Below are 57,671 nucleotides of genomic sequence, written 5' to 3'. Positions count from 1 at the left end.
CCAGCTTCGGCAATAATCGCATCTACAGCTTCATTTAGAAGGTTTTCGGTGTCGAGCGAAACATCAAAAGTTATTGGTAAATTCAAATCGTGTGCAAATGCGCGAATAACTTTATGCGTAAATTTATCAATGGTCGAAATGTCAAATGACGCATAATTATGTATCAAGTTTTTGATGATATTTTTGGCTTTTTCAGTTATTGTTGCCAAACTTAAACCAGTTTCCAATTGAATATTTTGCATCAATTGAACTGCTTTTTCCGAAGGATTTTCTTTGGCAAATTCCGAAAGACTTTCTACCACGCGACTTTTCATTTCGTGAACCGCTTTGTTGGTAAACGTAATGGCGAGAATGTTTCGATAGGCATCGGGTTTTTTGGACAAGAGAATAATTTTGAGGTATTCTTTTACCAAAGTATAGGTTTTTCCAGAACCTGCAGATGCGTCGTAGATGGAGAAAGCGGTTTTTTGCATTATTTATTTTTATTTTAACCCTGTTAGGGTTCGAAACCCTAACTGGGTTTTGTTATCATGTAAACAAAATTCAATTTACTGTCTTCGCCATAATATTCTACTTCAAATTCATCAACTTTGACGGCGCCAATTTTTTCGATGGCTTTTTGGGAACGAATGTTAAATGCACCAATGTGAAAATAAACTTTGTCCACATATTCAAAAGCATGATCTAACATTAGTTTCTTCAATGATTTGTTGTAATCATTTCCCCAAAATTTTCGTCCGATGAATGTATAACCAATTAATACCGAAGTCTCGGTAGAATTTTCATCTTCATTGTAATCATAAAAACGACTGCTTCCAACAACTTCGTTGGTTTTACTGTCACGAATTAAAAAAGCGCCACCAGAAAGCATTGCTCCTTCAAAAAAATTCTGAAAAACAGCACGTTGATAACGCAGTTTGTTTGGATGTTGTTCCCAAAGTAGTTCATCATTGGCAACAGCATATAATTCTTCAAAATCATTTTCCTGCAAAGGGAAAAGTGAAATTAAATTGTTTTTCAGATGATTGGGCTGCAAATCAAACATTCTGCGATAGTTTTTATTTATGCTACTAAAGTAAGTATTTAATCCTTTATTAAGAAAAAGGAATTTTTCTATGCGTAGTTTTGTGCGATAAAAAAATGCTTTTTGAAAAGAAATGAAATTATAATAGTGGCGTTAATGGCGTTACTGAATTTTACCCATATTCTCGATTTTATGATTATGATGCCATTGGGAAATATTTTGATGCCCAAATGGAGTTTAACCACGTCAGAGTTTGCTGTTATTGTTTCGAGTTATTCGTTGTCGGCTTTTGTGAGTAGTTTTTGTGCCATTTTCTTTGCTGATAAATTTGATAGAAAAAAACTTTTATTGTTTGCTTACTCTGGATTTTTGCTAGGAACGTTTGCCTGTGCTTTTGCTTTTGGAACTTATTCGATGATAGTGGCACGAATTGTAACCGGAATTTTCGGTGGATTGATTAGCGCTCAGATTTTGAGCATCATTGCCGATGTTATTCCGTATGAACGTCGAGGTCGAGCAATGGGATTGTTGATGGGCGGATTTGCGTTGGCTTCGGTTATTGGTGTTCCGTTTGGATTGTATTTAGCCAATACGTATGATTGGCATTATCCGTTTTTGGTAGTTGCTATTTTCGGCGTATTGTTGTTGCCATTTTTATTCAAATTTGTTCCGAATGTCAATTCGCATTTGGAAAATCCGATAAAATTAAAAGAACGAATTTCCAATTTTTATGATATTTTCAGTAATAAAGCTCAAGTTACAGCGTTGATTTTTAGTTTTTCATTGATAACCGGACATTTTATTATCGTTCCGTTGATTAATCCCTATTTAGTTTATAATGTTGGCGTACCTCAAGAATATACACCGTTAATTTATTTGGTTGGTGGAATTTGTTCGCTGATTTCGGCACAAATTATTGGCAAATTAGCAGATAGTTTTGGCAAACGAATAGTTTTTGTTTGGGCAGCTTTAATTTCTATAGTATTTGTGGTTTTGATAACAAATATGCCACATTGGCAATTGTTTATTGTATTAGGAATTTTTGGATTTTGGTTTAGTTCCTCAACTGGAAGAACGGTTCCAGGACAAGCCATGATTACACAAGCGGTAACAAGTCAAACACGTGGAAGTTTTATGAGTTTGAATTCTTGCGTACAATCGCTCGGAACCGGATTTGCTTCGTTGTTGAGTGGTTGGATTACGTATAGTGATGCCAAGTTTGCGATTCATAATTACAATTATTTGGGATATATCAGCGTTGTATTGATACTTTCCTGCGTAATGATTTCTTATCGATTAGAGCGAAAATTGCAGCAAATAGAAATATAAGATACTTTAATAATTTTATAACTTAAAACAATTTATAATTCTTAAATTTGAAAATCGAATATTAATTTTAAAAAAATACTAATTATGGCTTTTGAATTACCACAATTACCTTATGCATACGATGCATTAGAACCACATATTGATGCAAGAACGATGGAAATTCATCATTCAAAACATCATAATGCTTATACAACCAATCTAAATGCAGCGATTGCTGGAACTGATTTGGAAGGATTAACCATTGAAAACATCTTAATCAATTTGGATATGAAAAACGCTGCGGTTAGAAATAATGGTGGTGGTTTTTACAATCACAATTTATTTTGGAGAGTGATGGCACCAAACGGTGGCGGATTACCAACAGGCGAATTATTGGAAGCGATTGAAAGAGACTTCAAATCGTTTGACGAATTTAAAGCGCAGTTTGCTAAAGCTGGTGCAACTCGTTTTGGTTCAGGTTGGGCTTGGCTATGTGTTCACAAAGGTGGAAAACTAGAAGTTTGTTCAACAGCAAATCAAGACAATCCATTAATGCCAGATACGGCTTGTGGTGGTTTTCCAATTTTAGGAATGGATGTTTGGGAACATGCTTACTATCTAAACTATCAAAACCGTCGTCCTGATTATATAGAAGCATTCTTTAATGTAATTAACTGGACAGAAGTTGCAAGGTTATATGCTACTGAAAAATAAGAGAGATTTTTTTCTTTTTCAAAAACCGATTGTGAAAGCAGTCGGTTTTTTTGTGATTGGTATAAAATGAAACAGGCGGAATTGCTTCCACCTGTTTGCCCCAAATCTACCATAAACTTAACCTACACTAAATACTATGGTATGGCAAATCTAATAACAACTTATTGAATTTCATCATATTTTTTGAAAAAAATAAAAAAAAATAGGAAAAATTATAAAAAACCATGGAATTTAGTTTTTTTGTAAGGGTGAAAAAATAAAAAAGGAGAAATTTTACTTTCTCCTTTTTTGCCCCAAATCTACCATAAACTTAACCTACTAATGCTATGGTTCAACAAATATATAGTGTCTAGATTTCTAATAACAAATAATTTAGACCAAATGCATCAAAAATCGTTTAAGTTCAAGATATGTTAAATCTTTAATAGGAACGAGTGTTTTTGCCTTCATAAAAATTAATAAAAGCCTTGTTAACAACTCGGTTTCCACCAGATGTAGGATAATTTCCAGTAAAGTACCAATCGCCTAAATTCTTAGGACATGCTAGATGCAAATCATCAACTGTTTGGAAGATAATTTTTACTTCAGCTTTAATATCATCTGGATGAAGCATTTCGGCAATTTTATTCGAAATTTCGGTATCGGTGAAAGGGTTGTATATTTCCTTGACGAAGTTAATTACTTCTGTATCTTTCAGATTTTCTTGTGATTTACATTTTTTGTAAACATCATCGATAATGTTGGTCATTTTTCGCTCCTTTAAAAGCTCGATTGCTGCCTGAAAAGCAATAAAACCTTCCAAGGTTGACATATCAATACCATAACAATCAGGATAACGAATTTGTGGTGCAGAAGAAACGACTACGATACGTTTTGGATTTAATCTGTCCATCATTCTAAGGATACTTTTCTTTAACGTAGTTCCACGAACGATACTATCATCAATGATAACCAAATTATCTGACGGTTGAATTACACCATATGTAACGTCATAAACATGAGCAACTAAATCATCACGGTTGGCATCATCGGTAATAAAAGTTCTCAATTTTGCATCTTTGATGGCTATTTTTTCGGTTCTTATTTTTACTGAAAGAATTTCTTCTAATTTTTCTTTGGTTAATGTTTTTCGGTTATCCAAAATGAATTTGTTTTTTCTTTGGTTTAGAAAATCATTGGCAGCTTCAATCATTCCGTAGAAAGAAGTTTCGGCTGTATTTGGAATGTATGAGAAAACAGTATTATCCGTATCGCTTTCAATAGCATGGAGAACCGCTGGAAGAATTAGTTTTCCTAGTTTCTTTCGTTCCTGATAAATTTCAGCATCGCTACCGCGAGAAAAATAAATTCGTTCAAATGAGCATGCTTTTTTTTCTGTTGGCGTATTGATTTCTTCTTCGGAAACTGTCGCATTTTTCTTGATGATTAACGCATTTCCAGGTTTTAATTCTTGAATTTTTTCAAAAGAGACATTAAAAACGGTTTGAATAACTGGTCTTTCTGAAGCTACAACAACTACTTCGTCATCTTCATAAAAATAGGTTGGTCGAATTCCTGCTGGATCACGAAGCACAAATGAGTCGCCATGACCTAACAATCCTGCCATAGCATAACCGCCATCCCAACCGCGAGAAGCACGTTTTAATACTCGAACTAGATTGAGTTTTTCGGCAATAACTGGCGAAGCGTCTCTCTTAGATAAACCCTTGTTTTTGCATTCTTGGTACAAATCGGTTACTTCGTCGTCAAGGAAATGTCCAATTTTTTCCATTACGGTAACGGTATCGGCCATTTCTTTTGGATGTTGACCTAATTCTACTAAACTATTGAAAAGCTCCGTTACGTTGGTCATATTAAAATTCCCAGCTACGATGAGGTTTCGGTGCATCCAATTATTTTGACGCAGAAATGGATGAACACTTTCAATATTATTTTTGCCAAAAGTTCCATAACGAACGTGTCCAAGAAATAACTCGCCAATATAAGGAATGTTGTCTTTTTGAAGTTTTACATTGTCGTTGTATTCGGGATGTAAAGTTAGTTCTTCGTTAATGCGTTCGTTTATTTGGGCAAAAATATCTTGAATGGGTTGTGATTTGTTAGAACGAACTCGACTGATGTATCTTTCGCCTGGTTCAACATCAAATTTTATAGAAGCAAAACCAGCGCCATCTTGACCACGGTTGTGCTGCTTTTCCATGAGTAAATACATTTTTTGTATGCCATAGAAAGCCGAACCATATTTTTCTTTGTAGAATTCTAATGGTTTCTTTAATCGAAGTAGTGCAATGCCACATTCGTGTTTAATTGCGTCGCTCATAGTTGTTGTGTTGTTGTAAGTAGTTTGTATGTTATATTTTAAAACAAAAATGCCCCGAAATATCGAGGCATAAAGTTATTGTAATTCTATTTCAAATTGTGTTAAAGCTTTGAATTGTTTCAAACGCTCGTTCACTTCTTCTTTGGTTAGCGACAGCATTCTTTCGGTTCCGAATTTCTCTACACAAAAAGAAGCTAAGTTAGAACCTTGTATAATTGCGGTTTTCATTGTCTCAAAAGAAATATCTCCTTGTTGGGTGATGAAACCTGCAAATCCACCAGCAAATGTATCACCTGCACCAGTTGGATCGAATACATCGGCCAAAGGTAATGCTGGAGCGAAGAAAATATGTTCGTTGTGGAAAATCAATGCACCGTGTTCACCTTTTTTGATTACAACATATTTTGGTCCCATCGAGTGGATTTTAGCTGCTGCTTTCACCAATGAATATTCTCCAGAAAGTTGGCGCGCTTCTTCATCGTTAATGGTGATTACATCAACACGTTGGATTACTTCTAATAATTCAGGTAATGCACAATCCATCCAAAAGTTCATAGTATCCAATACAACAAGCTTTGGTTTTTGTGTCATTTGGTTTAAAACACCCGTTTGAACAATAGGATGAAGATTTCCTAACATTACAACATCGGCATTTTTGAAGTTTTCTGGAACAATTGGGTTGAAATCTGCCAATACGTTTAGCTCAGTGGCTAAAGTATCTCTCGAATTCATATCGTTATGGTAACGTCCACTCCAAAAGAAAGTTTTTCCGCCTTTTACGATTTCCAAACCAGAAACATCAATATTTCTTGCGGTTAATAAATCAATATATTCTTGAGGAAAATCATCTCCAACTACAGAAACAATTGCGGATTGCAGATTGAAATGGGAAGCAGATAATCCAATGAATGTTCCTGCGCCGCCAAGAATTTTATCAGTCTTTCCGAAAGGTGTTTCAATAGCGTCAAAAGCTACTGTTCCGACTATTAATAGTTTGTTCATTATTTGCGTTTCAAATTAAAGGTGCAAAGATAAACTTTAGTTTAGAAGTTTAAAAGTTTATAGGTTTAAAAGTTTTTAAAAGGAATTTATTAGATTTGAAATCCAAAGAAATTAAAATGTCTAATCTTTCATCGTTAGCCGAAATTCAAAAAAAGCTAGAATACTATTGTGTTTATCAGGACAGATGTCATCAAGAAGTAAAGCAAAAGTTGTTTGAACTTGGTGTTAATTCAAGTGACATGGATTTGATTGTGGTGCATTTGATTGAGCATAATTTTCTTAACGAAGAACGTTTTGCTCGAAGTTTTGCAAGAGGTAAACATCGCATCAAGTTTTGGGGTTTGAAACGAATTAAAAACGAATTGAGGGCTCGAAATATTTCTTCGGCTAACATTAAATTAGGTTTAGCAGAAATTAGTAGTGAAGAATATCAAGCTACATTTGAAACCATTGCTGAACGAATTTGGAATTCCATTTTAGAACGAAATGTTTTGAAAAAGCGTAAAAAATTTTGCGATTACTTACTACGAAAAGGTTGGGAAAGCGAAATGATTTATCAGAAAATGAGAGAATTTGAAAATTTAAAATAAATAAAATGTTTTTTACTTAATAGTTTAACAAAATCTACAGTAACTTTTGATCTTCTTTTTCATAAAAAGCATCCACCGATAAATTAGGTAATCCCGAAGCCATAACTGCCAACTGGTCACAGCGTTCGTTTTGCGGATGATTGTTATGTCCTTTAATCCATTTAAAATCAACTTGGTGTTTGCGGTATATTTTAAGAAATCTCATCCATAAATCGGGATTTTTTTTACCATTAAAATTTTTCTTTTCCCAGCCAAAAACCCATTTTTTTTCAACAGCATCAACAACATACTTAGAGTCCGAAATAACCAAAACTTTCATTTTTGGATTTTTTATTTTTTCTAAACCAACAATTACAGCTAATAATTCCATCCTATTATTAGTTGTATGTCTGAAACCTTCGTAGAATTCTTTTTTATAATTTGTTCCAACTAATTCCATAACCACGCCATAACCGCCGTTTCCGGGATTTCCTTTGGCTGCGCCGTCTGTATAAATGTGGATTTGATGGGGCATTCGTTATTTGGTAAAGTGTATACTTTGAAAAATTTCATCAAAGAGTTTTGAATTGTCTTCTTTTCCAACTTGTTCAATAAAATTTAGTGAAACGTAATAACCATTTAGGAGTATGTAATAACTGTTACTAACAATTTCGTATTCATTACCATTATTTTTCATAGTGAATTGCACTGCAAATTTCAAAGCATCTTTTCCTGAAACTTTTCCTGCGATCGGTTTTTCGATAAATCTAAAATTATCTAATACTTTCATAGCATCTTTTGTAGACAACTCAGTTTCTTTCTTAAAACTTTCAATGGTTTTACTTTGTGTTACCATAGTTCTAACCTTGATTGTCGGAATAATTCCCGCGACTTTTTTTGGATTATACTTAGTATAAGTGACAAGCTGTTTTGAATTGGTTTTTAGCAATTCTTGTAATTGCTCATCGGTTAAATCATATTCTTCTAAATTTTTTAATATTTCTTCATTTTTCATTTCATACCATCCTTCAGGAGAGTTCATTGAAAAACCCATTTTAGTCAACTCAAATCTTTCTTGACATATTGCTTTACAGAAAGACAAAAACATACAAATTAACAGTATTTTTTTCATGATAATAATTGATTTATGATTTGTGGAAAGTAAAGATATTCTAATTTATGAATTTCACTAGCTATTTCCTCAGCTGTTGTACAGTTTTGAATATTCACTTTGTGTTGGGAAATAAATTCACCTTCGTCATAGTCTTCGTTTACAAAATGGATGGTAATTCCGGTTTCTTTCTCGTTATTTTCCAAAACTGCGTTGTGAACATTCATTCCATACATACCTTTTCCGCCATAGTTGGGTAGAAGTGCAGGATGGATATTGATTATTTTATTTGGATATTTTTTTATAATGTGTTCCGGAAATTTAAGTAAAAAACCTGCTAAAACAATTAGATCAGGTTGAAGCGAATTTATTTTTTCAAGAACTAATCCTTCATTAAGTTCGGATTTGTTGAAGATAACTGAAAAAATGTTGTGTTTTTTTGCTCTGTCTAAAACTTTGGCATGTAGATTGTTAGTAAAGATACCGACTACGCTTATAGTATCGTTGTTTTTGAAATACTGAATGATATTCTCAACATTGGAACCGTTTCCAGAGGCAAACAGAACTATTTTTTTCATTTGTTCATTGTTTTTACAGCACAAAAAAAAGAATATTTAATAGATTTTAAATCATAATAGTGTAAGATTTTAAAATTAATTTTTTACTTTCGTAGTCATATTTAATAACAAAAAGGTTGTCATCAAATAAAGTTTTTTATTTTTGCCAACAATTAAAATTAAAAATTTAGAAATTATGTCAGACATTGCATCAAGAGTTAAAGCGATTATCGTAGACAAATTAGGCGTTGACGAAAACGAAGTTGTAACAGAAGCAAGCTTCACAAACGATTTAGGAGCAGATTCATTAGACACTGTTGAGCTTATCATGGAGTTCGAAAAAGAATTTGATATTCAAATTCCAGACGACCAAGCAGAAAATATCGCTACAGTAGGTCAAGCTATTTCTTACATCGAAGAAGCAAAAAAATAATAATTCTACAATACCCGTAAATTTTATTTGCGGGTATTTATTATTTTAAAGAATCAAAAAAAGATTGATTTCAATCTAAAATATAAAAACCCATGTCTCTTTAATGCTTAAATTTGAAGAATTCATGGGTTTGTTTGTAAAAAAAGATTACTAAAAAAAAGAATATGGCATTAAAGCGAGTTGTTGTCACAGGTTTAGGTGCATTAACACCAATAGGAAATTCTATTGAAGAATATTGGGATGGACTAGTAAATGGAAGAAGTGGTGCTGCACCAATAACTTATTACGATACTGAAAAACATAAAACAAAATTTGCCTGTGAAGTTAAAAACTTCAATATTGAAGATTACATTGATCGCAAAGAAGCTCGCCGAATGGACAAATTTGCTCAATATGCAATAGCAGCTAGCGAAGAAGCCATTAAAGACGCTGGAATTACTGAAACCAATGTCAACAAACAACGCGTAGGTGTTATTTGGGGTGCAGGAATTGGCGGATTAGAAACTTTCCAAGATGAAGTAATGAGCTATGCTAAAGGCGATGGAACACCACGCTTCAACCCTTTCTTTATTCCAAAAATGATTGCCGATATTGCTCCTGCTCATATTTCGATGAGAAACGGATTTATGGGGCCAAATTATACAACCGTTTCCGCATGTGCTTCATCAGCTAATGCTTTAATCGATGCATTCAATTACATCCGATTAGGAATGTGTGACGTTATTATTTCTGGTGGCTCAGAAGCTGCTGTTACCATTGCAGGAATGGGCGGATTTAACTCAATGCAAGCCTTGTCAACAAGAAACGAAAGTCCAGAAACTGCTTCAAGACCATTTGATGCTACTCGTGATGGATTTGTTCTTGGCGAAGGTGCTGGCGCATTAGTTTTGGAAGAATATGAACATGCAAAAGCGCGTGGAGCAAAAATATATTGCGAAGTTGGCGGTGGCGGAATGTCATCGGATGCATATCATTTAACAGCACCACATCCAGAAGGAATTGGTGTAATTGCAGTGATGCAAAATTGTTTAAACGATGCTGGAATGAAACCAGAAGATGTTGATCACATCAATACACATGGAACTTCAACACCACTTGGCGATGTTGCCGAATTGAAAGCAATTAGCGCAGTTTTTGGCCATCACGCTAAAACACTAAACATCAATTCTACCAAATCAATGACAGGACATTTACTTGGTGCTGCTGGTGCAATTGAAGCGATTGCTTCAATTTTAGCCATGAAACACGGAATTGTTCCACCAACCATCAATCACGAAGTGGTTGATGAAAACATTGATCCAAATTTGAATTTGACTTTGAATAAAGCACAAAAGAGAGACGTAAAAGTTGCTATGAGCAATACTTTTGGTTTTGGCGGACACAACGCATGTGTACTTTTCAAAAAATTGGAAGCCTAATCTTCAGATGAAAAGAATTATCAAAAAAATATTTCCTAAATCCCGTTCAAATGAGGACGGGATTTTTTTTGGAAAAATTGAAAAAATCATAGGTTTTAAACCTGTAACCTTACTTTATTATCAAAAAGCGTTTACGCATCGTTCTGCCAATCGATCTGATGACAGTGGGAATCCATTAAACTATGAGCGATTAGAATTTCTTGGCGATGCCATGTTAAGTTCTGTAATTGCTGCACATCTATACAACAAAGTACCAGCAGGCGATGAAGGTTATTTAACCAAAATGCGCTCAAAAATCGTCAGTCGTGAACATTTAAACGAACTAGGAAGAGATTTGAATTTAGTTGCTATGGTTGATAGTAAAGTTCCCGTTAGTAATTTTGGAGAAAACATTCACGGAAATATTTTTGAAGCCTTGGTTGGCGCTATTTTCTTAGACAAAGGTTATGTTTTTTGCGAAAAATTCATCAATAAAAAAGTGATAATTCCTTATGTTGACATTGCAAAACTTGAAGGCAAAGTAATAAGTTACAAAAGTCTTTTAATAGAATGGTGTCAAAAAGAAAAACGAACGTTTCATTACGAAGTATTTGATGATAACGGAAATGATGGACAACGATTTTTTGGTGTAAAATTATCTATTGACGACAAAGTTGTAGCAAAAGCACGAGCAACATCAAAGAAAAAAGCCGAAGAAATAGCTTCCAAAAGAGCTTATTTTGCATTTCAAGAAAAAATTAACACAAAATAATCAGAATTCTTTAAAAACTATATCGTTTTCGTTCATAAAATTACGTTAATCATCAATTCTAGTGGCAAAACCTATCTTCAGAAATAGTATATTTACAACTTATTCGAGACTGAAATGGCCGTTTATAAATTGCTTAGCGAAGAATATGATGAAATAGATTATCAATTGATAGCTATACATACTACTTTAGAAGACTATCGATTGGCCTATTTTATCAATAAAAATTTACCCGTTTTGTTTTCTAAAAGCAAAAACGATGTAAGTATAAAAAGCAATGCTATTGAAACACAGTTTTCAAGGTTTGTATATGAAGATGAAAACAAAGATGTTACTTGGAACTTAGTTCAAAATAAAAACGACTATTCTCAGGAAGATTTTGCCATAAATACAGGTTTATTTACCGATAGTAAAACTAAAATTTCAACCAAAATTTATCTCATTCCCGAATATAAAAAAGTAGATTATTTTTTGAAAATTGAAAATAATTTATCTACTTCTGAAATTGAAAATACGATTTCAGTCTTAAAAAAAATAAACAAAATCAGTACGGTTTATACCGTTTCTGTTGACAATATAAAATCAAAAGATAATTTAATTTTTTAAAAAATGCCGACTAGAAAAAAAACAAAAATAGTAGCCACACTTGGTCCGGCTTGTAGTTCAAAAGAAGTCATTAAAGACATGATTGATGCAGGAGTAAATGTGTTTCGTATTAATTTTTCGCATGCCGATTATACCGATGTTAAAGAAAGAATAGATATCATCCGAGAATTGAACGATGAATTTGGATATAATACAGCAATATTAGCCGATTTACAAGGTCCAAAACTTCGTGTTGGCGTTATGAAAGAAGATGTAGTTGTTAATCCAGGCGATATCATTACGTTTCAAACTGCCGAAGATGTTCCCGGAACCAAAGAACGTGTCTACATGAACTATTTGTCGTTTCCAAAAGATGTAAATCCTGGAGAACGAATTTTATTAGATGATGGAAAACTTATTTTTGAAGCGATAGAAACCAACGGTTCAACCGAAGTAGTTTGTAAAGTAATTCAAGGCGGACCATTAAAATCTAAAAAAGGTGTTAACTTACCTCAAACTAAAGTTTCACTTCCAGCTTTGACCAAAAAAGACATTAAAGATGCACTTTTTGCTATTGAACAAAAAGTAGATTGGATTGCGCTTTCATTTGTTAGAACTCCAAAAGACTTAGAAGAACTTCAAGATTTAATTGCAAAACATTCTGACCATAAAATTCCAATTGTAGCCAAAATCGAAAAACCAGAAGCCGTAGAAAATATTGATAAAATCGTTGCTTTTTGCGACGGATTGATGGTTGCTCGTGGCGATTTAGGAGTTGAAATTCCAGCGCATGAAGTTCCGTTAATTCAAAAGAAATTAATCCACAGAGCAAAAACGGCAAGAATTCCAGTAATTGTTGCTACGCAAATGATGGAAACGATGATTACCAGCTTAACGCCAACACGTGCAGAAGTAAATGACGTTGCTAACTCCGTTATGGATGGTGCTGATGCGGTAATGCTCTCGGGAGAAACATCGGTTGGAAATTATCCGGTTCAGGTTATTGAAAAAATGACACAAATCATTGAAGCTGTTGAAGACTCACCGCTTATTCAAGTGCCACAAACACCTCCAAACGTAAGAACAAAACGTTTTATCACAAAATCTATTTGTTACCATGCCGCCTTGATGGCAAATGAAATTAAAGCAAAAGCTATTTCTACATTAACAAATAGTGGTTATACAGCGTTCCAAATTTCGGCTTGGCGACCACAAGCACACGTTTTGGTTTATACTTCAAACAAACGAATTCTAACTCAGTTGAATTTACTTTGGGGTGTTAATGCTTTTTATTACGATAAATTTGTAAGTACTGACGATACTGTTGATGATATCAATCATATTGCCAAAGAAAACGGATTTGTTCAAAAAGGCGATATGCTTGTTAACCTTGCTGCAATGCCAGTAGTTGACAAAGGAATGGTTAATACGTTAAGAATTTCGGAAATTGAATAAAAAAAACTATTTTTGAAATGCTAAAAACATAAAACTATGAATTCAAACAATCCATTTTTTAAGAGCAAAGCTTTTAACAACACTTCTCGTGCTGATGAAGCTGTTCACCAAGCTACTGTAATTGATTATAATGATACAATGTCTGTATCAGGAACCATCAATAAAAGTTTCATAATGTTGTTACTTTTGATTGCAAGCGCAGCCATTACTTGGATGATGACATTTAATGGATACAATCCAATTGTTTTGACTATTGGCGGAGCAATTGTTGGATTTGTTTTGGTATTAATTTCAGTTTTTAAACCACAATATTCGCCTTATTTAGCTCCAGGTTATGCCGTTTTTGAAGGATTATTTATTGGTGGAATTTCCGCTATTTTCGAAGTAATGTATCCAGGAATTGTAATCCAAGCCGTGAGTTGTACCTTTGTAACTTTTATAGTTTGTTTTGGATTATATAAATATGGAGTTGTAAAAGTAAATGAGCGTTTTCGTTCCGTAGTTGTTGCGGCTACTTTGGCTATTGCAACTTACTATTTGATTTCGTGGTTGTTATCAATGTTTACAAGCTTTGTTCCTGTTCATCACGGTAATTCATTAATTAGCATTGGAATTAGTGTTTTTGTAATTGTAATTGCTGCACTAAATTTATTTTTAGATTTTGATCAAATTGAAAAAGGAGCTGAACAAAAACTACCAAAATATATGGAATGGTTTGGCGCAATGGGATTAATGATTACACTAGTTTGGTTGTATATCGAATTCCTAAGATTATTATCAAAAATATCTAGCAGAGATTAATTTTAGATAAAAAAAACGTTTCAAATTTTTGAAACGTTTTTTTTTGTCGTTAAGCTGCAATTTTTTCAAAAGCTATAAAGTTTTTTAATTTACCAGTTTTGTCAAAAATTGGATAACCTTTTATGTGACATTTATATAAAGATCCGTCTTTACAGTAATTAATAATCGTTTTATTAAATGAACGTTGTTCTTTAATTGCTATACTTATTTCTTTTGATGTATCTGAATTTGTCAGTTTACCTTGGAACATTTTTGGGTTTTTACCTATTACTTCGTTTGGCTTGTAGCCATTCATTTCCTCTATGTTTTTAGAGGCAAAAACAATTTTTAAATGGTTATCTGTTACAACTATTACAGTGTCATTTGACAATTCTTGTTGAAAATTCCAGTTGATATTCCAGTCATTTTTTTTAGCAATTTCATTCAAATTTGCAACATCGGGAAATATTGATTTAAGTGAATCAAAAAACATTAAGTAGAAATCCCAACTAATTAATGGGAACTGTTTTGCGGATAGACTGTTTTGATATTTATCAAAAGCCAATTCATATTCCTTAAATTCAATCATAATTTTTGATTTTTTACAAAATTAAAAGGATATTTTAAAAATATGAATTAAAATCAAAGTTTAACCTTTGTTCAACTTTTTATCAAAACTCAAATTTCAACTGTACCACAACCGTTTTCTTTTCTTCGGTGTTTAAGTTGTTTAACGAAATTCCTAGTAATCGAACGGATTCTTTCATTTTGTGTTGGTACAATAATTCTTTTGCGGTTTCAAATAGTAAACCTTTGTCCGCAATGAAATAGGGAAGTGTTTTGCTTCGGGTTTGTAGGGTAAAATCGCTGTATTTTATCTTTAAGGTAATTGTTTTTCCTGAAATGTTATAGCGTTTTAGTCGTTTTTCGAGTTCATTTGCAATGCGTTGTAGTTTTTCTTCCATGAAAATCTCCGAAGTTAAATTTTCATTAAATGTATGTTCTGCTGCGACTGATTTGGCTATTCGGTTGGGTTTTACAGCGCTGTTGTGAATACCGCGAACTATATTATAGTAATGTAAACCGCTTTTGCTGAAATGTTCTTCGAGAAAAGCAGCCGATTTTGATTTTAAATCTTTTCCAGTAAAAATTCCCAATTGATACATTCGCTCAGCGGTAACTTTACCAACTCCATAGAATTTCTTAATATCAAGATTTTCAAGAAAAGCTTCAACTTCCTCAGGATTTACTGTTTTTTGACCATTAGGTTTGTTGTAATCGCTGGCAATTTTGGCTACAAATTTATTCACCGAAATTCCTGCCGAAGCTGTTAGACCAACTTCTTCAAATATTCGTTTTCTAATTTCTTGCGCAATTAAAGTGGCACTTGGATTTCCTTTTTTGTTCTGGGTAACATCAAGATAAGCTTCATCTAGCGAAAGTGGTTCGACCAAATCGGTATAATCGTGAAAAATTTTTCTAATTTTTTTCGAAATTTCTTTATAGCGGTCAAATCGTGGACGAACGAAAATCAAATCGGGACAATTTCGCTTGGCTTGAATGCCACTCATAGCGGAACGAACGCCAAATTTTCGTGCTTCATAACTCGCTGCCGAAACTACGCCACGTGTTTCGCTTCCGCCAACGGCCAATGGTTTTCCTTTCAATTCTGGATTATCCATTTGTTCTACAGAAGCATAAAAAGCATCCATATCGACGTGTATTATTTTTCTTAGAACAACTTCGGTTTCCATAATTATTTGTCTTTCACTGGAAAAAAGAATGCCGATGGACGTGTTTTAAAATATGCCCAAGTCGATTTACGTAGTAATCCCAATTCCGAAAGTGGAATGTTTCTTGAGCGAAAAGCCAATCCTAGTGAAAGTAAAAAACTAACGATAAAATTCATAAAACCAATTATGCCAATACCAATAATACTCCAAAATATGGTCCAAAAATCCACAAAGAAATTGGCACCATATAAACCAAGCGCAAAGTTTCCACTGGCAAAAGTAATGTGGCGAATATCAATATTTAATCCTAAGAAAATTCCAATCGAAGCTGTGCTGCCAAGAAAAACGCCAAACCAACCATTAGAAACAAATCCTGCCCAATTATTTTCAAACCAATTCGCGATTTTTTCGGTTTTCTTTTTACCAAAATTTTGCTTCAAAAGCGGATGTTCTTTAATACGAAAATACACTTGATTGTGTTTGTTTTTATTGGAAACATTCCCGGAAATAATTCCCGATAGAAAAAGAAAAACGCCTGCAATTGCTGCGTGAAAAACAGCTGCCGAACTAATTGGCGACAAATCATTGAGCAATTTTGCCGATTTTTCAAATGCAATATTATAATCGAAAACATAATCAATTAGCCAAATACCAAGTAATGAAACAGGAAAAGCCATGAAAACATTGCCTACAAAAGCAATAAACTGCGAACGAAATAATCGGGCAAAAAGTTGGGCAAACGAGCTGTGTTTGTTTTCGTTTTTGCTTTGTTTTTTCAAGCCACTTTCCAAGGCTTTAATCAACGTTGCTGCAGTCATTGCGGGTTGTTTAGTAGCCAAAGTATAACCCAGTAAATAAATCGTAATAAAACCTATCGAATAATTTAAACTGTAATAAAGTGCATGACCAAAAGCACTGGTATCAATTTTTGAAAGCAATGTTTTAATGATACAAAGCAGTCCTACGATAAAACCGCCACCAACGGCAGCTTTCAACATCGAAAAATATTCCGATTTGCTTTCCGTGATGTAATGTTCGCCTGTTTTTGCAGTATGTTGTGTGATTTCATACGAAATTAGTTGCGTACTTTCATTAATCAATTGGCGAACATTATTTTTATGACAATTGTATTTAATAAGTCGTAAAGCCAGATGAATGGTGTTGTTTTTTTTGTCAATTTCGGAGTTGATTACTAGCGAAGAAAGTAAGACTTTAATTCGGTGTAATTGTTGTCTAATGCGAAGTAAACTTTGATTTACTTTTAACGAAATTCCAAATTTTGAACTGTTGCCAAACGCTTTGTCTACATATTCTTCACATTGTTTATGTAGAATAAGTAGTTGTTTGTAATTCAAATCATCCGAAGCTACAAAGTGATTTTCGCCTTCTTTAATTTTCTTTTTGACGCTATGAAATTCGTTTTCAAATGCTACAAATGGACTTTCTAAATCGTCATATTCGGGTACCATTTTTATGACATCGTTTTCCATTGCTCGACCGCTCATTCGCTGTGAAATTAAACTCATAGCGTTCATCACTTCGGATAAAACAGATTTTTCTGAAACTGTGTTGTATATCGTTTCAAATTCAACAACGTCAAAGAATTTTTGCAATTCTTCAAATGGAATTTTGGTTATCCAAATAGGATCGGAGCTTTTGAAAAATACTTGATTGAGTACAAATTCAAGCGTATCTTTTTCGGGTTGAAACGGAAGTAATTTGTCTGAAATTCGTTTTTTTACTTCATACATAAAATCTGAATCTCTCAAAATTCCGCTATCCGAAAGCATTCGGCTGAATTTTCTTTTTTGCAACACATCTGCAAGATAATTTTTTAAAATTTCTTTATGTTCTTTGTTTTCTGCTAAATAATGAAGTAATGGTTCAATAGAAACAGTTGTTTTTTCTTTTGGATTTTTTGGTCGAAAAAAATCAACCAAAACAATAAGAAAAAGTAGTTGGTCGCTTGATTGATATCCATTTTCAGTAAAGAAATGTTGGAACAAAGCTTCTATTGAAGAAAACTTTTTTTTATGATTGCGTATGTTCATTTAGAAGTTTTTGCTGCTGTGATTGTTGTAAAAATACAATTTTTCAAAATATATTTTCTTAACTTGCTCCTAATTATCAAAAAAAATTATGGTAGAAATTGAACGCAAGTTTTTAGTGATTTCGGATGTATTTATTGACGAATCTTTTGCCCAAAAAAGAATTGTTCAAGCCTATTTGAGTTCGGTTCCCGAAAGAACAGTTCGCATTAGAATTAAAGCAGACAAAGGTTTTATTACCATTAAAGGCAAAAGTAACGATAGCGGAACGACGCGACTGGAATGGGAAAAAGAAATTAGTTTACCCGAAGCCGATTCCCTTTTGTCTATTTGCGAAAGCGGGATGATTGATAAAGTTCGTTACGAAGTAAAGGTTGGAAACCACGTTATTGAAGTTGATGTTTTTTCGAAAGAAAACGAAGGTTTAATCTTAGCCGAAATCGAACTTCAGTCCGAAAACGAAATCTTTCAAAAACCGACTTGGCTGGGCGAAGAAGTTACCAATGATGAACGATTTTACAATGCTTATTTGAGTAAAAAACCTTTTAAAACTTGGTAATTACTTTTTTTCTTCGACAACTTCTAGCGTTACAAAAACAACTCCTGATTTTTTATTATCGGCAATTTCCATAAAAGCCTTTTTAGTCAAATCAATTTCACGAGCTTTTGAAAACGGTCCGCGATCGGTTATTTCAACAATGACAAATTTCCCGTTGACTTCATTGGTTACTTTAACTTTTGTTCCAAAAGGTAGTTTTTTGTGTGCTGCAGTGTAACCATTGTTGTCAAATTTTTTGCCGCTTGCCGTTCTTTTACCGTGAAATTTTTGATGATAATAAGATGCATGAGCTTTTTTCTTCAACAGTTTAAAATTAACATCTAATAAAGCATTGCTTGTGCTGTCAATTTCCTTTACAATATTTTTTAATTTAATTTTTGAAGTATCAACCTTTGTAGAAGAAACTGTTTTTAGTTGGTCTTTGTTTTCTTTGATCTCTTTATTGTCAACTGTTTTTGTTGTATGTTCTTTAGCTTTCTCTTTTGTTTGCGCTTTTTTTTCCTGAGCAGAAATGGTCAAGAATGAAAGGCAAGAGAGTAGTATGATTAAATTTTTTGGTGTCATAAATCATTTTTTTAAAGTGAAAAGATACTTTACAAAAACTGTACCTTAGATAAAAAAAGTCCTTTTCAGGACTTTAAAAATTTGTTATTTTAACCATAAATTCCAAGGCAATCGACTTAAAATCAAGAGTAAACCAAAACCGTAAAAAATAGCAATTGATTTGAATTTTGTTGTACTATTTTCGGCTTTTTTATGTTTTGACCAACCAATTGTGATTAAAACAATCGCAATAATATTGATTAGCGGATGTTCTAACGAAGTTAACCTTAGAGCTGCATCTTTCATTTGCCCGAAAGAGTACAGTCCAAGTGGAGAAATGAAGTATAAAATAAATCCAACCAAAAGTTGAATATGAGTTGCAATTAGTCCGAAAAGAGCAATTTTTCTGTCTTTTGCTGTAAAATCTTTTTTTGAAGTCATTCCTAAGAATGAATTTATTACTGCTAAAATTAATAAAAGTAGTGCTAAATATGCCCAGCCTGAATGGAATTTTTGAACGAATGTATACATAAATTATTTTTTAAGATTAACAAATATAACGAAAAGGCATAAAAAAACGACAAACTTAGTTGCCGTTTTTTTGGATTTATGAATTTTTTAAAAAATGTTTGAGCAAAAATTCTGTAGAAGAATCATGTTGATTTACTGATTTTGAATTGATTTCGTCCAAAATAGAATTGGCTAATTGTTTTCCTAATTCGACTCCCCATTGATCATAACTAAAAATGTTCCAAATTACACCTTGAACAAAGATTTTGTGTTCGTATAAAGCCACTAATGAACCTAATGATTTTGGCGTAAGCTTGTCAATTAGAAATGTATTGGTTGGTTTATTTCCGCTGAAAACTTTGAAAGGCAAAAGAAAAGCTGCTTTTTCGCCAGTAACTTTTTGTTTTTCAAATTCGGCTTTTACTTGCGCTTCGGTTTTTCCGTTTAGCAACGCTTCGGTTTGTGCAAAAAAGTTAGACATTAGTTTGTCGTGATGATCTTTATTGCCGTACAAAGGTTTTACAAATCCAATAAAATCGGTAGGAATAAGTTTTGTTCCTTGATGAATTAATTGGAAAAAAGCGTGTTGCGAATTCGTTCCAGGTTCACCCCAAATAATCGTTCCCGTTTGATAATTTACTGGTTTTCCATCGCGACCAATACTTTTTCCATTGCTTTCCATAATTCCTTGTTGAAGATATGGTGCTAACTTTTGTAAATATTGAGTGTAAGGAATTAAAGCTTCGCTTTCAGCTCCAAAAAAGTTGTTGTACCAAATGCTAAGTAATGCTAAAACGACAGGAATATTTTCTTCAAATTCGGCTGTTTTGAAATGATTGTCCATTTCATTTGCACCTTTTAATAATTCATCAAAGTTATCAAAACCAACCGCTAACGCAATGGATAAACCAACGGCACTCCAAAGTGAAAATCGTCCACCAACCCAATCCCACATTGGAAAAACATTGGCTGGATTTATGCCAAATTCGGTTACTTTTTGAATATTCGTAGAAACAGCAACAAAGTGTTTGGCTACATCATCTTGGGATGCCGATTGTAAGAACCAAGCACGAATAGTTTCAGCGTTAGATAACGTTTCTTGTGTGGTAAACGTTTTCGAAGCCACTACAAAAAGCGTCGTTTCTGGGTTTAGTTTTTTGATTATTTCGTTCACGTGATCGCCATCCACATTAGATACAAAATGAACGGTTAAGTGGTTTTTATAAAATTGTAACGCTTCCACAACCATAGCTGGACCAAGGTCTGAACCACCAATTCCAATATTTACCACATCAGTAAATGTTTTCCCAGTAAACCCTTTTCTTGTTCCTGAAATTATTTCTTCAGTGAATTTTTTGATGTTATTTTTTACTTCAAAAACATCTGGAATTACATTTTTTCCATCCACTAAAACCGTTGCTGTTTCTGGCGAACGCAAAGCGGTGTGAAGTACAGCTCTATTTTCGGTTTGATTGATTGCATCGCCTTCAAAATAGCTCGAAATGGCTTGTCTTAAGTTTACTTCTTTGGCCAATTGTTGTAATAATTCCATCGTTTCAGAAGAAATTCTGTTTTTGGAATAATCGATTAAAAAATCATTCCATTGGATGTGGAATTTTTCGGCTCTTGAAGTATCGTTACGAAACATTTCCTGCATGGAAACGTTTTTTATGTTTTGGTAATGCTGATTTAATTTTTCCCAAACCGCTGTTGCCGTTGGATTAGTATTTGGTAATGTCATTTTTTCACAATTTGAGTGCCAAATTTACAAATATCATTGGGAAATAATATCATGCTAATTTTACGCTAACGTTGTAGTTGAGAAAAAATTACGTTATTTTTTGGAATTGGCTGTTGCAACGCTATCCAATTCACGTTTTAAAGGCGTCATGTATTCTATGTATTTTTGCTTGTAGCGAGAATCCATTGGAGTAGAATTTGGTAATTTTAATTTTAAAGCATCTACTTGAACACCATTTTTCCAAAAACGATAACAAACGTGTGGTCCAGTTGCCAAACCAGTACTTCCAACTTTTCCAATTACTTGTCCTTGTGTAACTCTTTGTCCGCGTTTTACCAATATTTTCGACATGTGAAGGTATTGCGTTGCGTAGGTTCTGTCATGTTTTACTTTAACAAAATTTCCGTTTCCAGTTGTAAAACCAGCTTGTTCTACAACGCCAGCAGCGGTTGACATAATTGGCGTTCCGGTTGGCGCGGCATAATCGGTTCCGTTATGCGCTTTCCATCTTTTTTGCACTGGATGAAAGCGATTTTTAGTGTAACGTGATGTAATGTTGATGAATTTTAATGGTGCTTTTAGGAAAAAATTTTTTAGTGTTTTTCCTTCTTCATCATAGTATTCTTGTTTTTGAGCATTTTCATCAGGTTTGAACGGAAAAGCATAGATTTTTTTTCCTTTGTATTCAAAAAAGGAAGCTTTTAAACTGTCTACACCATCGTAAACAGTGTCATTGATGTATCTTTCGGTGAATTTTAGTGCAAATTCATCTCCTTTCTGAAGTTTGAAAAAGTCGATTGACCATGCATAAATTTTGGCAATTCTTGGTGCTAACGAAGGATCAACTTTTAAGTTTTGCAGCGTTTCTGATAATGAACCGTTTAGTTTTCCTGCAATAGTTCTTGTTTTGAATGTTACAGGTCGGGTTTTTTTATGAGCTTGAATAGAATCTCTAAAATCAACTATGTAATAACTCAATTTATCGGGTTGATAAATGAAATATTGAATTTTATGTTTTCTGTCTTTGGTTCTCAGAATGGTATAAGGTTTTCCTTTTCTGATGGAACGAACGTCAAAAGTATCTTTAACTTTTGCCACTACATCATAAACCTGATTGCCGTTAAGATTTTGTTTGTCAATAATACTTCCAAATGTATCGCCTGATTCTATGGTGTCGTTAACTACATTGAATTCGTTGAGGTTGAAGCCAAAATCAATGACTTTAGCTTTTGGATTTTCAATAACGTATTCTTCTTCTTTTGTTTTTTCGCAAGAAATTACAAAAAAGAGTAGTGGTAAAAGCAGTAGTATTTTTTGAAAAAATTTTGACATTTTTTGATTTTATAGTCCTTCGCCCCAATTTTTTAATTCGTCTTCACTCCAAAGTTCAGGGAAGAATATTCTTCGTTGGTATTTTGGATGCATGTATTTTTTCCAATCGCTTCCGCCAGTTGCTTCGCCTGAACCTTGACCGCTTTCAATATATTTTTTGGCAGCGTTCAAATGTCCCATAACCCAGGTTACGTTAACCGTATAATCATAATGGCGCATTGCTTTTACTAATTCTAAATCTTTTTGGTCTTCTAAAGGAAGTTGTTTGAATTTTTGCCAAATGTTTATCGTATTGTATTCTTCCATATAGCGAAGAAATTCTTGGCGGTATTTTTTCTCAAAGTTTACTAATAATGTGCTTTTTTTGCCTGTGTGATAATCTTTTCCTGCAGCTTGCCAATAAAGGTGTTCAAATGCATGAGAATAGGGTGTGTTTCTGTCAATTGATGCTCTAAATCGGTAGTCGATTAGGTTAATTAAATCAGTTGACGAGAATTCAATCATTCTATATTGCGCACTTTGAAAACCACTCGCTGGAGTTAAAGTATTTCGGAATTTCATGTATTGTTCCACTTCCATTCCGTCGCGCATGATGTCAAATGAAGTAGTCAACATATCAAAATAGCGACTAATTCTTCTTAGTTTTTCAGTAAAATATCCAGTTTCAGGTTTATCGGTATGACACAATTGGTCGATTTCCCAAAGTATCATTTTGAACAATAATTCGTTGACTTGATGATACATAATAAAAACCATTTCGTCGGGCAAAACGGTTCTTTGGATTTGAAGATTTAGTAACGCATCCGTTTGAATATAATCCCAATAGGTGATTGGTTTTGACCAAAGTAATCCTTCGAGATGCGTTTCGGTTTTTTGGTTTATGGCTTCAAATTTTTGTTCTAAAGCTTCTAATATGGTTTCGTTTTGGTTGGTTAGGTTGCTCATTTCTTTTTTACTTTAATCATAAAAGGATTTTTTAATCCTTTAAAACCATCTAAATCAGCTTTTATTGAACCTACCGCTAGGCTAGCTTTTATTCTTAATGGTAATTTGTTTTCATCATCTGAAATCCAAACGGTTAGACTTTCTTCTTCTTTAAAAACTCTACCAGTTTGTACTAAAGGTCTAAAAATCATTGTTGGAACGGTTCCAAATTTAGTTTTTAAATCTTCTCTACCGATAAATTTTAACTTAAACTTAAAAACTTCATCATCAAAAAACATATCAACAATAACAGATTCTCCAACTTTTAGTTTGTCAATATTAGGATGATTTCTAAGAAAATAAAAGGTTGACAATATGTCTTGAACATTTTCTGTAACTGGAAATGTTTTTTCTGTTTTCTTTTTATGATCTTTTACTAGGACTTTGTTATTGTCTTGATTGAAAAAGCCTTCTTGATTTTTAGTATAACCGCCTTCGTCAATTTTTCTAACAAATTGATAAGGTTTATTTGTGATTTTGTCAAAATAGCTTTCATAAGTATCATCTACTTTGAAAAAAAAGCGTGACATTCCAACGGTATAGCCTTTCCCGATAGTATGATATACTTTTTTATTGTCTTTTACAGCTTCTTTAACCTCAAGAGTTGCATATCCAGCATTGATAAAACCATAATGAATTCGGAATTTGAACCATTCGCCAACATCATAGGCAACTGGTTTTTGGGTGTTGAAACTTACAGCAATAAAAAACAACAGTAAAACGATAACTTTTTTCATTGATTTTGTAATTTTTCTTTGGTAAGTACAATTATTGTTCCAAATGTAAAAAAACAAAAAAAGGTATCAAAAGATTGAGCGTTTTTTTGTAGATAAAGTAATCAAAACCGATTTTGTAAATAAAAAAAAACCGTCTCATTTTGTGACGGTTTTAGCTTGAATTAAAAGTGAAAATTAGTGTTTGATTATTTTTTTTATTGATACTATATTTTGAGTTGCATTGAAAATCTTTAAAAAGTAAATTCCCGATGCTTGGTTAGTGATGTCGATAGAATCTCCATTTTGAGAATGATTTATTTTTTTTCCATTTTGGTCATAAACTGTATATTCTAATTGATTTTCAACTGTGTTTTCAATGTGAAAAATTCCATTTGCTGGGTTTGGATACACTGAAATCGTATTGTTTTTTGAACTGTTTGTTTCTAACGTTTGTGAATTTAATCTAAATATTTTTCTCCCTGTTGCATTTCCGTTAGTTGACGCCATAAAATATAAATATCCATTTAATTCAATGAAGTCACCTGGATCTGAACCTTCATTTCCAGGAGTAATATCTTGAACTAATGTTGCATTATCATCTGAATCGAGCATCCACAATTCGACACCATTTGTTTGATTGTATGCGCTGTAGAATAGTAAGTTATTATACTTAATTAATTGGTTTCCATAAAATGTGGTTTGTGGATTGGAAGTTACCATTACTGTTCCATCATTAGTACCGTCTGATTTCCAGATTTGAGAACCATTTATTTCATCATTTTTGGAAAAATAGAGTTGATTGTTGAACTCAATAAATGAATTTGGCGACCAACTGTTTGAATTATTTCCTGGAGTAATATCTTTTATCATTTCGGTTCCAGCAGCAGTTCCATTGGTTTTCCAAAGCTCTAAACCATTAGTGTTGTCTTTTGCTGTAAAATAAATAATGTTGCCAACTTTATAAAAATTGGTTGCTCCTGAAGTGTCAAAATAATTATTGCTAACAAAAATATCTTTTAGTAAGATAGTTTCTGGAGTTGTTCCATTTGTTGTAAATGGTTCGTGTCCATATTCAGTTGTGAAACCAGAAAAATAAATGGTATTGTCAATTTTTTTTGCGCTACTCATTTGAACTCTGTCTGAAACATTGTTTGGGTTTAAATCTTTTACAAGTTCACTTACCAAGCCATTTGTTCTCCAAATTGACCAACCATGCGCTAAAGTTCTAACATTAATAAGCAAATTATCATCATCAAGATTATAAAATCCTCTATCTACATTTTGAAATGATTGGTTTGTTGCTTGCAGTACTTCTACAGCTGAATTTGGTGTGGTTTGCATTCGCCAAATATTTCGAATACCACTAGAACCTGTTGTTCCTTCATGAAAAAAGATGAAATTATTAGCTTTTATAAATCCGCCTACATTGGTTATGTTTGGGTTAGTTATCATATTGTAAGTTCCAACAGTTGTTCCATCAGTTCGCCATATTTGATGATCATTAACAGTAAAATAAATAACATTGTCAATTGCTGTTAGATTGAATGGATTACTACTTGCGTTTCCAGGAATGATGTCCATTAAGATGGTTGTTCCTGCTTCGGTTCCATCGCTTACCCAAAGTTCGGTTCCAAAGTTGGGTTCCGTTCTTACAAAAACAATTTTGTTGTTTACTTTGGTTGGAAAAGCCCAAGCATAGTTTAGGGTTTGTTCCGTCTGAGAAAATACAGCCGATGAAATGAATAGAATAAGTAAAGTAATTTTTTTCATGGTAAATAATGTGTTTAGTTTACCGTTAGTGTATTGTTGTCAAAAAGGTAAACATCAAAAAAAACCGCTTCAAAAAAATTGAAACGGTTCTCTCAAAAAACTAACCTACTTATTTAACAACTACAAGGTTTTGGCATTCCTTGTGTTTCCATTAATTGATTTATTTTTTCATCGCGTTTTTCATCATCATTTTTATATTGATTTATAATTTTGATGTGTTCTTCTTTTACTTTTTCTAATCTGGTTTTTTCATTTTTTGTACAAGTAATTAAGCAGTTGTGTCTTTTTATAGCAGTTGCATCATTGTTTTTTTGCGCTTCTTTTAAACCTGATTGGTGTTCGGCAATCGATTGATTTACAAGACTAATCATCATGTCATAATAATTAGCAGTGGCATCGGCATTATTAACTTGATTTGCAAATGGTAAATCTTGAATGTCGCTGGTTTGAGAAAAAGCGCCTGCATTTCCACCAGTCATTTCACCTATTGGTTTGTATCCTTTTCCTGAAAAGCTAACGTTGGCATTTTCAATATAATTCATAAAAATGGAAACGCCATCACCAACAATTCCGGTAATCATATAGGTTGTTCCTGTTGGACTTGCTATAAAACCTAAACCCCAATAACCAGAAAGGCTGTGAGTGAACTTTGTATCTAACAGAACATCTTGCGAATTGGACAACCAAATAGACATTTTTTTGCCTTCAAATGTTCCTGAATACTCTACTCTTGGGTATTTGTTTCCGCCTACTTTACCCATTTTATTCCCTGTTTTTTTGAAGGTTTTAAAGAGTTCTTTGCTCAACATTTCTGTTTGGATATCATGTACAACCATTGATTGTCCGCTTCCTGCTTTCATTACAAAATTGCCTTCTGAGCTTTTGATGTATTGATAAAAATCGTTGTTGGCATTTTTAATTTGTGTCATTTCGCCTTCTGGATTTTCGGTAAGCATGGCTTTAATGCCTTTCCAATCTTGCATGGCGTATCCATTTTTGGTATTGAAATAGAAATAGGAAACCAAAACACCTTCGGGCGCATTTACCGAAAAGCCAATTTTTTTATTGAAAGTAAACTCACCATTCAAACCAATTTCGTTAGTAATCGATTGACCCGCATTTGGTGTTTTTGGCTTTGGAATTGCAACCGTGATGTCCAACAAATCATCAGGATTGGGTTCATTACTTTTTATGACCAATAATTCATCGGCATCCGTTAGTATTGGAACATTTGTCTTTGGTTGGTCTTTAATCAACGGAATGTTGCTTTTTGGCTTTGCTTTGATTTTTTGTTGGGCAAAACCCGAAACACTCAAACATAAAATCAATAGTATTATTTTTTTCATGATTTAGCTGACTTTTAAAAATAAAGTTGTTGAAGTGATTTGTCCTTTTACGCCAATTGGTTTTGCTTCCAAGATGATTTCATAATTGCCTTTTGGGATTTCAGAAACGGTTTCAGGTGTATTGGTTTGAATGTTGGATAGAACAGAAATTACATCAAATGTTTCTATTGGCATGAACATATTGCCGGGAAAGAAAGGCATTGGACTGCGTTTTATAGTTCCAATAGTTTTTCCGTCTTTTTTTACTGTAGTTGAAAACACAAATTGAACGACTTCTTTTTTGTCGCTATTCAATGGAACATCCGATGCGGTGAACACAAAATGAATTGGATATTTGTTTTCTCTAAAATCGGCAAAAAGATTTACTGCTTTGTTTGATTTTGCGGTAAGCTCCATTTTTGATTGTTCTTTGATGGTGATTTCGCCCTGAACTATTTGAGCGAAACCACTAAATGCTACTAAAAGCATGGCTAAGGTTATGATTTTTTTCATGATTTTTAGTCTAAGAATTTTTTAATGTTTCAAATTTTTCTTCCACTATTTTAGTTGGTCTTTTGTCGTGATAGACAAAGGTTGTTTTGATATAGCCCAAATAAATATTCGTTTGTCGGTAATGCGTATAACTGATTTCGAAAATGCGTTTGGCAATTTTATCCGAGTTTTCTACTGTCATTTGGTATTTGGTTTTGCCATGGTCGTTAAAAGTTTGTACCGCCGTTTTATTGAATACATACATGGGTTTGGTTTCTTTTCCAACTTTTGTATAGATGGTTGTTTTTTTATTCCATTCTACTTCAAACAAAGGCATTTTGGAAGATGCATTTGTATTCCAAAACTGGATTTGGGCTTGTGATTTAAGACAAATAAACAGTAGTAGAATTATTTTTTTCATTGTTTTTAATTTACAGGAACGATACTGTACACAATTCCTAAATTATATTTCGCTTTATTGAAACGCATGTATCCAGGTCGCGTTGGAATATTGGTCGTGTTTTTAGCCTGATTTAACGTAACTGCTGGCACTTTGGCATCTTTTAAGAAAACAATAACTTCCTGTTTTCCAACAATTTCGTCATTTATTGGCTTGTACACTTTGATTTCATAAACTATTTTGAAATAGGCATTGTCTTCCAGTTCTTTCATCGTTTTGTAGCCATATTTTGCAGGTTCAAACTGGAAGCGAACTTTAGTATTCATTAATGATTTGATGTTTCCGTTGCTTACTTTCATTCCGCCATTTCTTGGCACTTCAAAAACGCGTCCATAATTTCCGATGTATTTAAAACCAGTTGGTTGAATTTGATCTTCATTTCCAGTAGTTTTATTTTTTACAAACAAACGGCAATAGCCAATTCCGTGAACACTTTCTGTTCCAACGTTTATGTTTTGATTGATGGTATGTGCAGCCAACCAATCAAATTTGAAATCGTATTTTACCATCTCGGGTAATGATTGTGCAAATGAGTTTGCGATAGCGAAAACTAGAATAAGTACTGATAATTTTAATGTTTTCATTTTTTTAAAATTTAAAGTTTGTTAATAATTAATTTTGAAGTTTCAATGCTTTTTTGCTTGTTAATCTTCTCGTCATCTGAAAGTTCGGCTGTAATTTGAAATTGAATTCCTTTGTAAAACACTATGAGTTCTTTGTGTTTGTTGTTCCAAACGGCATACTCGCCAACGCCTTTAATTTCGTCAAACGAAAGACCTTTTGCCATTTCGCTTGCCATTCCTTTCGCCATTTCGGCTTGCGTAGCATTTACTTTTCCTTGTTGTTGCATTTCATTTGCTTTTTCATTCATCGCTTTATCGGCATTGGCAAGTTCTTCGGTCGTTGGTGTATGATAATTGAATTTGAATTCTTTCAAATTGGTGTTTTTTACCCAAGAAAGTTGAATGAAATCCTTTGCTGGAATATCCATCATTTTACCATTTATAGGATTTTTGATTTGCTTGTTTCTTCCTTTTTCCCATTGATAGGAAACCGAATGTGTAACAGGACTTTTTAATACTTGATTATAGTCTTTTTCAGCTTCTGCTGCGGCATAACCCGAAATTTCGGAAGCCATTTCTAAGGTTAACAATTGATCTAATTTTCCATTAAATTCATCGGCAGATTTGCCAACAACTTCATCAATAGCTTCATTGGCTTGACTTTCAAGATTTTCTTTTTTATCGCCAGAACAAGTAAATGCGAATAGGAAAAGGCTGATTACGGATAGGAGTGTTGTTTTCATTCGTTAACCTTCTTTACATTTAATTTTATATCAGAATTTTGATAATCTTTTGCAACGCCATTATTACAACTCTTACCTATGCTAACATCTTTAAGTTCGATCATTCTCTCCATTGTAAGCACTTGTTTTACGTATTTATAATCATCATTTTTCCCAAATGTTTTTAATTTTAAATGATGCCATATTTCAACTTCAATATCAACATTTGGATTGTTTAAATCAGCATCATTAATTGTAAATTCTCTTATAAATTCAGGTGTGTTTGGAAAATCATAATTGGATTTCGAATTTGGGAATGAATTATTTTCAGTTCGATCAAAATAATTTGAATTTTTATTTCCAAAACTTCTGATTTCTTCTCTTCCAGAATTTGTAACTCTAAAAACACGTAATCCAGCAAACCCATACATTTCGTTTCCAGGAACATAAGCTATTTTGCTTGCAGTTGACATTGCCAAAAGTCTTATACTGTATTTACTTGAAGAAGTATTATTTGTGCTTTGTGAATTTGAAGGACTAGCTATAGTTGTAGTAACTACAACCTTATTATTCTTTATGTTTTTTGTCCCATTCCAATTTCCATCAGTCATTGCAGCAGTCCAACCCCATTTTCCTTTAAAACTATTTCCTTCAAAATCAAATTCAAAATGACCTGTTTTTTTGGTATTATTGTTATAGAAAGTTCCTTTTAACTTTCTAGTTTGTGGATTGTAAATGCCATCAACTGTGCCAACATTTTTATAGGTTCCGGTTACTTTATTTCCTACTTGCTGTAGTATTAAATTGCCATCAGTAGTATTCCATAAACCATTAAAAACGGCGGTTTTAGTATCTGTTGGCGAAGTATTATTCGCTTTTGTTCCATCCCAAAGCCATTTGGCATCAAAATCAAACTTCATTTGAAAAATAGCATCATTAGTAATGTCATTTAAAGTGATGTTATTATCGTAATTAAAATGACCTCTAATGTTTTTGCTACTAGTTGTCTTTTCAAAATAAAACTTACCTCTATCCGCGCCATTATGAAACAATCCACAAAGACGTGAACCACCATTGAATTTTTTTTCGACAGCCAGGATTGTTCCACCATTAGCATAATCGCCATAAATAATTCCATTTTCGGTAACTAGTTTTAAATCACCATATTTTGTGTTAAATGTTCCTGTCCATTCTTGTGCAAATACGCAGAGTTGCGTTAAAAAAATAAGAACGAATGAGATATACTTTTTTTTCATTTTTAAGATTTTGATTTGTTATAATTTTATAAATTCTACACGTCTGTTTTGAGCTTTTTCGGCTGGAGTTGCGTTTTTGTTGAGCGGTTGGCTTTCGCCTTTTCCGTCGGTTTCTATTCTTGAACCTTCAATACCATAGAAGCTAGATAAAGCTGTTTTTACTGCTGCAGCTCTTTTTTGAGACAAGGCTAAATTGGCAGCATCGGCACCATCATTATCAGTATGACCAATTATTTTTACTCTAACCGTTGGATTTTCTTGTAATGTTGTTGCCATTTCTTTTAGCACAGTTCCGCTTTCGGGCTTGATATTGTCACTGTTCACATCAAATAGAATTCCGTTGGTTACAAATCTTCCTTCGGTGATAAGTTTATTTCGAGTATCTGCACCAGCAACTGCAAAGCGAATATTGGTTAAATACACTTCACATTCTTCAAAAAAACTTCTAAAAAAAGCAAAATCATAGGTTGTTTTTTCAGTAAAAAATCGAGGAATATCTACTAACTTATTTTCGTTAACATACAATCGTAATCTGCCTTGTTGTCTCCAAACCGAAACTTTAACAAATTTGTTTTTCTTTACATTCCATTGCGGCATTGGTATTTCGTTGTTGATTTCGCTTCCGTTTGTTGGAATAATTTGAACATTACAAGTTGATGCTCCAGGATGAAGATAAACAATAGAAACACCAGGAGAAAAGAAGCGTTCCAGCATTAAATTATCTGAGTTTGTTGTGAAATTTAGTCCAAAACCAGGATAGTTATTTGTTGGATCGGTATTTATTCCTACTTCAAATTCTAAGGTGAAATTTTCGGGAAGTTTTTTCATATTATCGGGAATGAAAGCACCATTTTTGGTCATAGATAGCCATTTTCCAGATTGTCCATCGACATTCACTATTTCGCCACTCGCATTGGTGTTGAATTCTGCTGGGAAATCGCCAACAGCCAATCGTTCAAAATTGTCGAAATACAATTCTTTTTCACCAGCAACGAAATCGAATTTTGAATTTGATTTTGTTGGTTTACTTGTGTTTTCGTCATTGTTTTCTTGAGATTGCTCTTGACTTTCTTCGTTGGGTTGAGGTGCATCGGATTTTTTCTTTTTGTCTTTCTTTTTGAAGATGTTTTTTATTTTTTCTTCGGCTTTGTTCAGAACCGTTTCAACGCCTTCATCGCCTTTTTGTTCGCCACGCTGATAGGTTTTGTCTTTAGCATTTTTTAAAACTTTTCCGCCAACGGTTTCTTGGGCAGTGATGCATTGGATGCTAAATAAAAATAATAATACAGTTAATAGTTTTTTCATTTTTTTCAATTTTGGTTAAACAAATGGTTATTTCGTTTTAGCATTAGTGAAATGGAAATCAAAAGGTAAACATCGGTTTGAAAAAATATTTTTGATTAGCTTTGTTTACTTTCTAGAAATTCATCCACTAATGGAAAACGCCCCAAAGTTGACAGAGCTTTTAAAAGCCGGAAATGAGAAAGCCATTCGCACCGTTTATGAAGAACATCGCAATGGATTTTTATTGTTTGCCAAACGATATTCGTTAGGTGATGATGAGGTTTTGGATATTTATCAAGATGCCATCATCGCTTTATGTGAAAATGCCCGAAAAGGAAAGTTGGATGATTTACAAAGTTCTATTTCGACTTATTTGTTCAGTATTGGTAAGTTTATGATCTATCATCGGATGAAAAAAATAGGGAAACAAGTTACTGTAACCGATTTTGAACACGTTGAAATGGAATATGAATTGTATGACGAAGAGGAACAAAATTCAAAGTTAACCTTAGTTAGAAACTATTTTTCCCAGCTTGGTGAACAATGCAAAAAGGTGTTGACGCTTTTTTATTATGAAGAAAAAAAGTTGGATGAAATTCAGGAATTATTGGGATATACCAACAAAGATGTGTTAAAAAGTCAGAAATCGAGATGCTTAAAACAGCTGAAAGATTTGATAAACAAATAGAATATGGATCACGAAGAATTAATAGAAAAATATTTTGCCAATAGCTTGAACAACGATGAACAATCAATGTTTGACCAATTGATGCAAACCAACCAGACTTTTCGTGAAGAAGTGGTTTATGAAGAAGAAGTGCAAAAAGCCATTAGGTTGAACGAACGCCAAGCATTGAAGAAGAAGCTTCAATCGTTTGAAACAAAAAAGACGAAGCGCAATTATACAGTTTGGTATGTTGCTGCATCGTTTGCAATTATGTTGGGAATTGGTTTTTGGACATTTTCTAATCATGTTGACACCAATGCGGTTTATGAAGAATATTATCAATCTTATCCTAATGTTGTAGCTCCAACGGTTAGAGGTGAAAATTCAACTGACATAAAATCGGAAGCGTTTTATTCTTATGATAGTGGCGATTATGCGAAAGCATTGACGCTTTTTTCTAAACTATACGACACTGAGAAAGAAGATTATTCTTTGTTTTACAAATCGTTGTCGCTGATGGAATTAAAACGTTATGAGGAAGCATTGACTTCCTTCGAACAATTTGATTTGCAAAAAAACAACGGATTTACGCCTTACGTCAAATGGTATAAAGCGTTGACTTTGGTTAAATTGAAACAAGAAGAAAAGGCTTTAGTTTTATTGCAGGAATTAGCTAATTCTACAAATCCGATGCAAAAAATGGCAAAAGAATTGGTAACCGAATTAGAATAATTTTTTTCTGAAAACAAATCCAAAAATTAGGATTAGTATTCCTCCAGCAAGTGCAATCCAAACCCAATTACTTATTGGATTTACTATTGGTGAAACATCGCCATTTACTACAAATCCAGCCCAATAAAACGGATGTTGTTTCATTGGATTGTTTGCCAAAAATTGTTTTTTAGCGTTTGCTAAAGCTTCGTCTTTTGGTTGTCCATTTTTCAGATTTTCATAGAATGAAATCATTATTTCCGAAGTTTCTTTATCTGGAACTTGCCAAAGACTATATACTGATGATTTTACTCCAGAATAGGTTAATGCACGAGATAAACTCATCATTCCTTCACCACTTTCCATTGTTCCTATACCAGTATTACAAGCACTAAGAACAACTAGATCTGACGGAAAGTTTAATTGATAAAGTTCGTCAAAATAAACTTTTTGTCCTCCTGAAAAAACTAAAGAAGATTTTGAATAATCATTTTCAAGTAGCGAATGCATCGCTAAATGATGGAGCGAAAATGAAGTTGTAGCTTCAATAAAGTTTTTACGATTAGCACTTTCGTTCAAGTAAAGTTTACCACTAAATAATTCACTGATTTTTTGAGCTTCTGTTTTTGCCTCTTTTAAGTCGTACAAATCAGCTCTTCTCAATCCTCTATTTTGATTTTCTGTTGGTATTTTTGAATAGTTTGGAGCAAATGAAACAAATCGATTATTATTAACTGTGCTATTATTTTTTTGTAAAATATCCCATAATTTAATGGAATAGGAATAACTAGTATGATATTTTTGGACTAGCATTTTACCATTTTTATCAATAAGACTTTCAAAAGAAACCGCTATTAAAAAGTCTTCGGGAATAAAAATAATGTCATCTATCGACTGGTTTTTTACTATTGGATGAACAATTTTTTCATATAGTAGTTTACTTGTTTTGGTATAATTTTGATTAATGGAATTAATATGTTTTTGATATTGATTTACTAATTTTTTTATAGGTTCAGTTTCACCAATTTCTAGCAATTCTACAGATGAATTTTTGATTGCAAAGGCATAAACGGTTTTATCTGTTACTATATATTTAATCATCAATTGATTATTAGATGTTTTTTTCTGAATGTCTTCAATTGAAAAATTGCCTGATTTAAAGGTTTCATAGGATTTGTCTTTTTGATTGATTTGCGATTTTATTTCATTAATTTTTTTATTTAATTCAGCCAATTTAAGGTTCAAATCATTTACTTCTTTGGTAGACTCTATTTGTGCTTCAATAGCATTTTTCTCAAAGACCAATTCATTTAAATTTCTTATCAAAGCTGCAGGTATTTTAAGGTTTTGACTATTTTTTATTTCAAAAACATTCCATAAATGTTGTGAGGAATTGTTTTCTATTCTGTTTAAAATGGCTTTAATTTTTACATCATCGTTTGGATCGATTAACAATTGAGTCTTTAGAAGACCAGCGGTAATTTCTTTATTAAAATTATTTAGACTATAATTGTATTTTCCTTTTAGATAAAATTCATTAAACATGTCAGAAACAATCGAGTAAAGATTATGGGCAATCACCAAATCTTCTTTCTTCTTTTCTTTTTCATAAATCAAATAATAAAGTGTTGCCGAGTTTATTATATTTCTAATAAATGTATCGCTATTAAATTTTTTGAAATTTTTATATTCTATATTTTTTAATGTAGAAATTTTGGTTTCATCCTTCAATAAATTTTGATATGCATTCAAAAGTTTTGTTTTAGATTGACTTGTTTTGTTCAACGAATTTAAAATCGTTGCTTCAAGTATTTCGATAGTAAAACGAGAAGCATTAAAAAAATTTTCAGAGATTTTTTTTCCTTCTTCTATTACATTTAAGGCTTCATCAAATTTTTTGTATTTGTTGTATGTCTTAGCTAATTTTAAACAAGCCACTAATTCATCATGTTTTGAATTATAAGCTCTAGCCATTTCAAGTGTTTTTTTGTTAAAAGAAATATGTTGATTGATTTGATTATCGTCTGTTACATTCTTTTTATTGAAAACATCTTCATAGTCAAACCTTGCTAATATCAATGATTCATATAATTTTGGTTTATAACTATTAGGTAACTTTTCAAAAATTAAAGTTACTGAATCCAAGTATTTTTTGGCTAATTCATTTTTATTCTTTTTGTTATTATATCTTAGGTTTGAAAGATATTTTAGCATCTTGTAGTGTTGTTTTTCGATTTTATCACCACTTTTTGTTTTTGAAGCAAAACCCTCTTCATTATACCATTTATTAAAATTTAAATTCAAATTATCTAAAACTTGTTTTGCTTGTTTTTCATCACCATAACTCAAATTTTCCCAAATAGTATTGTTGGAAGAGGATACAATATAGCTTTTGTCAATATCATTCGCTTTTTTGTGAAATTCAAGACCTTTAGTGTAATGATATAATGATTGATTGTGGAAGTGTAAGTCTGAATACGCTGTAGCTAAGCCGTTGTGAATTATTCCTAATCGAAAATAATCATTCGCATAAAATTTATAGGCTAGTTTTAATGATTTTTCATAAGCAATAATTGATTCTTCATATTTACGAAGCTGTTTTAGTATATATCCTTTGTCTTGAATAAAATTAATTATCTCTTTGTCTTTAGGAAGGTTTTTAAAAGTGAAGTTATATCCTATATCAGCATATTTTAGTGCTTTAATCCAATTTCCAGAAAATCCGCTTGAAAGGTACAAGTCACTGTAGAATTCGCTTATAAACTTTTTATTATTATTTGATACTTTTATTTTTGAAACAAATGGAATTGCTTGTTCAAAAAAGGAAACAGCCCCAACAATATTATTTTTTTCAATTTCAATTCCTCCTTTTGCGTATAAATATCTGGCAGAATAGTATAGAAAGTCATCATTTTTGTACTTATTTTTAAGACTTTCCCAAAGCGGTAAAGAAGATTTGTAATTTTTGATTTTATCTAAAGAATCTGCCTTCTTGATAAGCATTTCTTTTTCATTCTTTTGGGAAAATAATGATAAACTTAGTAAAACACTGAATAAAACAAATACAATCTTTTTCATAATCTATTTTAACTTATTAATGTAAAAAATCAAATAAAGTAAACATGATGCGAATAGTTTTTAAACAAAACGGTATTGAGGTTTAAGATAGTTTCACATCATACCAAAGTAACTAATTTTTAACGAGAAATAAAAAAAATGAAAAGATAATAGATTGCATTTTAAGAGGATAAACCAAAAACAAAAAAGCCCAGCCGAGAAACGACTGAGCTTTTATGCTATTAACCAACCAAAAAACTATAAATTATGAAAATTTATCCAAAAAGTTTGAAGGAAACCACTCCTTCGATTTTTGATAGTACAAAGATAGTACGTTTTTTGAATTATATTTAGTCAAATGTCAATTTTAACATATTTTTATCAATAGTAAGGTTACTACAACGTTGTATTTTGAGAATATGTTAATAAAAATCAAATTTTTTATAACGTTCCTCTCAGTGCTTGTTCTCTTTCTATAGACTCAAACAATGCTTTGAAATTACCTGCACCAAAACCTCTTGCGCCCATTCTTTGAATAATTTCATAGAATAAAGTTGGTCTGTCTTCTACAGGCTTAGTAAAAATTTGTAATAAATAACCTTCTTCATCGGCATCAATCATGATTCCTAATTTTTGAAGTTCTTTGATGTCTTCTTTGAATTTGTGCATGTGATCTTTCAATCGTTCTGGAATGGCATCATAATAGGCTTGTGGTGGCGTTGATAAAAATTCAATTCCTCGCGATTTTAAATCTGCAACGGTTTTGATAATATCATCTGTTGCAATAGCAATGTGTTGAACGCCAGGACCATCGTAGAAATCTAAATATTCTTCGATTTGTGATTTTTTCTTTCCTTCGGCTGGTTCGTTAATTGGAAATTTAATTCTTCCGTTTCCGTTGCTCATTACTTTACTCATCAAAGCTGAATATTCAGTTGTGATTTGTTTGTCGTCAAAGGAAAGGAAATTCACGAAACCCATAACGTCTTCGTAGAATTTTACCCAAGTATTCATTTCGTTCCAACCTACGTTTCCAACCATGTGGTCAACATATTTTAATCCTGTTGGTGAAGGATTATAATCTGATTTCCATTCATTATAACCTGGTAAAAATGCTCCGTTGTAGTTTTTTCTTTCTATAAACATGTGAACGGTTTCTCCATAAGTATAAATTCCTGCGCGAACCACTTCGCCGTGTTCATCGGTTTCTACAGTTGGTTCCATATAAACTTTTGCACCGCGTTTTGTAGTTTCTTCAAATGCTGAACGTGCATCTTCTACCCAAAGTGCTACAATTTTTACGCCATCGCCATGTCTTTTTACGTGTTCGCCAATTGGTGAGTCGCCTTTTAATGCTGTTGTTAAAACTAAACGGATTTTGTCTTGTTTTAATACATAAGAAGCTCGGTCTTTCAATCCGGTTTCTAATCCAGCGTAGGCATAAGATTGAAATCCGAATGCTGTTTTGTAATAATGTGCGGCTTGTTTAGCATTACCAACATAGAATTCTACGTAGTCTGTTCCTAAAAGCGGAAGGAAATCTTGCGCACCTTCAAATATTTTCTCTAAGCCGTATTCGACTGATTTTATTTCTTTACTCATTGTGTTTTTTTTGTTTGGTTAAAAAGGATATTTTTTTAACCAAAAGTTTGTTGTTTACTGAATTTTTAGCCCCGATAGTAGTGGAAATCCTTTTGTTTTTTTCTTTTAAAAAAAACAAAAGATTGCAACGGATAGCGGGATTAGCTCCTGAAAAAATTACTCGATCCAAGATTTATAATATTTTCCATCATCGATTCCCATGGCTTCTTCTGTAACCATTAATGGGCGGAAAGTGTCCACCATAACGGCAAGTTCTAGGGTTTCTTTGTGACCGATGCTTCGTTCCATTGCTCCTGGTGCTGGACCATGAGGAATTCCTTTTGGATGTAAAGTGATGTGTCCTTGTTCGATGTTATTTCTTGACATAAAATCGCCATCGACATAGTATAGAACTTCATCAGAATCGATATTGCTATGGTTATATGGTGCAGGAATTGCTTTTGGATGATAATCGTATAATCTTGGGCAAAATGAACAAACTACAAAAGTTGATGTCTCAAATGTTTGGTGAATTGGCGGTGGCAAATGTACACGTCCAGTTATTGGTTCGAAATTATGAATTGAAAATCCATACGGGAAATTATAGCCATCCCAACCTATAACGTCAAAAGGATGTGTAGCATAAACTACTTCGTGCATCATTCCTTCTTTTTTGATTTTGATTAGAAAATCTCCTTTTTCATCGTAAGTTTCTAATTCAGAAGGTAATTTAAAATCACGTTCACAAAATGGAGAATGTTCAAGGTGTTGTCCAGATTCGTTTTTATAGCGTTTTGGTGTATAAAATGGCGCAAAAGATTCTACGTAGAACAAGCGATTTTCGGAAGTTTCGAAATCTATTTGGTAAATAATTCCACGTGGAATAATAAGATAATCTCCATATTCGAAAGGGATATTTCCCATCATTGTTCGTAGTGTTCCTGAACCTTTGTGGATGAAAATCATTTCGTCGGCATCGGCATTTTTATAGAAATAGTTACGCAACGACTCTTTTGGTGCTGCTAATCCAATAATACAATCTTTATTGACTAGCATTGCTTTTCGGCTGTCTATAAAATCGTTTTCTGGTTTTATTTCAAAACCTTTTAATAGTAATGATTTTATGTTTTTGTCGATTGCAATTTTAGGCTCAACAGAATAAGATTTTGTAATTTCTTTTACTTGCGTTGGTCTGTGAACATGGTATAAAAGTGACGAATGTCCATGAAAACCTTCCGTTCCAAACAGTTGTTCGTAATAGAAACCACCTGTTGGTTTTTCAAACAGTGTGTGTCTTTTTTGAGGAAAGTTACCGAGTTTATGGTATATTGGCATTTGTTTTTTTGTTTAAAGTTTAACAATAATAAGGTTTAGAGTTTTTTAAAAACTTAGAAGTTAAAAATAACAAGTACAACTCATTCAGGATTTCTCTTGATGAGGAATTTCAAATGAGACAATAAATTTTCCCAAGGTGTTTTCATACCATACAAATATCGTAAAAATATATTTTTTTGAAATGATAATTATCAAATTTTTATAAAAAGCAAAAAAGGATTAACAATTTTATAAATCATTAATCCTTTTTATTTATTTTGTGACTAAACTAGTTGTTTAATTTGCTGTTTTTCTTTCCATATATAAAGTACAAAGAAACGCCTAATGCCATCCAAATTAAAAGTCGTAACCAACTTTCTCCAGGTAAAGCATACATTAGGTAGAAACAAACTACGATTCCAGCAATCGGAACAAACGGAACTAATGGCACTTTAAATGAACGTGGTGCATCGGGCATTTTTTTACGCATGATTAAAATTCCTAGGCATACTAAAGAAAATGCAAAGAGCGTTCCGATACTTACCATGTGACCTAAATCTTTGATAGGAACAAATCCTGCAAATATACTTACAAAGACCATGAAGAAAATATTAGTTTTCCATGGTGTTCTAAATTTTTTGTGAATATCTCCAAAGAATTTTGGTAAAAGTCCATCGTTACTCATAGAGTAGAAAACACGACTTTGCCCCATCAACATTACTAAAATTACAGAAGTATATCCAGCAAGAATGGCTACGATAAGTCCGGTTTGTAAAAAAGTATATCCTGTTACAGCAAATGCAGTTGCTGCTGGAGAAGCATCGCCTTTAAATTCTGCATAAGGTACTAATCCAGTCATTACATAAGAAAACAAAACATAAAGAATAGTACAAATTGCTAATGAACCAAGAATTCCGATTGGCATTCCTTTTTGGGGATTTTTAGCTTCTTGTGCTGCGGTTGAAACGGCATCAAATCCAATGAATGCAAAGAATACTAAACCTGCTCCTGCAGCAATACCAGACATTCCTCCAAATTCGCCTACTTTTTCACCAGTTTCAGTTACGTGAGCTGGAACATATTCAGGAATGTAAGGAACGTGAAAATCTGGGTTGATGTATTGCCATCCTAAAACGATGAAAATAATTACCACAATCAACTTCATTACCACCAAAATATTGTTCACAAATGCTGACTCTTTTGTTCCTCTAATCAATAACATTGAGAGTACACAAACAATAAAAATAGCAGGCAAATTGATAATTCCGCCTTCGGCAGGTGCGCTTGAAAACTCTGGTGGAATAGACATTCCAAATTGGGCCAATAATTTATTTAGATATGAACCCCAACTTACTCCGACTGTTGCTGCTCCAAGTGCATATTCTAAAACTAAATCCCAACCAATTATCCAAGCTACAAATTCACCCATGGTTGCATAAGAATAGGTGTAAGCACTTCCAGCAACAGGAATCATGGATGCAAATTCTGCATAGCATAAACCAGCAAAGGCACAACCAACTGCAGCTAAAACGAAAGAAAGTGTTACGGCTGGACCAGCATGATCAGCAGCTGCAATACCTGTTAATGAAAATAATCCTGCGCCAATAATAGCTCCAATTCCTAACGCAACTAAAGCTCTTGAAGATAATGTTCTTTTTAAACCTTTTTCAGATTCGTCGGCTTCGTTTAATAGAACATCTAATGATTTTCTTTTCCAAATAGACATATTTTTGGTTTTTTTAGTTAATGTTTAGGTTTCAAATATAGTTTTTTATGTTCAATTTATAAAAAAATGCAGTTTTTTGTGGAAATTAAAACCAAAAACCAACGTTAATCATGGTGTAGCCTTTGGGTAATTCAGGCGACCAAGTATATTTTATTTCGATTGGACCTACCACTGATTCGTAGCCATATCCAATAGCATATCCGCTAAATTTAGGTCTTGAAAACCAATTTCCTGTTTCAAAAAGATTGTTTTCTAAATTGGCATAATTGGCAGAAAAGTTGAAATGATTGCGTTTGTATATTTCATAATCAACTGTAAAACATGATTTTATGTAGCTATCGGCAGAAATACTCAAAAAATCATAGCCAAAAAAATGTTTGAAATTATTAATTGTTAAATTTCCATAACCGCCAAGAACAAAGTCGAAGAAATCCACACTTTCGTTGCCAATTTTAAATCCAACTTCTGATTGAATTTTTAAAGTCCATTTTTTGGCAAAGTTTTTGGCAAAACCAATTTCACCTTTTGCAATTGAAAATCGCTTAAATTCTTTTGTATAATCAGACGAATAAAGAAAAGTTTGAATATCTCCCGAAAAAAGTAACCCATTTTTTGGAAAATATCGGTTGTCAAAGGAGTCGTATTTTAAATATCCAAATGCACTAATGTAGGTGCTGTTTTCAAAAATTCGATCGGTATCATCTAAATTTTCGGTTTCAATTCTAAGATATTTGTGTTCTAAACCTGCGCCAATCAAGTATTTTTGAATAAAAACACTTTGAACATAGATTTGATTGGTCAAGTCAGAAAAATCCATATTTAGCGAATTTAGTCCTGTTTGTTCAAATAATGCTCCGTCGTTGAAATCGGTTTTGACGTTTCGATTGAATTTATTAAATCGTGATTTTATTCCAAAACTCCAGTAAAAACCATTGTCTATGTAGTAATCAAGATTATATCGAATATTATCGCCAAGTGCTAAATCTATCGATAAAACATCGTTTTTAAATACTGATTTTTTATGAGTTACATTAACCAAAATAGCACTTTTGTATAATCCGTCATAATGCAAACCAAATTTGAGTAAGGTTTTATTTTCATTTTCAGATAAATTGATTTTTAGTTCGTCGCCATTGTCTTTTGGTTCCAATGAATAGCTAATTCGGCTAAAGTTTTGAGTAGCGTTTAAGTTGTTAATACCCGTTTTTAAATCGTCATAATTGATTTCTTTTGGAGCTTTAAAACGAAGTTTTCCAACAACATATGAGCGAGTATAATTGTCCATTTTTGAAATTGTTATTCCTTGAACATCGAGACATTCATCTACTTTTTCTAAATGTTGAGCTTCATTTTCTGTACCCAGTTTTTTTATTTGGTCATAAACTGCAAATGCAGCTTCTTCGCCTTTTTTGATGATTTCTTTTCCTTCGTCAAATGAAATTACACCATAGTTTGAAATATCCGGTTTAATGTAGATATCGGTGATTTTGGTTTTTTCTTTCATCTTGTTAATCATCTCTAAATTGGTGATTTGAACCAAAATTCGAGTGGCATCTTTTAGCGATTCTCTGTCTTTTAAATCGTCTTGAACATCAACACCAATGATTATTTCTGCGCCCATTTTACGAAGCTCTTCTGCTGGATAATTATTGGTAACGCCACCATCGATAAGTATTTTTCCATCGATTTCTACAGGTGAAAACAAAGATGGAAATGCAGAACTTGCCATCATGGCTTGTGCAAGGTAACCTTTACGAAGCAATACTTCTTTACCAGTTTCAATATCGGTAGCGACACAAATAAATGGAATAGGTAATTGGTTGAAGTTTCGAATATGTCTAACATTATGGGTTAGTTTTGCTAGCATATTATAGTTGTACATTCCTTTTGAAAGTGCTACTGGAATTCCAATTTTGAATTTGTTGAACGGCAAAGAAATGGCATATTTTTCGTCGTTTAGTTTTTCATAAAAACTTTTGGACGAACGCGGAATGTAGTCTTGAAGCAATTCATCAAAATTGGTGTTGTGGAAAATAGAATCTATTTGGGTTGCGCTATAGCCTGAAGCATATAATCCGCCAACAACTGCGCCCATACTTGTTCCGCCAATGTAATCTATTTTTACGCCTGCTTGCTCCAAAACTTTTAGAACGCCAATGTGTGCAAATCCTTTTGCGCCGCCGCCAGAAAGTACTAATCCGATTTTTTTTCGTGGAATTGTGTCTTGTGAAAAGATGGAAGATGGAAGAAGCAAGGCGGAAGTTATTATTAAAAAAATTGCGAGTTGCGAGTTGCGAGGTGCGGGTTTCGGGTTTCGAGTTATGGAAATTGAATTTTTCAAAAGACGAATGCTAACCAGCCCTGATTGAAACGGCATCCTTTTTTTGTAAAAAAAAGATAGAGTGAAAAGCAGGATAATGGCTAACAGACAGAATATTAACATTCGCTCAAAAAATTTATGGTTTAATGTCTTTGTAAAAGTCGGAAATTTTTTTTGCTTTTGATGCTCCAACTACTTCAGAAATTTCTTTTTCGGTGGCTAATTTTAATCTTTTAACACTTTTGAAATGTTTTATTAACGTGAGCATGGTTTTTTCGCCGATTCCTGGAATGGTTTCAATAGACGAATTTAATGCCGATTTACTTCTTTTATCACGATGAAAAGTTATTCCAAATCGGTGAGCTTCGTTTCGAAGATATTGGATGACTTTTAAGGTTTCCGATTTTTTATCAAGATATAATGGTGCTGAATCGCCTGGATAAAAAAGTTCTTCTAGTCGTTTTGCAATGCCAATGATGGCTATTTTTCCTCGCAAACCTAAGTCATCGATGCTTTTTAAGGCAGATGAAAGTTGTCCTTTTCCACCATCGATGATGATTAGTTGTGGCAAAGGTTGGTTTTCGTCTAATAATCTTTTGTACCTTCGGTAAACCACTTCTTCCATTGAGGCAAAATCGTTTGGACCTTCAACGGTTTTTATATTGAAATGGCGATAGTCTTTTTTAGATGGTTTTCCGTCTTTAAAAACTACGCAAGCTGCTACAGGATTGGTTCCTTGAATATTGGAGTTGTCAAAACATTCTATATATCGAGGCTCGACGGAAAGGCGTAAATCTTTTTGCATTTGCGCCATAATTCGATTGGTGTGACGTTCAGGATCGACAATTTGAATTTGTTTTAATTGTTCTAGTCGATAATATTTGGCATTTCGTTCGGATAATTCTAAAATTTGTTTTTTGTCTCCTAGTTGTGGAACGGTAACTTTAATTTTATCACCAAAATCGAGTGGAAACGGCAATATTATTTCTTTTGTAGTCAAATGAAAACGCTCTCGAAGTTCTACAACTGCCAATTCTAATAGTTCTTCGTTGGTTTCGTCTAATTTTTTCTTTAATTCTAAAGTATGAGAACGAATGATTGCGCCATGAGCAATTTGCAGAAAATTAACATAAGCCATAGTTTCGTCGGAAACAATAGAAAGTACATCGATGTTGGATATCTTTGGGTTTAAAACCGTTGAACGCGATTGATAATTTTCGAGAACTTCTATTTTTTCTTTGATTTTTTGGGCTTCTTCAAATTGCATATTGGCAGCAAATTCGTGCATTTTGGTTTTGAAATCTTTCAAACTTTCTTTGAAATTTCCTTTCAATATTTCGCGAATTGCATCGACTTGTTTTTGGTAATTCTCCAATAACTCATAGCCTTCACATCCGCCTTTACAATTACCGATATGAAATTCTAAACAAACTTTATATTTCCCTTTTTCAATGTTATTTTCGGTTAAATCGTAGTTACACGTTCGTAATGGATATAACTCTTTTATTAAATCTAAAATGGTGTTTACCGTTTTAAAATTGGTATAAGGTCCAAAATATTCTGAACCGTCTTTTATCATTCTACGCGTTGGAAATATTCTAGAAAAAGGTTCTTTTTTAATACAAATCCAAGGATAGGTTTTATCATCTCGTAATAAGACATTGTAACGTGGCTGGAGTTTTTTAATTAAATTATTTTCCAACAAAAGCGCATCTTGTTCGGATGAAACTATAATATGTTTTATTGTTACAATTTTGCGAACTAGTACATTTGTTTTTCCGTTATCGTGAATTTTATTGAAATAAGATGAAACTCTTTTCTTAAGATTTTTTGCTTTTCCAACGTAAAGAATTTTACCTTCTTTATCATAATACTGATATACTCCAGGATTATCTGGAAGTGTTTGTATTTGAAGTTCTAAAGATGGAAGAAGCATTTATGATTGAAGATTAACGATTGATGATTTTTGAATTATAGCACTTGATATTGATGCAAAAATTAGCTACAGATTAAACGTATTTTTCGGATTGTTTATTTGTTATGCTTTCTTTAAACAAATTTAACTTTAATTCTTTCATAAAGCAAATGCGTTTTTTACTTTTACTACATGAATAAAAATGAACTGAGACAAAAATACAAAGCATTACGAAATCAACTTTCTACAGAAGAAATCGAAGATAAAAGTTTGGCGATAGCTAATCGATTATTGCAGTTGAATATTTGGGAGAAAACCTATTTTCATTTGTTTCTAAACATAGAAGAACAGAAAGAAGTTGATACTGAGTTTATTTTACAAATTTTAGCAGGAAAAGATAAAGAAATTGTGGTTTCTAAAAGTGATTTTAAAACTCATGAAATGACGCATTATCTTTTAACAGACAACACCAAATTCAAGAAAAACGAATACAATATTCCTGAGCCAATTGATGGATTGGAAGTTCTTGTTTCTAAAATTGATGTAGTTTTTGTACCGCTTTTAGCAATTGACAAAAATGGAAATCGAGTTGGTTATGGGAAAGGTTTCTACGATAATTTTTTAGCCAAATGCCGTGAAGACGTGATAAAAATAGGATTGTCTTTCTTTGAACCCGAAGAAATTATTGATGATGTTTTTAAAACTGATATTCGATTGGATTATTGTGTAACGCCTTTTGGAATTAATAACTTTTGATAGATTCAGGTTTAGCAAAAGCTCTTTTGTTGAACACAATTAAAATTCCAATTCCAGTTGAAATAGCCACATCGGCAACATTGAAAATAGCGTTAAAAAATTTGAACGGTTCGCCGCCCCAAATTGGCAACCATTCTGGAAAAGTACCTTCAATTATTGGGAAGTATAACATATCAACTACTTCGCCGTGAAACCATTTTTGATAAGGTTCGTCGGTAAACATTTCGGCTAATTGATAATGACTATCACTAAAAAGTTGTCCATAAAATACTGAATCTATGATGTTTCCAACAGCACCAGCAAAAATTAATGAAATAGAAACCATTAAAAAGTTTGAGCAATGTTTTTTGCTTGAATCGTATAACCAATAGGCAATTCCACAAACCACGACAATTCTGAAAACGGTTAGGATTAATTTTCCGTATTGTCCAGGAATTTTTGTTCCCCAAGCCATTCCTTCATTTTCAATAAATAGAATTTTAAACCAATCAAAAACTTTTACTTCTTCACCAAGAATAAAATTAGTTTTGATATATATTTTTGAAAATTGGTCTATTACCAGAATTAGGGCAATTAAAAAGACGGAATTTCGTAATGACATTGTTTGATTTTTAGTGGCGCAAAAATAGTGTTTTTTTCTAAAAAAATAACGCTCCAAAAAGGAGCGTTAAAGAATTTATTTTTAACGGATTATCGTTGTAGGTTTTTTGCCTCGATACTCATCGTTGCATGAGGAACGATTTTTAATCTTTCTTTGCCAATTAGCTTTCCAGTTACTTTACAAATACCATAGGTTTTGTTTTCTACACGGAAAAGAGCATTTTTTAAGTCGCGAATAAACTTTTCTTGACGTATTGCCAACTGCGAGTTAGCTTCTTTAGACATGGTTTCGCTTCCTTCTTCGAATGCTTTAAACGTCGGCGATGTATCATCAGTACCATTATTTAAATCATTCATATAAGCGCTTTTTATCAGCTCTAAATCGGCTTTTGCTTTTTCAATTTTTGCTACAATAATTTCTTTGAACTCTGCTAAATCAGCATCTGAGTATCTTAATTTTTCATCAATCATAATCGTTCGTAATTATTTAGAAATTAATATTCTTGTTTTTATCTCGTCGAATTCTATTTCAGTACCATTTGTCACTTCATTTTCTAAAACCAAAGTTTCAGTTAATGTCTCCGATTTGATATAGTTTTCGTTTTCTTTTATTGCTTTCGCTAAACTATCGTTATGTTGTAATTGCACTTTAATTTTGTCCGTTACTTCAAAACCGCTGTCTTTTCTAAGGTTTTGAATTCTATTGACTAATTCTCTTGCAATTCCTTCGTTTTTCAATGCTGGTGTTAGTGTAATGTCTAATGCAACTGTTATGCCATTTGCATTGGCTACCAACCAACCCGGAATATCTTGTGATAAAATCTCAACGTCTTCGGTTGTTAAAATTATGCTTTTTCCTGAAATAACAAGCGATAGCAAACCTTTGGTTTCTAATTCCGCAATTTGCTCAGCTGAAAAATTTTGTATTTCTTTGGAAATCAATCCCATATCTTTACCAAAACGAGGTCCAAGTGTCTTGAAATTAGGCTTGATTTGCTTTACTAAAACACCCGATGCATCGTCTAAAAGTTCAATTTCTTTCACGTTTACTTCGGCTTTTATCAGGTCAGAAACCGCTTCGATTTCAGCTCGTTGATTCTCGTCAAGTATTGGTATCATTACCTTTTGCAATGGTTGACGTACCTTTATCATTTCCTTTTTTCGGAGCGATAAAACAAGTGATGAAACTGTCTGTGCTTTCATCATTTTGCTTTCAAGTGATTTATCAACAAAGTTTTCAACCGAATTTGGAAATTTCGCCAAATGTACAGACTCAAATTCCTCTGAATGTGTTGCCTGCGTTAAATCTCTGTAAAGTTTGTCCATGAAAAATGGAGCGATTGGCGCAGATAATTTTGCAACGTTTAACAAACAAGTGTAAAGTGTTTGGTATGCTGCAATTTTATCGGTTCCGTATTCGCCTTTCCAAAAACGACGTCGACACAAACGAACGTACCAGTTACTTAAATTTTCTTGAACAAAGTCAGAAATGGCTCTTGCTGCTTTAGTTGGTTCGTAATCAGCATAAGCTTCATCAACTGTTTTTATCAAAGTATGTAATTCTGATAAGATCCAACGGTCAATTTCTGGTCTTTCGTTTAATGGAATTTCAGCTTCTGAATAATTGAAATTATCAATATTTGCATATAAACTAAAGAACGAATAAGTGTTATATAATGTTCCAAAGAATTTTCTACGCACTTCTGCAACTCCTTCGATATCAAATTTCAAGTTATCCCAAGGATTGGCATTCGCAATCATATACCAACGAGTAGCATCTGGACCATATTCAGCCAAAGTCGTGAATGGATCAACAGCATTTCCTAGACGTTTTGACATTTTTTGTCCATTTTTGTCTAGAACTAATCCGTTTGAAACTACATTTTTATAAGCAATTTTATCAAAAACTAAAGCTCCGATTGCGTGTAAAGTATAAAACCAACCACGAGTTTGATCGACACCTTCGGCTATAAAATCGGCTGGAAATGCTTTGTTTTCGTCAATTAAATCTTTGTTTTCAAATGGATAATGCCATTGTGCATAAGGCATCGCACCAGAATCAAACCAAACATCAATTAAGTCACTTTCGCGTTTCATTGGTTTTCCAGACGGCGAAACTAATATGATGTTATCAACTACATTTTTGTGTAAATCGACTAAATCGTAGTTTTCTTCGCTCATATTTCCAACCACAAAACCTTTGAATGGATTTTCTTTTTGAAAACCAGCTGCGATAGATTTTTCAATTTCAGCATACAACTCTTCAACTGAACCAATTAACATTTCTTCGGTACCGTCTTCGGTTCTCCAAATTGGCAATGGAATTCCCCAATATCTTGAACGTGATAAGTTCCAATCGTTAGCATTTTTCAACCAATTCCCGAAACGACCTTCACCAGTTGCTTTTGGTTTCCAGTTGATGGTTTCGTTCAAATCGAACATTCTATCCTTGATTTCGGTTATTTTGATGAACCAAGAATCTAACGGATAATATAAAATTGGTTTGTCCGTTCTCCAACAATGTGGGTAACTGTGCACATATTTTTCGACTTTGAAAGCCTTATTTTCTTCTTTTAATTGGATGGCAATTTCAACATCGGCAGAGCGTTCTGGAGCTTCGCCATCGTTGTAATATTCGTTTTTAACGTATTTTCCAGAATAATTTCCTAAACCTTGAATGAATTTACCTTGTAAATCTACCAAAGGAACAGGATTTCCGTTTTCGTCCAAAACCAACATCGGTGGCACTTCTGGTGTTGCTTCTTTGGCAACTTTAGCATCATCGGCACCAAAAGTTGGCGCTGTGTGAACAATTCCAGTTCCATCTTCAGTTGTAACAAAATCACCAGAAATTACTCTGAACGCATTTTCAGGATTTTGATATGGTAAAACCAATGGCATTAGTTGTTCGTAACGAATTCCGACTAAATCAGCACCTTTAAATTCGGTTAAAATTTTAAATGGAATTACTTTGTCGCCAGCTTTATAATTTTCAAAATCAGATGAATTTTCGCTTGCAACAAATCCTTTTCCAAATTGTTTTCCAACTAAATTTTTAGCTAAAATAACTTTTACAGGTTCGAAAGTGTATTGATTGAAAGTTTCCACCAAAACATAATCGATTTTTGGTCCAACTGTTAACGCAGTATTTGAAGGCAATGTCCAAGGTGTTGTCGTCCAAGCCAAGATATGAATCGTTCCAAAACCTTGAAGAAAACTTGGTAATGTTTCGTTTTTAGTTTTGAATTGCGCCACAACCGTTGTATCCGTGACATCTCTGTAACTTCCTGGTTGGTTTACTTCGTGAGACGATAATCCTGTTCCAGCTTTTGGAGAATATGGTTGGATGGTGTAGCCTTTGTATAGTAAATCTTTGTTGTAAATTTGTTTTAAAAGCCACCAAACGCTTTCCATATATTTGGATTTGTAAGTTACATATGGATCTTCCATATCAACCCAATAACCCATTTTTTCGGTTAGATCGTTCCAGACGTCGGTGTAACGCATTACGGTTTTTTTACACGCTTCGTTGTATTCTTCGATAGAAATAGTTTTTCCGATATCTTCTTTGGTAATTCCTAATTCTTTCTCAGTACCTAGTTCTACTGGTAAACCGTGTGTATCCCAACCTGCTTTACGCTTTACTTGAAAACCTTTTTGAGTTTTATAACGACAAAAAATATCTTTGATTGCACGCGCCATTACGTGGTGAATTCCAGGCAAACCGTTTGCACTTGGTGGACCTTCAAAAAACACATATGGCGTTGCGCCTTCACGTGAAGTTACAGATTGTTCAAAGACGTTATTTTTTTTCCAAAAATCAAGAACTTCTGACGCTACAGTTGGCAGGTCAAGTCCTTTGTATTCAGTAAATTTAGTACTCATTTTTATCGTTTTCTTTAATCAGTTTGCGAAAGTAGTAAATAGTTTTCAGTTTTCAGTTTTCAGTTTTCAGTTTTTGTGATCGTTTAGGAAATTTAACCACAAAGTTCACAAAGTAAAAATCACAAGGTTCACAAAGCTTGGTGTTCTTTGCGTAAAAACTTTGCGTTCTTTGTGGTTAGGTTTTACGAAAAAACTTCTTTTAAAACGTCTAAAGATTTAGGTTTTTTGAATCCGTCGAGGTGTGAAGAATAATAATCTAGCAGGATTTTGAGTAATAATTGGCGTTCGGTAGCGTTGAAAACTTTTTGGTTTCCATCAAACTTTAACCCGATGAGTTTTTTGAACAAAAAAGTTTCGTATTCTGTTAAGCAATTAATACCAAGAAAAGGAGTGAAGCTACCTTCTTTTGTATCGAAGAATTGGTAATCTATATTGGAAATGTCAGGATAAAAACCGAGGAATTTGGTAATTTCAATGAGTAAAATCAGATGGAAATTAGCCGTTTCTTCGTGTGTATCGAGCCAAAGTAAAGCCGTTTCTAGAAAAATAAAAAGGTTTTCATTTTTTTCTTCTTCGTGTATGCTGTGATGCAAGATTTCAGAAGTAAAAATGGCAATGGTACTTTTAATAACATCGGTATTGATGGAGTGATAGGCTGAGGCGAGTTTTATTTCTTTGAAATGTTCTAAAGTTCCTTTGTTCTTGTGATTGGCTTCTATTTCAAGGATAGTCAACGGTTGAAAATAGGCAATTTTTTGAGAAGATTTTTTGGAAGAAAAAGCACTTTGGACAAAATAACTTTTCAAACCATCGCTTTGAGTAAAACATTTCACTATCAAGCTTTTTTCTTGGTATCGAAGTGATGAAATGACTATGGCTTTGGTTTTTATCAACATAAAAAATGCACTTCAACTGCGCTCAGTGTGACAAATAGTTATCTAACAATCATTACTTTTTTAACAGTGGTTTCTGAACCATCTTCGGCAGAAATAAAAATCATATAAACGCCTGAAGCTACTTTGTATTTACCAAAAGCGGTTGTATCCCATTCGATTGTTCCGCCTTCGGAAGTGGTTTCGTGAACTAGATTTCCTTCGATGTCGGTTATTTTTATATTGGCTTTTGATATTAATCCTGCGATTTTTACAGTTCCAACAAATCCCGGACGAACCGGATTTGGATACACAAAAACATTGTCTAAATTATCGGCTGGTCTTGTTGCTGTTCCTTGAAATGAAACCATTCCTTTATCGGTTGCAAAAAAGATTTCGCCTGTAGTTTCATTAATTTCTACATCGCCAACCAAATTGCTTGGAAGTGGCGAGTTGTTTTTGGTGAAGTGATAAATGGTTTCTTGACCGTTGGCAGAAAATAGAAAAACACCCGAGTCTACTGTGGAAATCCATTTTCGGTTGGAACCATCAACAACAATATCGGTAATTACTTGTTCAAATAATAATTCTTGTGCAAGCTCATCTTCCAAAATGATGATTGGATTGGCTTTCATTTGGTTTTCAGAATTGTAAGCACTTGTACTCGAAAGTACACGAAGACCTTTTGTTGTGCCTATCCAAACTTGGTTTCTGTTGTCGATTGCTAAGGCTTTTACTTCGGTTGAAGGCAGATTTCCCGTGTCAACACCTTCTGTTATTTTTTTGAAAACGTTGGTGTTTTCATTGAATGCAATAACGCCATTTCTGCTTGTTGCCATCCATTTTGTCCCATTTCTATCTACTTTTATTTCAGAAATGTCATTATTGCCTATTGCTGTTAGAATAGAACTCATATTGTATTGTTGCCATTGACCATTGGTTTTTAAGACATGTAAACCATTTGGAACACGGCTGTTTAGTACCCATAAATTTTGATTTCGATCAAAGTCAGAGTCTCCAATCCTAATATTTGTATTGGAATTTGGGATAATTGCATTTAAAGTACTATTGGTTTCGTTGAAAATTGTTGTTGGGATATCGTTTTCAATCTTCAGTAATCCGTCATTATAGGAATGAAAATAGACAATGTTTTCATTATTTGGATCTATAGTGATTTTTGACATTGATCTTGCATTTAATAAATCTGCAAACGGAATGTGTTTCCATTCAGTAGAATTCACCCTACTTATGTCGAATGATGTTAAATTAAATTGAAAAAAGAGATATGGATTGTACTCTAGGTCATAACCACCATAAGAAATCCAAAGATTGTTTGAGCTACTTTTAATAGCAAAGATATAATTTCGTTTTGGACCTTCGGGCATTATAATTTCCATATCGCTGGTTGAAGAAGCGTTTATACTAATAATACCAGTGTTGTTGGTTCCAATGTAAATGTAGTTGTTAATATAGGTTGCACATGTAAATGATAGATTTGAAATGTTTATCTCGTTACTTTGGATATGAGCTTCTTGACTAAAACTTGTATTGAAAACATAAACATGGTTTTGAGATGTTACAATTATTTTGTTATTAAAAACTCTTAAATCTATTCCAGCTTGCGGAAGAATGATGATTTCTTGAAAATTTGTTCCATTATGTCTGTACAAACCATTATTTAGGTTTTGACAAATTAGTTGGTTATTTAAAGTTACAATACCATTCCATGATCCTGAGTCAAAGGTTTGCCATTGAGCAAAATCAATTAAGTTTGGATTGCTAAGAGAAGCTTTTTTGATTCCATAAAATTGAGTAACGGCATAAATTTCGTTGTTAAGAACTGTAGTTTGATAAATTTTTATTTCTTGACCATTTGGACCAATAAAAAAAGTATCGCCAAATTCAAGTGTATTGATGTTAAATTCAACTATTCCGAAATCGCAAGAAATATAGATGATTCCTTGATGTTCCATGAAATGATTAATTCGTTTGATGTTATTTGGAATCGATTTGTTTATAATATCTACAATGTTTATCACACTGCCATCATTATCATTAACAACAATCATTAATCCACTTTGATAACCAATTATTGTTTTTTTTGTAGTTTCACTAAAATAAATTGCTGTAATGGTTTCTCCGGATAAACCATCAATGGTATTGGTGGTTTTGATGGTGTTTGTGGTTAAGTTTTTTGAAAATAGAGCGTTTTCTCCAGCGGCAGTTACCTTTGTTGATGATTCAGTAATATCTTTAATCTCGTTATAAGAGAAATAACCTTTCCATTGAAGATTGGGTTGCGAAAACCCAATAGTTGATAGTAAAAAAGCGAATATGTATATAATTTTTCTCATCAGGCAATTTTAGTTACAAATATAGTATAAACGTAAAAAATAGTTTTTTAATATTTTGGTATTCAAAAAAAATGCCTCCAAATAATTTGAAGGCATTTTAATAGTTTTGGTTAGTGTTTTTTAAACTATTCCTTGTGCAAGCATTGCATCGGCAACTTTAACGAAACCAGCAATATTTGCTCCTTTAACATAGTCAATATATCCTGTAGAATCTTTACCGTATTTTACACAAGCTTCATGGATATTTGCCATAATGCCTTTTAGTCTTTCGTCAACTTCTTCAGCAGTCCAACTTAAACGTAAAGAGTTTTGAGACATTTCAAGACCAGAAGTTGCAACACCACCAGCATTTGAAGCTTTTCCTGGAGCGAAAAGAATTCTAGCATTTTGGAAAACGTGCATTGCTTCTGGAGTTGAAGGCATGTTTGCACCTTCAGCTACACAAATACATCCGTTTGCTACTAAAGTTTTTGCTTCTTCTTCGTTTAATTCGTTTTGAGTTGCACATGGTAATGCTACATCACATTTTACTTCCCATGGACGTTTTCCAGCAACGAAAGTTGCGTTTGGGTATTTGTTCAAATAATCAGAAATTCTTCCGTAGTTTACGTTTTTGATTTCCATTACATAGGCTAATTTTTCAGCATCAATTCCGTCAGCATCATAAATATATCCAGATGAATCAGACATTGTTACTACTTTTCCGCCTAGTTGCGTTGCTTTTTGCGTTGCATATTGTGCTACGTTTCCTGAACCTGAAACTACTACTGTTTTTCCTGTAAAACTATCACCTTTAGTAGCCAACATGCTCTGTGCAAAATATACATCACCATATCCAGTAGCTTCTGGACGAATTAATGAACCTCCAAAGGTAATTCCTTTTCCAGTTAAAACTCCTGTGAATTCGTTTCTTAATCTTTTATATTGACCAAACATGTAGCCAACTTCTCGACCACCAACTCCAATATCTCCTGCAGGAACATCGGTATCTGCACCAATATGTTTAGAAAGTTCTGTCATAAATGATTGACAGAATTTCATTATTTCATTATCTGACTTTCCTTTTGGATCAAAATCTGCTCCACCTTTTCCTCCGCCCATTGGCAAAGTAGTCAATGAGTTTTTGAACGTTTGCTCAAAAGCCAAAAATTTCAAAATACTTAAATTAACCGAAGGATGAAAACGAATTCCACCTTTGTATGGTCCAATTGCAGAATTCATTTGAATTCTATAACCTCTATTTACTTGAGTATTACCAGCATCATCAATCCAATTAACACGGAACATGATAACTCTTTCTGGTTCAACCATTCTCTCTAAGAGCATTTTGTTTTGATATTTTTTATTTTCTTCAATAAAAGGAATTACAGTTTCTGCAACTTCTTTAACTGCCTGCATAAATTCAGGTTCATTTGCGTTTCTTTTAGCTACTGATTCTAAAAAAGTGTTAACACTATTTGACATAAATTTTTGATTTAAAATTTTTTATGAAAACGTTTTCGTAAAACTTGCGCAAATATACATTTTATTAAAATATAGGATTGTTTTTTTGAAAATATATTTTTTGAAATTGAAGTTTAAGTCTTTAAAAATAAAAATTACAGTAACTTATCGTTATTTTTTTTTTCAACTGAATGATGTTTTTATATATTTGTCGAGAATTGAATTAAAAGTTATGCAAAAGCCCAAATATTTTAGATTACTAATTTTATGTCTTTTAGCCTTTGTAGGTAGTGCTAATGCCCAGTTTGGTTTTTCACATGAAGTAGGAGTTATTGCTGGTCCTGTGGCTTTTCAATCTGATTATGGTGTGAGAGGAGATTTTGAAACCAACTCAGGAAATACTGGATACGGAATAGGATTAATTCATTACTTGAATTTTTCATATAAAGCTGAATGTAATTGTTATACACCTGAAACTTATTTCAATGACCACTTCAAATTAAGAAGTGAGCTTTCTTACAATAAAACTGAGTTGCAGCATTTTGGTCGTTGGGTTGACAAAAGTAAAACTTCTCAAATTGCTAATCAATTGAGAGCTATGCGCGGAAGTACTTCTGTTACTAATATAGGAATGCAATTAGAATACTTTCCATTGAGTATTAGAGATTTTACCTCTACTATTGGTTCTTGGGCGCCATTTATTAGTCTTGGTGGACAATTTAGTTTTTATGATCCTGAAGCTTATTCTACGCTTGGGCCAGTTGACTCTCCTTTGGCTTATCCTGTTAAATATTTAGGAGCAACAACCAATCAAGGTGGAACCGTTTGGTCTATTGTTTCAAGTGTTGGAACACGATACAAACTTACTGAGTTGTCCGATTTGATGGTTGATTTGCGTGTTCAATACTATTTTTCAAACTGGGTTGATGGCTTAAATCCTGATCCAAAAGTATATACAGAAAATCGCGCAAACGACTGGAATATCTGGTTTAACTTTGGTTATATCTATTATTTACAATAGTACTTATTCTTCAATTACATCGTTATAATCTGGGTATAAAAATTTGTTGTAAGGAAATCTCGTGATGTGAATTTCTCGAACAGCATTATATACTTTTTCTCTAAATTCTTCGAAGTTTTCTTTGTTTACTGCAGAAATGAATAGTGCATTATTTTTTCCAACATTGTTCATCCAAGTTGCTTTCCAATCTTCAAGTGTATAGTGTTTGGTTGTTTTTTCGGTTATTAAATCATCAGCATCAATAACTAAATGTTTGTAGGCATCGATTTTATTAAAAACCATGATGGTTGGTTTATCGTTACTTTTTATGTCTTGCAAAATTTGATTTACCGAATCAATATGGTCTTCAAAATCGGGATGTGAAATATCTACAACATGTAATAATAAATCAGCTTCGCGAACTTCATCTAATGTGCTTTTGAAGGATTCGATAAGTTGTGTTGGAAGTTTTCTAATAAATCCAACCGTATCAGATAATAAAAAAGGTAAATTTTTGATAACCACTTTTCTAACCGTTGTGTCTAATGTTGCAAATAATTTATTTTCAACAAAAACCTCACTTTTACTGATGGAATTCATCATGGTAGATTTTCCAACGTTAGTATAACCCACCAAAGCCACTCGAACCATTGCTCCACGATTGCTTCTTTGAATTGCCATTTGTTTATCAATGGTTCTAATTTTTTCTTTCAACAAAGCAATTCTATCTCTAACAATCCTTCTGTCGGTTTCGATTTCGGTTTCTCCTGGACCACGAAGACCAATTCCTCCTTTTTGTCTTTCAAGGTGAGTCCACATTCCCGATAATCTTGGTAAAAGATATTGGCATTGGGCTAATTCGACTTGGGTTCTTGCGTATGATGTTTCAGCTCTTTGTGCGAAAATATCCAATATAAGATTGGTTCTGTCTAACACTTTACAATCTAAAATTTTAGAAATATTTTTTTGTTGTGAAGGTGAAAGTTCATCATCAAAAATAATAGTCGAAACACCATTACTTTTAATGTACGCTTGAATTTCTTCCATTTTTCCTGTTCCAAGAAATGTCTTAGGATTAGGACGGTCCAATTTTTGAAAAAATCTTTTAACAACTTGTCCTCCAGCAGTGTATGTTAAGAATTCTAGCTCGTCTAGGTATTCTATTAATTTTTCTTCCGATTGGTTTTGAGTAACAATTCCAACTAGAACAGTTTTTTCAAAAACGATAATTTCTTTTTCTAACATGTTTCAATTTTATCTTGCAAAGGTAAAGATTCTATGCTTTGCACTCTTTTTTTAAGACTCAATTTCGTTAAATATTAAAAAATTCTTATTTTTTTCATAAAATTTTCTAAATTTGAACCTCTTAAAACCCAAAATAAATATTAATCAAACAACTAAATTTTCA

The 57,671-nt window shown here is 33.0% G+C and carries 51 protein-coding genes (1 of these 51 running past the window's edge); 14 read left to right on the top strand and 37 right to left on the bottom strand.

The window, feature by feature from the left end:
* Both IAI56_RS02935 and IAI56_RS02930 read right to left on the bottom strand, forming a co-directional pair.
* Nucleotides 1–473 carry the start of a UvrD-helicase domain-containing protein gene (locus IAI56_RS02935; protein ID WP_187656448.1) on the bottom strand. 2,689 nt of this gene lie to the left of the window's left edge, so 473 of the gene's 3,162 nt are visible here — the first part of the coding sequence; it begins with the start codon at nucleotides 471–473; its stop codon lies off the left edge, out of view.
* A gap of 38 nt (nucleotides 474–511) precedes the next feature.
* On the bottom strand, nucleotides 512–1,045 hold the full coding sequence (locus IAI56_RS02930) for a GNAT family N-acetyltransferase (protein WP_187656447.1): 534 nt from the start codon (nucleotides 1,043–1,045) through the stop codon (nucleotides 512–514).
* A 102-nt stretch (nucleotides 1,046–1,147) separates the two neighbouring features.
* On the opposite strand from IAI56_RS02930, the gene IAI56_RS02925 reads away from it, so the two are divergent.
* Nucleotides 1,148–2,353 carry an MFS transporter gene (locus IAI56_RS02925; protein ID WP_187656446.1) on the top strand — a complete coding sequence of 402 codons (1,206 nt, stop codon included), beginning with the start codon at nucleotides 1,148–1,150 and terminating at the stop codon, nucleotides 2,351–2,353.
* An 84-nt stretch (nucleotides 2,354–2,437) separates the two neighbouring features.
* The gene (locus IAI56_RS02920) at nucleotides 2,438–3,046 is read left to right on the top strand and encodes a superoxide dismutase (RefSeq protein WP_187656445.1); all 609 of its coding nucleotides are present in this window, start codon (nucleotides 2,438–2,440) and stop codon (nucleotides 3,044–3,046) included.
* A 421-nt stretch (nucleotides 3,047–3,467) separates the two neighbouring features.
* Here IAI56_RS02920 and IAI56_RS02915 read toward each other — a convergent pair whose 3' ends face one another.
* Both IAI56_RS02915 and IAI56_RS02910 read right to left on the bottom strand, forming a co-directional pair.
* Nucleotides 3,468–5,366, bottom strand: coding sequence for an amidophosphoribosyltransferase (locus IAI56_RS02915; protein WP_187656444.1), 1,899 nt, complete (start codon nucleotides 5,364–5,366; stop codon nucleotides 3,468–3,470).
* A gap of 75 nt (nucleotides 5,367–5,441) precedes the next feature.
* On the bottom strand, nucleotides 5,442–6,368 hold the full coding sequence (locus IAI56_RS02910) for a PfkB family carbohydrate kinase (RefSeq protein ID WP_133532498.1): 927 nt from the start codon (nucleotides 6,366–6,368) through the stop codon (nucleotides 5,442–5,444).
* A 116-nt stretch (nucleotides 6,369–6,484) separates the two neighbouring features.
* Here IAI56_RS02910 and IAI56_RS02905 point away from each other — a divergent pair, with 116 nt between their 5' ends.
* Nucleotides 6,485–6,958 carry a regulatory protein RecX gene (locus IAI56_RS02905; protein ID WP_187656443.1) on the top strand — a complete coding sequence of 158 codons (474 nt, stop codon included), beginning with the start codon at nucleotides 6,485–6,487 and terminating at the stop codon, nucleotides 6,956–6,958.
* Nucleotides 6,959–6,992: 34 nt separating this feature from the next.
* Here IAI56_RS02905 and rnhA read toward each other — a convergent pair whose 3' ends face one another.
* The 3 genes from rnhA to purN are packed head-to-tail and all read right to left on the bottom strand — an operon-like array spanning nucleotide 6,993 to nucleotide 8,626.
* A complete protein-coding gene (rnhA, locus tag IAI56_RS02900) occupies nucleotides 6,993–7,472 on the bottom strand; it encodes a ribonuclease HI (protein ID WP_187656442.1) in 480 nt (159 codons plus the stop codon).
* Between the two features lie 3 nt (nucleotides 7,473–7,475).
* Nucleotides 7,476–8,069, bottom strand: coding sequence for a hypothetical protein (locus tag IAI56_RS02895; protein WP_187656441.1), 594 nt, complete (start codon nucleotides 8,067–8,069; stop codon nucleotides 7,476–7,478).
* Nucleotides 8,066–8,626, bottom strand: a complete 561-nt coding sequence (gene purN / locus IAI56_RS02890) for a phosphoribosylglycinamide formyltransferase (RefSeq protein ID WP_187656440.1) — start codon at nucleotides 8,624–8,626, stop codon at nucleotides 8,066–8,068. The genes IAI56_RS02895 and purN overlap by 4 nt, the downstream gene beginning before the upstream one ends.
* A gap of 175 nt (nucleotides 8,627–8,801) precedes the next feature.
* Between purN and IAI56_RS02885 the strand changes: the two genes are divergently transcribed.
* The 6 genes from IAI56_RS02885 (at nucleotide 8,802) to IAI56_RS02860 (ending at nucleotide 14,045) form a co-directional block, all read left to right on the top strand.
* Nucleotides 8,802–9,038 carry an acyl carrier protein gene (locus IAI56_RS02885; protein ID WP_007137004.1) on the top strand — a complete coding sequence of 79 codons (237 nt, stop codon included), beginning with the start codon at nucleotides 8,802–8,804 and terminating at the stop codon, nucleotides 9,036–9,038.
* A 164-nt stretch (nucleotides 9,039–9,202) separates the two neighbouring features.
* Complete coding sequence (gene fabF, locus IAI56_RS02880; RefSeq protein WP_187656439.1) at nucleotides 9,203–10,456, top strand: beta-ketoacyl-ACP synthase II; 1,254 nt, start codon at nucleotides 9,203–9,205, stop codon at nucleotides 10,454–10,456.
* Nucleotides 10,457–10,463: 7 nt separating this feature from the next.
* A complete protein-coding gene (gene rnc / locus IAI56_RS02875; RefSeq protein WP_187656438.1) occupies nucleotides 10,464–11,207 on the top strand; it encodes a ribonuclease III in 744 nt (247 codons plus the stop codon).
* A 114-nt stretch (nucleotides 11,208–11,321) separates the two neighbouring features.
* Nucleotides 11,322–11,810 carry an IPExxxVDY family protein gene (locus IAI56_RS02870; RefSeq protein ID WP_169523354.1) on the top strand — a complete coding sequence of 163 codons (489 nt, stop codon included), beginning with the start codon at nucleotides 11,322–11,324 and terminating at the stop codon, nucleotides 11,808–11,810.
* A gap of 3 nt (nucleotides 11,811–11,813) precedes the next feature.
* On the top strand, nucleotides 11,814–13,244 hold the full coding sequence (gene pyk, locus IAI56_RS02865; RefSeq protein WP_187656437.1) for a pyruvate kinase: 1,431 nt from the start codon (nucleotides 11,814–11,816) through the stop codon (nucleotides 13,242–13,244).
* 36 nt (nucleotides 13,245–13,280) lie between these two features.
* On the top strand, nucleotides 13,281–14,045 hold the full coding sequence (locus tag IAI56_RS02860) for a Bax inhibitor-1/YccA family protein (RefSeq protein WP_187656436.1): 765 nt from the start codon (nucleotides 13,281–13,283) through the stop codon (nucleotides 14,043–14,045).
* A 49-nt stretch (nucleotides 14,046–14,094) separates the two neighbouring features.
* Here IAI56_RS02860 and IAI56_RS02855 read toward each other — a convergent pair whose 3' ends face one another.
* The 3 genes from IAI56_RS02855 to IAI56_RS02845 form a co-directional block, all read right to left on the bottom strand.
* Nucleotides 14,095–14,613, bottom strand: coding sequence for a PAS domain-containing protein (locus IAI56_RS02855; protein ID WP_222940961.1), 519 nt, complete (start codon nucleotides 14,611–14,613; stop codon nucleotides 14,095–14,097).
* 82 nt (nucleotides 14,614–14,695) lie between these two features.
* Nucleotides 14,696–15,778, bottom strand: a complete 1,083-nt coding sequence (gene dinB, locus IAI56_RS02850) for a DNA polymerase IV (protein WP_187656435.1) — start codon at nucleotides 15,776–15,778, stop codon at nucleotides 14,696–14,698.
* Between the two features lie 2 nt (nucleotides 15,779–15,780).
* A complete protein-coding gene (locus IAI56_RS02845) occupies nucleotides 15,781–17,808 on the bottom strand; it encodes a site-specific recombinase (RefSeq protein WP_187656434.1) in 2,028 nt (675 codons plus the stop codon).
* An 88-nt stretch (nucleotides 17,809–17,896) separates the two neighbouring features.
* Between IAI56_RS02845 and IAI56_RS02840 the strand changes: the two genes are divergently transcribed.
* Complete coding sequence (locus IAI56_RS02840; protein ID WP_187656433.1) at nucleotides 17,897–18,364, top strand: CYTH domain-containing protein; 468 nt, start codon at nucleotides 17,897–17,899, stop codon at nucleotides 18,362–18,364.
* Here the strand turns inward: IAI56_RS02840 and IAI56_RS02835 are convergent, their stop codons facing one another.
* The 14 genes from IAI56_RS02835 to IAI56_RS02770 form a co-directional block, all read right to left on the bottom strand.
* Nucleotides 18,365–18,928 carry a septal ring lytic transglycosylase RlpA family protein gene (locus tag IAI56_RS02835; RefSeq protein WP_187656432.1) on the bottom strand — a complete coding sequence of 188 codons (564 nt, stop codon included), beginning with the start codon at nucleotides 18,926–18,928 and terminating at the stop codon, nucleotides 18,365–18,367.
* 84 nt (nucleotides 18,929–19,012) lie between these two features.
* A complete protein-coding gene (locus tag IAI56_RS02830) occupies nucleotides 19,013–19,438 on the bottom strand; it encodes a hypothetical protein (protein WP_187656431.1) in 426 nt (141 codons plus the stop codon).
* A 76-nt stretch (nucleotides 19,439–19,514) separates the two neighbouring features.
* Nucleotides 19,515–21,158, bottom strand: a complete 1,644-nt coding sequence (gene pgi, locus IAI56_RS02825) for a glucose-6-phosphate isomerase (protein WP_187656430.1) — start codon at nucleotides 21,156–21,158, stop codon at nucleotides 19,515–19,517.
* A 93-nt stretch (nucleotides 21,159–21,251) separates the two neighbouring features.
* A complete protein-coding gene (locus IAI56_RS02820) occupies nucleotides 21,252–22,490 on the bottom strand; it encodes a M23 family metallopeptidase (RefSeq protein WP_187656429.1) in 1,239 nt (412 codons plus the stop codon).
* Between the two features lie 9 nt (nucleotides 22,491–22,499).
* Complete coding sequence (locus IAI56_RS02815; protein ID WP_187656428.1) at nucleotides 22,500–23,435, bottom strand: tryptophan 2,3-dioxygenase family protein; 936 nt, start codon at nucleotides 23,433–23,435, stop codon at nucleotides 22,500–22,502.
* Complete coding sequence (locus tag IAI56_RS02810) at nucleotides 23,432–24,211, bottom strand: DUF3108 domain-containing protein (RefSeq protein ID WP_187656427.1); 780 nt, start codon at nucleotides 24,209–24,211, stop codon at nucleotides 23,432–23,434. The genes IAI56_RS02815 and IAI56_RS02810 overlap by 4 nt, the downstream gene beginning before the upstream one ends.
* A gap of 174 nt (nucleotides 24,212–24,385) precedes the next feature.
* Nucleotides 24,386–25,960: a T9SS type A sorting domain-containing protein gene (locus IAI56_RS02805; RefSeq protein ID WP_187656426.1), complete on the bottom strand. Its 1,575-nt coding sequence runs from the start codon at nucleotides 25,958–25,960 to the stop codon at nucleotides 24,386–24,388.
* Nucleotides 25,961–26,073: 113 nt separating this feature from the next.
* Nucleotides 26,074–27,306, bottom strand: a complete 1,233-nt coding sequence (locus IAI56_RS02800; protein ID WP_187656425.1) for a hypothetical protein — start codon at nucleotides 27,304–27,306, stop codon at nucleotides 26,074–26,076.
* 3 nt (nucleotides 27,307–27,309) lie between these two features.
* A complete protein-coding gene (locus tag IAI56_RS02795) occupies nucleotides 27,310–27,798 on the bottom strand; it encodes a hypothetical protein (RefSeq protein ID WP_187656424.1) in 489 nt (162 codons plus the stop codon).
* 10 nt (nucleotides 27,799–27,808) lie between these two features.
* Complete coding sequence (locus IAI56_RS02790) at nucleotides 27,809–28,198, bottom strand: hypothetical protein (protein WP_187656423.1); 390 nt, start codon at nucleotides 28,196–28,198, stop codon at nucleotides 27,809–27,811.
* A 5-nt stretch (nucleotides 28,199–28,203) separates the two neighbouring features.
* Nucleotides 28,204–28,821, bottom strand: a complete 618-nt coding sequence (locus IAI56_RS02785; protein ID WP_187656422.1) for a hypothetical protein — start codon at nucleotides 28,819–28,821, stop codon at nucleotides 28,204–28,206.
* 11 nt (nucleotides 28,822–28,832) lie between these two features.
* On the bottom strand, nucleotides 28,833–29,543 hold the full coding sequence (locus IAI56_RS02780) for an RING finger protein (RefSeq protein WP_187656421.1): 711 nt from the start codon (nucleotides 29,541–29,543) through the stop codon (nucleotides 28,833–28,835).
* Complete coding sequence (locus IAI56_RS02775; RefSeq protein WP_187656420.1) at nucleotides 29,540–30,778, bottom strand: hypothetical protein; 1,239 nt, start codon at nucleotides 30,776–30,778, stop codon at nucleotides 29,540–29,542. The genes IAI56_RS02780 and IAI56_RS02775 overlap by 4 nt, the downstream gene beginning before the upstream one ends.
* 18 nt (nucleotides 30,779–30,796) lie before the next feature.
* Entirely contained in the window at nucleotides 30,797–32,083 is a 1,287-nt protein-coding gene (locus tag IAI56_RS02770) for an OmpA family protein (protein WP_187656419.1), read from the bottom strand.
* Nucleotides 32,084–32,213: 130 nt separating this feature from the next.
* Here IAI56_RS02770 and IAI56_RS02765 point away from each other — a divergent pair, with 130 nt between their 5' ends.
* Complete coding sequence (locus tag IAI56_RS02765) at nucleotides 32,214–32,750, top strand: RNA polymerase sigma factor (RefSeq protein WP_187656418.1); 537 nt, start codon at nucleotides 32,214–32,216, stop codon at nucleotides 32,748–32,750.
* Between the two features lie 3 nt (nucleotides 32,751–32,753).
* Nucleotides 32,754–33,461 carry a tetratricopeptide repeat protein gene (locus IAI56_RS02760; protein WP_187656417.1) on the top strand — a complete coding sequence of 236 codons (708 nt, stop codon included), beginning with the start codon at nucleotides 32,754–32,756 and terminating at the stop codon, nucleotides 33,459–33,461.
* Here IAI56_RS02760 and IAI56_RS02755 read toward each other — a convergent pair.
* From IAI56_RS02755 to uvrC, 6 genes are all read right to left on the bottom strand, one after another.
* Complete coding sequence (locus IAI56_RS02755; protein ID WP_187656416.1) at nucleotides 33,453–36,518, bottom strand: CHAT domain-containing protein; 3,066 nt, start codon at nucleotides 36,516–36,518, stop codon at nucleotides 33,453–33,455. The genes IAI56_RS02760 and IAI56_RS02755 overlap by 9 nt on opposite strands.
* A gap of 420 nt (nucleotides 36,519–36,938) precedes the next feature.
* Nucleotides 36,939–38,099 carry a 4-hydroxyphenylpyruvate dioxygenase gene (gene hppD, locus IAI56_RS02750; protein ID WP_187656415.1) on the bottom strand — a complete coding sequence of 387 codons (1,161 nt, stop codon included), beginning with the start codon at nucleotides 38,097–38,099 and terminating at the stop codon, nucleotides 36,939–36,941.
* Between the two features lie 156 nt (nucleotides 38,100–38,255).
* Nucleotides 38,256–39,413: a homogentisate 1,2-dioxygenase gene (locus IAI56_RS02745; RefSeq protein ID WP_187656414.1), complete on the bottom strand. Its 1,158-nt coding sequence runs from the start codon at nucleotides 39,411–39,413 to the stop codon at nucleotides 38,256–38,258.
* A 268-nt stretch (nucleotides 39,414–39,681) separates the two neighbouring features.
* On the bottom strand, nucleotides 39,682–41,118 hold the full coding sequence (locus IAI56_RS02740; RefSeq protein WP_187656413.1) for an amino acid permease: 1,437 nt from the start codon (nucleotides 41,116–41,118) through the stop codon (nucleotides 39,682–39,684).
* Nucleotides 41,119–41,203: 85 nt separating this feature from the next.
* Nucleotides 41,204–43,495 carry a patatin-like phospholipase family protein gene (locus IAI56_RS02735; protein WP_187656412.1) on the bottom strand — a complete coding sequence of 764 codons (2,292 nt, stop codon included), beginning with the start codon at nucleotides 43,493–43,495 and terminating at the stop codon, nucleotides 41,204–41,206.
* Nucleotides 43,496–43,574: 79 nt separating this feature from the next.
* The gene (gene uvrC / locus IAI56_RS02730) at nucleotides 43,575–45,374 is read right to left on the bottom strand and encodes an excinuclease ABC subunit UvrC (protein ID WP_187656411.1); all 1,800 of its coding nucleotides are present in this window, start codon (nucleotides 45,372–45,374) and stop codon (nucleotides 43,575–43,577) included.
* Between the two features lie 171 nt (nucleotides 45,375–45,545).
* Between uvrC and IAI56_RS02725 the strand changes: the two genes are divergently transcribed.
* Nucleotides 45,546–46,109, top strand: coding sequence for a 5-formyltetrahydrofolate cyclo-ligase (locus tag IAI56_RS02725; protein ID WP_187656410.1), 564 nt, complete (start codon nucleotides 45,546–45,548; stop codon nucleotides 46,107–46,109).
* Here IAI56_RS02725 and IAI56_RS02720 read toward each other — a convergent pair.
* The 6 genes from IAI56_RS02720 to gdhA form a co-directional block, all read right to left on the bottom strand.
* Nucleotides 46,096–46,710: a lipoprotein signal peptidase gene (locus tag IAI56_RS02720; RefSeq protein WP_187656409.1), complete on the bottom strand. Its 615-nt coding sequence runs from the start codon at nucleotides 46,708–46,710 to the stop codon at nucleotides 46,096–46,098. The two genes, IAI56_RS02725 and IAI56_RS02720, sit on opposite strands and share 14 nt — an antisense overlap.
* Before the next feature lie 89 nt (nucleotides 46,711–46,799).
* The gene (locus tag IAI56_RS02715) at nucleotides 46,800–47,180 is read right to left on the bottom strand and encodes a TraR/DksA family transcriptional regulator (protein WP_133532538.1); all 381 of its coding nucleotides are present in this window, start codon (nucleotides 47,178–47,180) and stop codon (nucleotides 46,800–46,802) included.
* 12 nt (nucleotides 47,181–47,192) lie between these two features.
* Complete coding sequence (gene ileS, locus IAI56_RS02710) at nucleotides 47,193–50,594, bottom strand: isoleucine--tRNA ligase (protein WP_187656408.1); 3,402 nt, start codon at nucleotides 50,592–50,594, stop codon at nucleotides 47,193–47,195.
* Between the two features lie 182 nt (nucleotides 50,595–50,776).
* Nucleotides 50,777–51,490, bottom strand: coding sequence for a DNA repair protein RecO (recO, locus tag IAI56_RS02705; RefSeq protein WP_187656407.1), 714 nt, complete (start codon nucleotides 51,488–51,490; stop codon nucleotides 50,777–50,779).
* Between the two features lie 38 nt (nucleotides 51,491–51,528).
* The gene (gene porZ / locus IAI56_RS02700) at nucleotides 51,529–53,820 is read right to left on the bottom strand and encodes a type IX secretion system anionic LPS delivery protein PorZ (protein WP_187656406.1); all 2,292 of its coding nucleotides are present in this window, start codon (nucleotides 53,818–53,820) and stop codon (nucleotides 51,529–51,531) included.
* Between the two features lie 120 nt (nucleotides 53,821–53,940).
* Nucleotides 53,941–55,284 carry an NADP-specific glutamate dehydrogenase gene (gdhA, locus tag IAI56_RS02695; RefSeq protein WP_187656405.1) on the bottom strand — a complete coding sequence of 448 codons (1,344 nt, stop codon included), beginning with the start codon at nucleotides 55,282–55,284 and terminating at the stop codon, nucleotides 53,941–53,943.
* Nucleotides 55,285–55,495: 211 nt separating this feature from the next.
* Here gdhA and IAI56_RS02690 point away from each other — a divergent pair, with 211 nt between their 5' ends.
* Entirely contained in the window at nucleotides 55,496–56,284 is a 789-nt protein-coding gene (locus tag IAI56_RS02690; RefSeq protein ID WP_187656404.1) for a THC0290_0291 family protein, read from the top strand.
* A gap of 3 nt (nucleotides 56,285–56,287) precedes the next feature.
* Here the strand turns inward: IAI56_RS02690 and hflX are convergent, their stop codons facing one another.
* On the bottom strand, nucleotides 56,288–57,508 hold the full coding sequence (hflX, locus tag IAI56_RS02685; protein WP_187656403.1) for a GTPase HflX: 1,221 nt from the start codon (nucleotides 57,506–57,508) through the stop codon (nucleotides 56,288–56,290).
* Between the last annotated feature and the right edge of the window lie 163 nt (nucleotides 57,509–57,671).

The sequence above is a fragment of the Flavobacterium macrobrachii genome (assembly GCF_014486675.1).
Classification (GTDB): Bacteria; Bacteroidota; Bacteroidia; order Flavobacteriales; family Flavobacteriaceae; genus Flavobacterium; species Flavobacterium macrobrachii.
This window is presented reverse-complemented; position numbering and strand designations above follow the sequence as displayed.

Coding starts and splice junctions, on each gene's coding strand:
- IAI56_RS02860 (WP_187656436.1), top strand. CDS start 13,281: ATGAATTCAAACAATCCATTTTTTAAGAGCAAAGCTTTTAACAACACT.
- hppD (WP_187656415.1), bottom strand. CDS start 38,099: ATGAGTAAAGAAATAAAATCAGTCGAATACGGCTTAGAGAAAATATTT.
- IAI56_RS02715 (WP_133532538.1), bottom strand. CDS start 47,180: ATGATTGATGAAAAATTAAGATACTCAGATGCTGATTTAGCAGAGTTC.
- IAI56_RS02740 (WP_187656413.1), bottom strand. CDS start 41,118: ATGTCTATTTGGAAAAGAAAATCATTAGATGTTCTATTAAACGAAGCC.
- IAI56_RS02745 (WP_187656414.1), bottom strand. CDS start 39,413: ATGCCAATATACCATAAACTCGGTAACTTTCCTCAAAAAAGACACACA.
- IAI56_RS02835 (WP_187656432.1), bottom strand. CDS start 18,928: ATGACACCAAAAAATTTAATCATACTACTCTCTTGCCTTTCATTCTTG.
- uvrC (WP_187656411.1), bottom strand. CDS start 45,374: ATGCTTCTTCCATCTTTAGAACTTCAAATACAAACACTTCCAGATAAT.
- porZ (WP_187656406.1), bottom strand. CDS start 53,820: ATGAGAAAAATTATATACATATTCGCTTTTTTACTATCAACTATTGGG.
- IAI56_RS02895 (WP_187656441.1), bottom strand. CDS start 8,069: ATGAAAAAAATACTGTTAATTTGTATGTTTTTGTCTTTCTGTAAAGCA.
- fabF (WP_187656439.1), top strand. CDS start 9,203: ATGGCATTAAAGCGAGTTGTTGTCACAGGTTTAGGTGCATTAACACCA.
- pyk (WP_187656437.1), top strand. CDS start 11,814: ATGCCGACTAGAAAAAAAACAAAAATAGTAGCCACACTTGGTCCGGCT.
- IAI56_RS02770 (WP_187656419.1), bottom strand. CDS start 32,083: ATGAAAAAACTATTAACTGTATTATTATTTTTATTTAGCATCCAATGC.
- IAI56_RS02905 (WP_187656443.1), top strand. CDS start 6,485: ATGTCTAATCTTTCATCGTTAGCCGAAATTCAAAAAAAGCTAGAATAC.
- IAI56_RS02920 (WP_187656445.1), top strand. CDS start 2,438: ATGGCTTTTGAATTACCACAATTACCTTATGCATACGATGCATTAGAA.
- IAI56_RS02855 (WP_222940961.1), bottom strand. CDS start 14,613: ATGATTGAATTTAAGGAATATGAATTGGCTTTTGATAAATATCAAAAC.
- IAI56_RS02910 (WP_133532498.1), bottom strand. CDS start 6,368: ATGAACAAACTATTAATAGTCGGAACAGTAGCTTTTGACGCTATTGAA.
- IAI56_RS02800 (WP_187656425.1), bottom strand. CDS start 27,306: ATGAAAAAAATAATACTATTGATTTTATGTTTGAGTGTTTCGGGTTTT.
- IAI56_RS02795 (WP_187656424.1), bottom strand. CDS start 27,798: ATGAAAAAAATCATAACCTTAGCCATGCTTTTAGTAGCATTTAGTGGT.
- gdhA (WP_187656405.1), bottom strand. CDS start 55,284: ATGTCAAATAGTGTTAACACTTTTTTAGAATCAGTAGCTAAAAGAAAC.
- IAI56_RS02915 (WP_187656444.1), bottom strand. CDS start 5,366: ATGAGCGACGCAATTAAACACGAATGTGGCATTGCACTACTTCGATTA.
- IAI56_RS02885 (WP_007137004.1), top strand. CDS start 8,802: ATGTCAGACATTGCATCAAGAGTTAAAGCGATTATCGTAGACAAATTA.
- purN (WP_187656440.1), bottom strand. CDS start 8,626: ATGAAAAAAATAGTTCTGTTTGCCTCTGGAAACGGTTCCAATGTTGAG.
- hflX (WP_187656403.1), bottom strand. CDS start 57,508: ATGTTAGAAAAAGAAATTATCGTTTTTGAAAAAACTGTTCTAGTTGGA.
- IAI56_RS02845 (WP_187656434.1), bottom strand. CDS start 17,808: ATGAACATACGCAATCATAAAAAAAAGTTTTCTTCAATAGAAGCTTTG.
- IAI56_RS02720 (WP_187656409.1), bottom strand. CDS start 46,710: ATGTCATTACGAAATTCCGTCTTTTTAATTGCCCTAATTCTGGTAATA.
- rnc (WP_187656438.1), top strand. CDS start 10,464: ATGAAAAGAATTATCAAAAAAATATTTCCTAAATCCCGTTCAAATGAG.
- ileS (WP_187656408.1), bottom strand. CDS start 50,594: ATGAGTACTAAATTTACTGAATACAAAGGACTTGACCTGCCAACTGTA.
- IAI56_RS02830 (WP_187656431.1), bottom strand. CDS start 19,438: ATGTATACATTCGTTCAAAAATTCCATTCAGGCTGGGCATATTTAGCA.
- IAI56_RS02805 (WP_187656426.1), bottom strand. CDS start 25,960: ATGAAAAAAATTACTTTACTTATTCTATTCATTTCATCGGCTGTATTT.
- dinB (WP_187656435.1), bottom strand. CDS start 15,778: ATGGAAACCGAAGTTGTTCTAAGAAAAATAATACACGTCGATATGGAT.
- IAI56_RS02840 (WP_187656433.1), top strand. CDS start 17,897: ATGGTAGAAATTGAACGCAAGTTTTTAGTGATTTCGGATGTATTTATT.
- rnhA (WP_187656442.1), bottom strand. CDS start 7,472: ATGCCCCATCAAATCCACATTTATACAGACGGCGCAGCCAAAGGAAAT.
- IAI56_RS02690 (WP_187656404.1), top strand. CDS start 55,496: ATGCAAAAGCCCAAATATTTTAGATTACTAATTTTATGTCTTTTAGCC.
- IAI56_RS02760 (WP_187656417.1), top strand. CDS start 32,754: ATGGATCACGAAGAATTAATAGAAAAATATTTTGCCAATAGCTTGAAC.
- IAI56_RS02785 (WP_187656422.1), bottom strand. CDS start 28,821: ATGAAAACATTAAAATTATCAGTACTTATTCTAGTTTTCGCTATCGCA.
- IAI56_RS02815 (WP_187656428.1), bottom strand. CDS start 23,435: ATGAGCAACCTAACCAACCAAAACGAAACCATATTAGAAGCTTTAGAA.
- IAI56_RS02820 (WP_187656429.1), bottom strand. CDS start 22,490: ATGTCAAAATTTTTTCAAAAAATACTACTGCTTTTACCACTACTCTTT.
- IAI56_RS02755 (WP_187656416.1), bottom strand. CDS start 36,518: ATGAAAAAGATTGTATTTGTTTTATTCAGTGTTTTACTAAGTTTATCA.
- recO (WP_187656407.1), bottom strand. CDS start 51,490: ATGTTGATAAAAACCAAAGCCATAGTCATTTCATCACTTCGATACCAA.
- IAI56_RS02810 (WP_187656427.1), bottom strand. CDS start 24,211: ATGAAAAAAGTTATCGTTTTACTGTTGTTTTTTATTGCTGTAAGTTTC.
- IAI56_RS02765 (WP_187656418.1), top strand. CDS start 32,214: ATGGAAAACGCCCCAAAGTTGACAGAGCTTTTAAAAGCCGGAAATGAG.
- IAI56_RS02780 (WP_187656421.1), bottom strand. CDS start 29,543: ATGAAAACAACACTCCTATCCGTAATCAGCCTTTTCCTATTCGCATTT.
- IAI56_RS02930 (WP_187656447.1), bottom strand. CDS start 1,045: ATGTTTGATTTGCAGCCCAATCATCTGAAAAACAATTTAATTTCACTT.
- IAI56_RS02790 (WP_187656423.1), bottom strand. CDS start 28,198: ATGAAAAAAATAATTCTACTACTGTTTATTTGTCTTAAATCACAAGCC.
- IAI56_RS02725 (WP_187656410.1), top strand. CDS start 45,546: ATGAATAAAAATGAACTGAGACAAAAATACAAAGCATTACGAAATCAA.
- pgi (WP_187656430.1), bottom strand. CDS start 21,158: ATGACATTACCAAATACTAATCCAACGGCAACAGCGGTTTGGGAAAAA.
- IAI56_RS02735 (WP_187656412.1), bottom strand. CDS start 43,495: ATGCCGTTTCAATCAGGGCTGGTTAGCATTCGTCTTTTGAAAAATTCA.
- IAI56_RS02775 (WP_187656420.1), bottom strand. CDS start 30,778: ATGAAAAAAAAGTATATCTCATTCGTTCTTATTTTTTTAACGCAACTC.
- IAI56_RS02870 (WP_169523354.1), top strand. CDS start 11,322: ATGGCCGTTTATAAATTGCTTAGCGAAGAATATGATGAAATAGATTAT.